The sequence below is a fragment of the Thiocapsa imhoffii genome (genome assembly GCF_016583985.1).
In the GTDB taxonomy this organism is placed as follows: Bacteria; Pseudomonadota; Gammaproteobacteria; order Chromatiales; family Chromatiaceae; genus Thiocapsa; species Thiocapsa imhoffii.
Genome location: NZ_NRSD01000001.1, coordinates 344,813 through 402,483 on the forward strand (window position 1 = coordinate 344,813; position 57,671 = coordinate 402,483).

53 protein-coding genes and 1 other RNA gene (2 of these 54 running past the window's edge) are annotated in these 57,671 nt (G+C 62.7%); 41 read left to right on the forward strand and 13 right to left on the reverse strand.

Annotated features, from left to right (window positions below; genetic code table 11):
• From CKO25_RS01500 to CKO25_RS01510, 3 genes are all read left to right on the forward strand, one after another.
• On the forward strand, positions 1-840 hold the 3' portion of the coding sequence (locus CKO25_RS01500) for a 2-isopropylmalate synthase (protein ID WP_200386117.1). Its footprint begins 711 nt before the window's first position; only the last 840 of its 1,551 coding nucleotides appear in the window; its start codon lies off the left edge, out of view; its stop codon occupies positions 838-840.
• 15 nt (positions 841-855) lie between these two features.
• Complete coding sequence (locus CKO25_RS01505) at positions 856-1,650, forward strand: uracil-DNA glycosylase (RefSeq protein ID WP_200386118.1); 795 nt, start codon at positions 856-858, stop codon at positions 1,648-1,650.
• Between the two features lie 155 nt (positions 1,651-1,805).
• Entirely contained in the window at positions 1,806-2,171 is a 366-nt protein-coding gene (locus tag CKO25_RS01510; RefSeq protein ID WP_200386119.1) for a sulfur globule family protein, read from the forward strand.
• Positions 2,172-2,377: 206 nt separating this feature from the next.
• On the opposite strand, the gene CKO25_RS01515 is transcribed toward CKO25_RS01510, so the two are convergent.
• Both CKO25_RS01515 and CKO25_RS01520 read right to left on the reverse strand, forming a co-directional pair.
• Positions 2,378-2,905 (reverse strand): phosphatase PAP2 family protein, encoded by a 528-nt coding sequence (locus CKO25_RS01515; protein ID WP_200386120.1) that lies wholly within the window; start codon positions 2,903-2,905, stop codon positions 2,378-2,380.
• 439 nt (positions 2,906-3,344) lie between these two features.
• Positions 3,345-4,001 (reverse strand): histidinol-phosphatase, encoded by a 657-nt coding sequence (locus CKO25_RS01520; protein WP_200386121.1) that lies wholly within the window; start codon positions 3,999-4,001, stop codon positions 3,345-3,347.
• Between the two features lie 323 nt (positions 4,002-4,324).
• Between CKO25_RS01520 and CKO25_RS01525 the strand changes: the two genes are divergently transcribed.
• Together CKO25_RS01525 and ptsP are read left to right on the forward strand one after the other, a co-directional pair.
• Positions 4,325-4,864: an RNA pyrophosphohydrolase gene (locus tag CKO25_RS01525; RefSeq protein ID WP_200386122.1), complete on the forward strand. Its 540-nt coding sequence runs from the start codon at positions 4,325-4,327 to the stop codon at positions 4,862-4,864.
• A gap of 101 nt (positions 4,865-4,965) precedes the next feature.
• On the forward strand, positions 4,966-7,227 hold the full coding sequence (ptsP, locus tag CKO25_RS01530; protein ID WP_200386333.1) for a phosphoenolpyruvate--protein phosphotransferase: 2,262 nt from the start codon (positions 4,966-4,968) through the stop codon (positions 7,225-7,227).
• A 56-nt stretch (positions 7,228-7,283) separates the two neighbouring features.
• Here the strand turns inward: ptsP and CKO25_RS01535 are convergent, their stop codons facing one another.
• The 4 genes from CKO25_RS01535 to CKO25_RS01550 are packed head-to-tail and all read right to left on the reverse strand — an operon-like array spanning position 7,284 to position 11,496.
• Positions 7,284-8,708: an FAD-binding oxidoreductase gene (locus CKO25_RS01535; RefSeq protein ID WP_200386123.1), complete on the reverse strand. Its 1,425-nt coding sequence runs from the start codon at positions 8,706-8,708 to the stop codon at positions 7,284-7,286.
• Positions 8,683-9,288, reverse strand: a complete 606-nt coding sequence (locus tag CKO25_RS01540; RefSeq protein WP_242467270.1) for a BON domain-containing protein — start codon at positions 9,286-9,288, stop codon at positions 8,683-8,685. Before CKO25_RS01540 ends, CKO25_RS01535 begins: the two co-directional genes overlap by 26 nt.
• Before the next feature lie 4 nt (positions 9,289-9,292).
• A complete protein-coding gene (locus tag CKO25_RS01545) occupies positions 9,293-9,658 on the reverse strand; it encodes a YraN family protein (protein WP_200386125.1) in 366 nt (121 codons plus the stop codon).
• 23 nt (positions 9,659-9,681) lie between these two features.
• Positions 9,682-11,496, reverse strand: a complete 1,815-nt coding sequence (locus CKO25_RS01550; protein WP_200386126.1) for a penicillin-binding protein activator — start codon at positions 11,494-11,496, stop codon at positions 9,682-9,684.
• Between the two features lie 33 nt (positions 11,497-11,529).
• Here CKO25_RS01550 and rsmI point away from each other — a divergent pair, with 33 nt between their 5' ends.
• The 18 genes from rsmI to lpxC all read left to right on the forward strand — a co-directional run bounded on the left by rsmI (position 11,530) and on the right by lpxC (position 30,902).
• Complete coding sequence (gene rsmI / locus CKO25_RS01555) at positions 11,530-12,426, forward strand: 16S rRNA (cytidine(1402)-2'-O)-methyltransferase (protein ID WP_200386127.1); 897 nt, start codon at positions 11,530-11,532, stop codon at positions 12,424-12,426.
• Between the two features lie 79 nt (positions 12,427-12,505).
• Positions 12,506-12,879, forward strand: an RNA gene (rnpB, locus tag CKO25_RS01560) — RNase P RNA component class A.
• 443 nt (positions 12,880-13,322) lie between these two features.
• On the forward strand, positions 13,323-13,778 hold the full coding sequence (mraZ, locus tag CKO25_RS01565) for a division/cell wall cluster transcriptional repressor MraZ (RefSeq protein ID WP_200386128.1): 456 nt from the start codon (positions 13,323-13,325) through the stop codon (positions 13,776-13,778).
• The gene (gene rsmH, locus CKO25_RS01570) at positions 13,775-14,725 is read left to right on the forward strand and encodes a 16S rRNA (cytosine(1402)-N(4))-methyltransferase RsmH (protein WP_200386129.1); all 951 of its coding nucleotides are present in this window, start codon (positions 13,775-13,777) and stop codon (positions 14,723-14,725) included. Before mraZ ends, rsmH begins: the two co-directional genes overlap by 4 nt.
• Positions 14,722-15,012 (forward strand): cell division protein FtsL, encoded by a 291-nt coding sequence (ftsL, locus tag CKO25_RS01575; protein WP_200386130.1) that lies wholly within the window; start codon positions 14,722-14,724, stop codon positions 15,010-15,012. Before rsmH ends, ftsL begins: the two co-directional genes overlap by 4 nt.
• Positions 14,999-16,768, forward strand: coding sequence for a penicillin-binding transpeptidase domain-containing protein (locus CKO25_RS01580; RefSeq protein ID WP_200386131.1), 1,770 nt, complete (start codon positions 14,999-15,001; stop codon positions 16,766-16,768). Before ftsL ends, CKO25_RS01580 begins: the two co-directional genes overlap by 14 nt.
• Entirely contained in the window at positions 16,768-18,126 is a 1,359-nt protein-coding gene (locus CKO25_RS01585; RefSeq protein ID WP_200386334.1) for a UDP-N-acetylmuramoyl-tripeptide--D-alanyl-D-alanine ligase, read from the forward strand. The genes CKO25_RS01580 and CKO25_RS01585 overlap by 1 nt, the downstream gene beginning before the upstream one ends.
• The gene (gene mraY / locus CKO25_RS01590; RefSeq protein ID WP_200386132.1) at positions 18,126-19,208 is read left to right on the forward strand and encodes a phospho-N-acetylmuramoyl-pentapeptide-transferase; all 1,083 of its coding nucleotides are present in this window, start codon (positions 18,126-18,128) and stop codon (positions 19,206-19,208) included. Before CKO25_RS01585 ends, mraY begins: the two co-directional genes overlap by 1 nt.
• A gap of 121 nt (positions 19,209-19,329) precedes the next feature.
• A complete protein-coding gene (murD, locus tag CKO25_RS01595; RefSeq protein ID WP_371829688.1) occupies positions 19,330-20,691 on the forward strand; it encodes a UDP-N-acetylmuramoyl-L-alanine--D-glutamate ligase in 1,362 nt (453 codons plus the stop codon).
• Positions 20,688-21,899 (forward strand): putative lipid II flippase FtsW, encoded by a 1,212-nt coding sequence (gene ftsW / locus CKO25_RS01600; RefSeq protein WP_200386133.1) that lies wholly within the window; start codon positions 20,688-20,690, stop codon positions 21,897-21,899. Before murD ends, ftsW begins: the two co-directional genes overlap by 4 nt.
• Positions 21,884-22,972, forward strand: coding sequence for an undecaprenyldiphospho-muramoylpentapeptide beta-N-acetylglucosaminyltransferase (murG, locus tag CKO25_RS01605; RefSeq protein ID WP_200386134.1), 1,089 nt, complete (start codon positions 21,884-21,886; stop codon positions 22,970-22,972). Before ftsW ends, murG begins: the two co-directional genes overlap by 16 nt.
• The gene (gene murC, locus CKO25_RS01610) at positions 22,969-24,414 is read left to right on the forward strand and encodes a UDP-N-acetylmuramate--L-alanine ligase (protein WP_200386135.1); all 1,446 of its coding nucleotides are present in this window, start codon (positions 22,969-22,971) and stop codon (positions 24,412-24,414) included. The genes murG and murC overlap by 4 nt, the downstream gene beginning before the upstream one ends.
• Positions 24,415-24,422: 8 nt before the next feature.
• Positions 24,423-25,316, forward strand: coding sequence for a UDP-N-acetylmuramate dehydrogenase (gene murB / locus CKO25_RS01615; RefSeq protein WP_200386136.1), 894 nt, complete (start codon positions 24,423-24,425; stop codon positions 25,314-25,316).
• Positions 25,313-26,248: a D-alanine--D-alanine ligase gene (locus CKO25_RS01620; protein ID WP_200386137.1), complete on the forward strand. Its 936-nt coding sequence runs from the start codon at positions 25,313-25,315 to the stop codon at positions 26,246-26,248. The genes murB and CKO25_RS01620 overlap by 4 nt, the downstream gene beginning before the upstream one ends.
• On the forward strand, positions 26,241-27,044 hold the full coding sequence (locus CKO25_RS01625; protein WP_338115042.1) for a cell division protein FtsQ/DivIB: 804 nt from the start codon (positions 26,241-26,243) through the stop codon (positions 27,042-27,044). The genes CKO25_RS01620 and CKO25_RS01625 overlap by 8 nt, the downstream gene beginning before the upstream one ends.
• 6 nt (positions 27,045-27,050) lie before the next feature.
• Positions 27,051-28,286, forward strand: coding sequence for a cell division protein FtsA (gene ftsA, locus CKO25_RS01630; protein ID WP_200386138.1), 1,236 nt, complete (start codon positions 27,051-27,053; stop codon positions 28,284-28,286).
• Positions 28,287-28,554: 268 nt separating this feature from the next.
• Positions 28,555-29,727, forward strand: a complete 1,173-nt coding sequence (gene ftsZ, locus CKO25_RS01635) for a cell division protein FtsZ (protein WP_200386139.1) — start codon at positions 28,555-28,557, stop codon at positions 29,725-29,727.
• 263 nt (positions 29,728-29,990) lie between these two features.
• Positions 29,991-30,902: a UDP-3-O-acyl-N-acetylglucosamine deacetylase gene (gene lpxC, locus CKO25_RS01640; RefSeq protein WP_200386140.1), complete on the forward strand. Its 912-nt coding sequence runs from the start codon at positions 29,991-29,993 to the stop codon at positions 30,900-30,902.
• A gap of 52 nt (positions 30,903-30,954) precedes the next feature.
• On the opposite strand, the gene CKO25_RS01645 is transcribed toward lpxC, so the two are convergent.
• Positions 30,955-31,443 carry a DciA family protein gene (locus tag CKO25_RS01645; protein WP_200386141.1) on the reverse strand — a complete coding sequence of 163 codons (489 nt, stop codon included), beginning with the start codon at positions 31,441-31,443 and terminating at the stop codon, positions 30,955-30,957.
• A 159-nt stretch (positions 31,444-31,602) separates the two neighbouring features.
• On the opposite strand from CKO25_RS01645, the gene CKO25_RS01650 reads away from it, so the two are divergent.
• The 5 genes from CKO25_RS01650 (at position 31,603) to CKO25_RS01670 (ending at position 39,371) form a co-directional block, all read left to right on the forward strand.
• Positions 31,603-32,550 (forward strand): M23 family metallopeptidase, encoded by a 948-nt coding sequence (locus tag CKO25_RS01650; RefSeq protein ID WP_200386142.1) that lies wholly within the window; start codon positions 31,603-31,605, stop codon positions 32,548-32,550.
• Positions 32,551-32,697: 147 nt separating this feature from the next.
• Positions 32,698-35,541, forward strand: a complete 2,844-nt coding sequence (gene secA, locus CKO25_RS01655) for a preprotein translocase subunit SecA (RefSeq protein WP_200386143.1) — start codon at positions 32,698-32,700, stop codon at positions 35,539-35,541.
• Between the two features lie 46 nt (positions 35,542-35,587).
• Positions 35,588-36,775 carry a bifunctional glutamate N-acetyltransferase/amino-acid acetyltransferase ArgJ gene (gene argJ / locus CKO25_RS01660; RefSeq protein ID WP_200386144.1) on the forward strand — a complete coding sequence of 396 codons (1,188 nt, stop codon included), beginning with the start codon at positions 35,588-35,590 and terminating at the stop codon, positions 36,773-36,775.
• Positions 36,772-37,722: a Nudix family hydrolase gene (locus tag CKO25_RS01665; RefSeq protein ID WP_200386145.1), complete on the forward strand. Its 951-nt coding sequence runs from the start codon at positions 36,772-36,774 to the stop codon at positions 37,720-37,722. Before argJ ends, CKO25_RS01665 begins: the two co-directional genes overlap by 4 nt.
• Positions 37,723-37,841: 119 nt before the next feature.
• Positions 37,842-39,371, forward strand: a complete 1,530-nt coding sequence (locus CKO25_RS01670) for a glycosyltransferase family 39 protein (RefSeq protein ID WP_200386146.1) — start codon at positions 37,842-37,844, stop codon at positions 39,369-39,371.
• 77 nt (positions 39,372-39,448) lie between these two features.
• Here CKO25_RS01670 and CKO25_RS01675 read toward each other — a convergent pair whose 3' ends face one another.
• The 3 genes from CKO25_RS01675 to CKO25_RS01685 all read right to left on the reverse strand — a co-directional run bounded on the left by CKO25_RS01675 (position 39,449) and on the right by CKO25_RS01685 (position 42,547).
• Positions 39,449-39,643 (reverse strand): DNA gyrase inhibitor YacG, encoded by a 195-nt coding sequence (locus CKO25_RS01675; protein ID WP_200386147.1) that lies wholly within the window; start codon positions 39,641-39,643, stop codon positions 39,449-39,451.
• Positions 39,644-40,411 carry a cell division protein ZapD gene (zapD, locus tag CKO25_RS01680; protein ID WP_200386148.1) on the reverse strand — a complete coding sequence of 256 codons (768 nt, stop codon included), beginning with the start codon at positions 40,409-40,411 and terminating at the stop codon, positions 39,644-39,646.
• 159 nt (positions 40,412-40,570) lie between these two features.
• Positions 40,571-42,547, reverse strand: a complete 1,977-nt coding sequence (locus CKO25_RS01685) for an LOG family protein (RefSeq protein WP_200386149.1) — start codon at positions 42,545-42,547, stop codon at positions 40,571-40,573.
• 219 nt (positions 42,548-42,766) lie between these two features.
• On the opposite strand from CKO25_RS01685, the gene CKO25_RS01690 reads away from it, so the two are divergent.
• The 6 genes from CKO25_RS01690 to CKO25_RS01715 all read left to right on the forward strand — a co-directional run bounded on the left by CKO25_RS01690 (position 42,767) and on the right by CKO25_RS01715 (position 47,986).
• Positions 42,767-43,516: a YebC/PmpR family DNA-binding transcriptional regulator gene (locus CKO25_RS01690; RefSeq protein ID WP_200386150.1), complete on the forward strand. Its 750-nt coding sequence runs from the start codon at positions 42,767-42,769 to the stop codon at positions 43,514-43,516.
• A complete protein-coding gene (gene ruvC / locus CKO25_RS01695; protein ID WP_200386151.1) occupies positions 43,509-44,090 on the forward strand; it encodes a crossover junction endodeoxyribonuclease RuvC in 582 nt (193 codons plus the stop codon). The genes CKO25_RS01690 and ruvC overlap by 8 nt, the downstream gene beginning before the upstream one ends.
• 4 nt (positions 44,091-44,094) lie before the next feature.
• The gene (gene ruvA / locus CKO25_RS01700; RefSeq protein WP_200386337.1) at positions 44,095-44,703 is read left to right on the forward strand and encodes a Holliday junction branch migration protein RuvA; all 609 of its coding nucleotides are present in this window, start codon (positions 44,095-44,097) and stop codon (positions 44,701-44,703) included.
• 75 nt (positions 44,704-44,778) lie between these two features.
• The gene (glcE, locus tag CKO25_RS01705) at positions 44,779-45,876 is read left to right on the forward strand and encodes a glycolate oxidase subunit GlcE (RefSeq protein ID WP_200386338.1); all 1,098 of its coding nucleotides are present in this window, start codon (positions 44,779-44,781) and stop codon (positions 45,874-45,876) included.
• Between the two features lie 8 nt (positions 45,877-45,884).
• Complete coding sequence (gene glcF, locus CKO25_RS01710; RefSeq protein WP_200386152.1) at positions 45,885-47,096, forward strand: glycolate oxidase subunit GlcF; 1,212 nt, start codon at positions 45,885-45,887, stop codon at positions 47,094-47,096.
• A complete protein-coding gene (locus tag CKO25_RS01715) occupies positions 47,093-47,986 on the forward strand; it encodes a 2-hydroxy-3-oxopropionate reductase (RefSeq protein ID WP_200386153.1) in 894 nt (297 codons plus the stop codon). The genes glcF and CKO25_RS01715 overlap by 4 nt, the downstream gene beginning before the upstream one ends.
• A 2-nt stretch (positions 47,987-47,988) precedes the next feature.
• Here CKO25_RS01715 and CKO25_RS01720 read toward each other — a convergent pair whose 3' ends face one another.
• The 3 genes from CKO25_RS01720 to CKO25_RS01730 all read right to left on the reverse strand — a co-directional run bounded on the left by CKO25_RS01720 (position 47,989) and on the right by CKO25_RS01730 (position 50,269).
• The gene (locus CKO25_RS01720; protein ID WP_200386154.1) at positions 47,989-48,303 is read right to left on the reverse strand and encodes a hypothetical protein; all 315 of its coding nucleotides are present in this window, start codon (positions 48,301-48,303) and stop codon (positions 47,989-47,991) included.
• 27 nt (positions 48,304-48,330) lie between these two features.
• Positions 48,331-48,906 carry a hypothetical protein gene (locus CKO25_RS01725; RefSeq protein ID WP_200386155.1) on the reverse strand — a complete coding sequence of 192 codons (576 nt, stop codon included), beginning with the start codon at positions 48,904-48,906 and terminating at the stop codon, positions 48,331-48,333.
• A gap of 130 nt (positions 48,907-49,036) precedes the next feature.
• Entirely contained in the window at positions 49,037-50,269 is a 1,233-nt protein-coding gene (locus CKO25_RS01730; RefSeq protein ID WP_338115043.1) for an exo-beta-N-acetylmuramidase NamZ family protein, read from the reverse strand.
• Positions 50,270-50,418: 149 nt separating this feature from the next.
• Here CKO25_RS01730 and queA point away from each other — a divergent pair, with 149 nt between their 5' ends.
• The 7 genes from queA to CKO25_RS01765 all read left to right on the forward strand — a co-directional run.
• Positions 50,419-51,447: a tRNA preQ1(34) S-adenosylmethionine ribosyltransferase-isomerase QueA gene (queA, locus tag CKO25_RS01735; protein ID WP_200386156.1), complete on the forward strand. Its 1,029-nt coding sequence runs from the start codon at positions 50,419-50,421 to the stop codon at positions 51,445-51,447.
• Between the two features lie 220 nt (positions 51,448-51,667).
• Positions 51,668-52,072: an H-NS family nucleoid-associated regulatory protein gene (locus CKO25_RS01740; protein WP_200386157.1), complete on the forward strand. Its 405-nt coding sequence runs from the start codon at positions 51,668-51,670 to the stop codon at positions 52,070-52,072.
• Positions 52,073-52,421: 349 nt separating this feature from the next.
• Positions 52,422-53,690: a DEAD/DEAH box helicase gene (locus CKO25_RS01745; RefSeq protein ID WP_200386158.1), complete on the forward strand. Its 1,269-nt coding sequence runs from the start codon at positions 52,422-52,424 to the stop codon at positions 53,688-53,690.
• Positions 53,691-53,881: 191 nt separating this feature from the next.
• On the forward strand, positions 53,882-54,154 hold the full coding sequence (gene rbp / locus CKO25_RS01750) for an RNA-binding regulator (RefSeq protein WP_200386340.1): 273 nt from the start codon (positions 53,882-53,884) through the stop codon (positions 54,152-54,154).
• Positions 54,155-54,270: 116 nt separating this feature from the next.
• Positions 54,271-56,112: a M61 family metallopeptidase gene (locus CKO25_RS01755; protein WP_200386159.1), complete on the forward strand. Its 1,842-nt coding sequence runs from the start codon at positions 54,271-54,273 to the stop codon at positions 56,110-56,112.
• Positions 56,091-57,128 (forward strand): biotin--[acetyl-CoA-carboxylase] ligase, encoded by a 1,038-nt coding sequence (locus CKO25_RS01760; RefSeq protein ID WP_242467272.1) that lies wholly within the window; start codon positions 56,091-56,093, stop codon positions 57,126-57,128. The genes CKO25_RS01755 and CKO25_RS01760 overlap by 22 nt, the downstream gene beginning before the upstream one ends.
• Positions 57,125-57,671, forward strand: partial view of a type III pantothenate kinase gene (locus tag CKO25_RS01765; RefSeq protein WP_338115044.1) — the 5' portion only. The gene runs 221 nt beyond the window's last position; 547 of the gene's 768 nt are visible here — the first part of the coding sequence; it begins with the start codon at positions 57,125-57,127; its stop codon lies beyond the right edge, outside the window. The genes CKO25_RS01760 and CKO25_RS01765 overlap by 4 nt, the downstream gene beginning before the upstream one ends.

Genomic DNA, 57,671 nt, shown 5'->3' on the forward strand with positions numbered 1-57,671 from the left:
GCCGGCAACGCCGCGTTGGAAGAGATCGTCATGACGGTGCGCACCCGGCAAGACCTGTTCGATTGTGAGACTCGGCTCGATACGACTCAGATCATGAATTGTTCGCGTTTGGTCTCGGGTATCACGGGCTTCGCCGTGCAGCCGAACAAGGCGGTCGTGGGCGCGAATGCCTTTGCGCACGAGTCCGGAATCCATCAGGACGGTGTCCTCAAGAACCGTGAAACCTACGAGATCATGCGCGCCGAGGACGTGGGCTGGAATGCTAACCGCATGGTTTTGGGCAAGCACTCTGGTCGCAATGCCTTCCGCACGCGACTGCAGGAACTTGGCATCGTGATGGCCTCGGAAGAAGATCTGAATGCGGCCTTTTCGCGCTTTAAGGATCTGGCGGACAAGAAACACGAAATCTTCGACGAAGATCTGCAGGCCTTGGTGACCGATACCACATTGGATGCGGCAAACGAGCGCGTGAAATTGATCTCCTTACGGGTCTGCTCGGAGACTGGTGAGACCCCATGCGCCGAACTGGTGCTGGCATTCGATGGTGAGGAGCGTGGCGGAAGTGCCCGCGGCGGCGGTCCGGTGGACGCCACCTTCAAGGCGATCGAGTCGATCGTCACCAGTGGCACCGAGTTGAAGCTCTACTCGGTGAATGCCATCACCAGTGGGACCGACGCGCAGGGTGAGGTCACCGTCCGGCTCGAGCGCGGGGGGCGCATCGTTAATGGCCAAGGTGCCGATACCGACATCGTCATCGCATCGGCGAAGGCCTATCTCAATGCGTGTAATAAAATCTTGCAGCCAGTCGAACGGGCGCACCCACAACAGGGTCATGTGTGAAGCGAGACGAGCGGGATGGATGAGTCGCGACGATATGGTTATCTCAGTGCGATGGGCATCCGGGTCTGGGTGCCGCGCGCGCCGTTCGTCCCCGCTCGAACTGCGCCAGCAAGGCTCTCGTCGCCCCCGATTTCCGTGCAGGATTCGAGCCTTGGCGCGGATCCAGCGCCGGAGCAGGCACGGCCAGTGGAGGCTGCGCGCGAGGCCATGCCCTCCTCCTCGCGCGACGCCACGGATGTGCACAGCCTCGCATGGCCGGACCTGGCCGACGCAGTGGCCACCTGTCGCGCCTGCGTGCTCTGCGAGACGCGTCAGCAAACCGTCTTCGGCGTCGGTGACCGGGCCGCTCGACTCCTGCTCATTGGTGAAGCCCCGGGCGCGGATGAAGACCGCGCGGGCGAGCCGTTCGTCGGTCGCGCTGGGCAACTCTTGAACCGGATGCTTGCGGGAATTGGCCTGAACCGTGATCAGGTCTATATCGCAAATGTGCTCAAATGTCGCCCGCCCGGCAATCGGGATCCGAAGCCCGAGGAAATTCAGCAGTGCGAGGGCTATCTGCAACGGCAGATCGCCTTGATCCGACCTCGCGTGATCCTCTGCGTTGGACGGGTGGCTGCGCAGCATTTGATCGGAACCGATGCCCCGGTCGGCCGTCTGCGAGGGCGGTGGTTCGATCTCGGGGGTGACCAGATCCCGCTGCGCGTGACCTATCACCCCGCCTATCTCTTGCGCTCACCGGAACAGAAAGCAAAGGCTTGGGCTGATCTCATGGCAGTTGCACAGCGTCTGGCGACGCTGAAGGCCGCTTGATCGACTGGGTGATCGGTGTTGTCAATCGATTTGCGTGAATTGATCGATATTAATACTTTTAATATTTAATTAAATTCTAATATATTGTGCTTCGTGGACGGCGCAGAACCTCCACGCTTGCTGCTAAGTCACCATCCTCAATTGGAGAAAACAATATGAACAAACTCGCCACGGCCGCTGCCATCGCCGCGCTTCTCGGTGCCTCCGCCTCTGCTTCGGCATGGTGGGGGCCAGGTTATGGTGGTTATGGACCGGGTTACGGCTCCGGACTCGGCGACATGTTCAGCGACATGTTTGGTGATGGCTATGGTGACTTTAACTTCGGCATGAGCGGTGGTGGTTCGGGCCGTGGTTATGGTCGTGGTTATGGCCGCGGCCAGGGGTATGGCTACCCGCAGTACGGCTATGGTGCCCCGTACTATGGCCATGGCTATCCCTATGCCTACCCTTATGCCTACCCTTATGCGGCCCCAATGGCCCCGATGATGCCCGTCGCACCGGCCGCACCCGAAGCCAAATAAGATCGCGATGCGATGAGTGGTGCGTCTAGGGCGCACCCGATTCCCGAAAAAGGCCAGACCGAGCGTCTGGCCTTTTTCGTTGTCGCGCGCAAGGGTTTTGGTGTCCGGTTCGCCTGATCAGCCCGATGGGAGCTGGTGGTTCGGACGCGCCGGCCGGCCGAGGTCCAACCTCAGCGCGACCGCTGCGTGGTGATTGCGACAGCCGATCACGCTAGCCAGAGAATGCCAGAGAATGCGAGCGCTAGACCGATCAGCGTCGCGACCAGGACATCGCTCGGATAATGGAGCCCGAGAATGATCCGCGAGCTTGCTACAAGCATGGTGAAGGGAACCAGGATCCACGCGAGCCCGGGAAAGTAGTAGATGGCGACGGTCGAGAAGCTCACGGCGTGCAGGGTATGCCCGGAGGGAAAGCTGTAGCGGTCAAGCGGCGGGACGAGTGCGACAATCTCCGTCGCATAGTCACAGGGGCGCTCGCGTCGCGTCAGGAACTTGAGTGATTTGTAGAGCGCGAGCGCAATGCCGCCGGTGGCGACCATGTGCAGACTGGCCTTCAGCCCGAGCAATCCATGGTTGAGGGGCAGGAAAATGATCAAGCTATACCAAAAGACGCCGTCACCGAGTCGACTGATAACCGCAAAGGGCCGCTGGATCCATCGTCGCTGACCATTTCGCGCCCAGGCACGGCAGAGGGAGACTTCAACCTCATTGAGTCGTTTTAGCAACAAGCGCATGTCAAGCCTCCGCTCCGAAGTGTCGATGCACGTCGATGGAATGATGGATCGTGAGTCGATGGCCGACTGCTCGTGGCCCACCTCCAGGGTGTCGTGGCATCCTGGGACAGCGCGATCAAGAATCGAGCGCAGGGACTCGTCTCGCCGAAGTATGGTCCCATCGAGCTGAATCGAACGCCCATCCTGATTGCAATCGTCGCCGTCCTGGATGTTAAACCCACACTGTTGCAGTCCCGTGTGTCGAGGATGACAGAGCGATGAACGCCACATGGAGTCCCCGGCGATGTCTCTTCGACGCAGGCAAGAGCCCTTCGGTTCAACCCAACCCGACCCGCGGGACTCCACCAGAGCCCCGCGGCCTGCCCGTCGGCAGGCCTTGGCCTGTGGCTGGACCTGATCGGCTGTCGCGGCCGTGAGCGGGTCATCGTGCGCCGGTCAGTCAGTTTCTGAGCGAAATGATCGGCCAGTGGCGTGCCGCGGCCGTCTCCCTCAGACGGGGATCCGGATCGACCGCGATAGGATGCTCGACCCGCTCGAGCAGGGGTAGGTCGTTGTGAGAATCGCTGTAGAAGCTGCTGCCTGCGAGGTCCTGGCGATGGACCGCAAGCCAGTCTTGCAACCGCGTGACTTTGCCGTCGCGAAATGAGGGCACGCCAGCGGTCTCGCCCGTGAAGCGTCCGTTCTCTTCCGCCGGCAGGGTCGCGATGAGGTGTTCGATGCCGAAGCGGTTGGCGATCGGTGCGGTCACAAAGGCATTGGTCGCGGTAATGATCAAGAGCGTGTCGCCCGCCGCTCGGTGCCCCTCGATCAGCGTTCGAGCCGCCGGAAGCATGATGGGCTCGATCAACTCCGCGACGAAACGGGCGCGTAGTGCCTCAAGTGTGGCACGGGGATGGTCGCGCAGTGGCCGCAGTGAAAAGCGCAGAAAGGCGTCGATGTCGAGCGTTCCGGCATGGTAATCGCGATAGAACCGGACGTTTTCGTTCGCGTACTCCTCGGCATCGACCAATCCCTCAGCGGCCAGGAATTGGCCCCACAGATAATCCGAGTCACCAGCGAGCAGGGTATTGTCGAGGTCGAAGATCGCCAGTGCCATGGTTTCAATCCGATGCGTCTCGTGGTTGGTGTCCGGTGGCGTTGCCGATGCTGTGCGCACGCTGGCTGACGAACGCGCGGCGTGCGGACAGTCGCAGCACGACCATGATAGTCGCGAAACCGTACCCAGGTTGCAAGAGGGTCGCGCCACTCTTCGGTGGGGTGGTGGTCAGCAAGTGGCGCCCGATGCGGCAATGATTTTCGCAGTCTGGTGAAAGCCATTGATTGGCAGTTGTTTAGCGTGGTGGACCTGGTGTCCTCGGCTTGCCGGTCAGGCGCTGGATATGGAAGAATGAGACAACCTGGACTGACGGACTGAGTTCCTTGATCGATCACGACGGTTTCAGACCAAACGTCGGTATCATCCTGAGCAATCGGGACCGACGCCTATTCTGGGGCCGGCGTGTCGGCCAAAATGCGTGGCAATTTCCACAAGGTGGAATTCACTCCGATGAGACGCCCGAGCAGGCGATGTACCGAGAACTCGAGGAAGAGGTCGGTCTCGTTTCGGCTCAAGTCACGATTCTCGGCAGCACACGCGGCTGGCTGCGCTATCACCTTCCTAAGCGTTATATTCGTCGCCACTGTGGCCCGACCTGCATCGGTCAGAAGCAGGTCTGGTTCATGTTGCGCGTCGATTGTGGAGAGGATGCCTTCTGTTTGGACAAGACCGAGAAGCCCGAATTTGACGCTTGGCGTTGGGTGCGATACTGGCAGCCGCTCCACGAGGTGGTCTACTTCAAGCGCCGGGTCTATCTCCAGGCACTCGAAGAGTTGGCGCCAGCCTTGTACCCAGAAGGCCCCCCCGCGCGCGATGAGCCGCAGTCCCCAATCGCACGGTTGCTGAGCCAGGGAGGCCGATGACGGATTCAGGTTTCAAGCAGGCCGATCACGCTGTCATGGCATCCGGGCGCGATGCCGCGTCGGCGATGCCGCAAACCTCGGGCATGAGTCGCGGGCTGTCGATGTTGGAGTCGCTGCGCCGGATCGTGCAACAGGTCAACAACGCACCCGACCTGGAGCAGGCGCTCCGTATCATCGTCGAACGGGTCAAGCAGGCCGTCGGTGCCGATGTCTGCTCGGTCTATCTGAATGACTTCGAACATCGTCGTCATGTGTTGCATGCCACCGATGGGCTACGGGCCACGGCGGTGGGGCGGGTCCGCTTGGAGATGGGCCGTGGGCTGATCGGTCTGGTCAGCGAGCGCGCTGAGCCGATCAATCTCGATGACGCAGTGAACCATCCGCGCTATCAGCGCATCACCGACACGGGCGAGGAACAGTACCACGGCTTTCTCGGGGCCCCGATCATCCAGAACCGCAAGGTGCTCGGCGTCCTGGTCCTCCGCCAACGCGAAAAGCGACATTTTGGTGACGATGAAGTCACCTTCGTGGTCACGCTCGCCTCGCAACTGGCCGGGGCCATTACCTTCGCCCGCACCAATGGCGAACTCGCGCGACTCCAGGACGACGGCATCCCCCAGCGCTTTCTCCCCGGTCTGCCGGCCTCTCCCGGGGTCGCCCTCGGCACTGCCGTGGTGGTGTATCCCCCGGCCGATCTCAATGCCGTGCCGGACCGTCGCGCTGAGAATCCCGAGGGTGAGGTGCACGATTTTCTGAGCGCGGTCGAGCAGGTTGCGGAGGATCTAGATCGTTTCGCCGTGCGCACCCAGTCTCATCTGAGCGCCGAGGATCTGGCGCTGTTCGATGCGTGGCGCCTGATGCTCGAGAGTGACACCCTCATCGATGGCACCTTGACACGGATTCGCAGTGGCAATTGGGCGCCCGGGGCGTTGCGCGACACCATCGCCGAGCATGCCAAGGTGTTCGATGACATGGACGATCCCTACTTGCGCGAGCGCTCCTCCGATGTTCGTGACTTGGGTCGCTGCATCCTGACCCATCTGCAGAAGCTGACCGCGGCGCCGATCCAGTACGTTCCCAACACCATTCTGGTCGGTGAGGAACTCAGCGCCATGCAGATCGCCGATGTGCCACGTGAACTCCTCGCGGGGATCGTCTCGACCACGGGCTCGGGCTCGTCGCACGTTGGGATTCTGGCCCGTGGCATGGGCGTTCCCGCCGCGATGGCCGTTGCTGATCTTCCCGTGGGTCGGGTTGAGGGGCGCGAGTTGGTGGTGGATGGTTACCGTGGTCGGGTCTATGTCGCACCCGGTCCGACGGTGAAGTCCGAGTATCAGCGACTCGCCGCCGATGACGCCGCCTTGACGAGTGAGTTGCAGGCCTTGCGTCATCTCCCTGCCGAGACGACCGATGGTTACCAGGTGCCCCTCTACCTCAACACCGGTCTTGTCTCCGAGGCGCGGCCGCTCGGCCTTGAGGAGTCCGTCGGAGTGGGGCTCTATCGCACGGAGTTGCCGTTCATCGTACGCGACACCTTCCCGGGTGAGGCCGCTCAGATGTCGAATTATCGACGTGTGCTCGAGCTGTTCGCGCCGCGTCCCGTGACGATCCGGACGCTCGACATCGGAGGCGATAAGCCGCTGCCCTACTTTCCGATGCAAGAGGCCAACCCTTTCCTGGGCTGGCGCGGGATCCGCATCACCCTCGATCAGCCCGACATTTTCCTGACACAAATCCGTGCGGTGCTCCGGGCCTCTATCGGACTGGATAACCTCCAAATCCTCCTGCCGATGATCAGTACGGTCGGGGAGGTCGATGAGGCGCTGTTGCTCATTCATCGTGCGCACGAGGAACTCTTGGAGGAAGGGTATCAGGTTCATTTACCGCCCATTGGGGTCATGATCGAAGTGCCGGCCGCGGTCTATCAATGCGAGGCCTTGGCCCGCCGGGTCGATTTCCTCTCGGTTGGTACGAACGATCTAACCCAATACCTGCTCGCGGTCGATCGCAATAATGCGCATGTCGCGAAGCTGTACGATGAGTTCCACCCGGCGGTTTTGCGCGCCCTCCTGCAAATCCTTGCCGGTGCGCGGGTACATGGCCGGGAGGTCAGTGTCTGTGGCGAGATGGCGGGTGATCCGCTGGCCGCCTTCCTGCTCGTTGGGATGGGGATTCACAGTCTGAGCATGGGGGCGGGTAGCCTGCTGCGCGTCAAACAAGTGATCCGTAGCATCAGTCGAACCCGCGCGCGTGAGGTGCTCAAGGTCGCGCTCCAGTGTGAGGACGCGCTGGCGGTGCGACGCTTGCTTCTCGACGCGCTGGAGGCGGTCGGACTGGGCGGCTTGGTGCGCCCGGGCAAGTAGGCGCGGGCCGGGCAGCCGCCACCGGATTACCGCGGCGGATGCTGGGGTGAACTGGGTTAGGGAAGACTGTTCTGGGGGAAGCCTTTCCCCGGGTTGAGAATGCCCTTGGGGTCGAACTGACGTTTCAGATCAGCCATCAAGGTGAGCGTGGCCGCGTCGAGTTCGCGTGCAACAAAATCGCGCTTGGCGATTCCGACGCCGTGCTCACCGGACAAGGTCCCGCCGAGTTCAAGCACGAGTTGGAATACCGCGTCCAGACATGCGGTCGCTTGCGCGAACGCCTCCGCATCGTCTGGATCCGTCAGCAGGTTGACGTGAATATTGCCGTTGCCCGCGTGTCCGAAATTGACGATCCGCACACCGCGCTCGCGCGAGAGTTGCTCCAGTCCCTCGATCAAGGCGCCCATCTGGGAGACGGGCACGACCACGTCTTCGTTGATCTTTTTCGGGGCAATGTGACGCAGTGCGGGTGAGAGGGCCTTGCGGGTCTTCCAGAGTGCCGCGACCTCCTCGCGCGACTCCGCGCGCCGCAGTTCGAGCAGCCCGTTATTGCGCGCCGCCGCGCTGACCGCGCGACTCGCCTGATCGATACAGGCGAGCGGCCCATCGACCTCGATCATCAAGAGTGCGCCAACGCCGTGCGGGAGATCGAGACCAGCGTAGCGCTGCACCATGTCAATGGCGGCGGCGTCCATCAGCTCGAGCGCGCAGGGCACGATAGGCTGTGCCATGATGGCCGACACGGCGGCCGCGGCCGCATGAATGTCAGCATAGGCAGCGCGCAAGGTCTGCTTCGTCTCGGGGCGCGGCGTCAGTTTGAGCGTGGCCTCGGTGATGAGGGCAAGTGTTCCTTCCGAGCCGATGATAAGACGCGTGAGGTCATAGCCAACCACGCCTTTGGTCGTCAAGACCCCAGTGCGCAGACGCTCGCCGCGGCCGTCGACCGCAACCAGTCCGAGCGTGTTCTCGCGTGGCGTCCCGTACTTGACCGCGCGCGGTCCGGCGGAATTGTAGGCAAGATTGCCGCCGATGGTGCAACTGGCCGCGCTGGTCGGGTCTGGTGGCCAGAAGAAGCCAAGCGCGCCGATGGCGTCCTGGAGCTGTTCGTTGATGACGCCTGGTTCCACCACCGCAAGGCGGTCCTCCGGGGCGATCCGAATGATCCGTTGCATGCGTTCGAACGACAGCACGATGCCGCCGCGATCCGGGACCGTGGCCCCGGTGGTCCCCGTGCCCCGTCCGCGTGCGACGAGGGCCACGCCCGCCTCGGCACAGAGTCTGACCAAGCCGGCGATTTGATCGGCGTCGGTCGCGAAGACCACCGCCTGTGGGAGGGCATGGAGGCGGCTGTTGTCATAGCCGTAGGCCCAACAATCGGCCGGATCGGTGCGCAGGTTCTCGGGTCCGACGAGTTGCGCGAGACGGCTAAGAAACCCGCGCGACAAGTCCGGCGGATCAGGCACTGGGGGTGATGTATTCAAAGAGTTTCACCACGCGCTGCACACCCGGGACATAGCGGGCGGTCTCGGCGGCGGCCTCCGCTTCTTCCGGTGTCACCAAGCCCATTAAATAGACCACGGCGTCGCTGGTGACCACCTTGACGCGGGTCGGGTCGAAGTCCGGAAGACGCACCTTGAAGAGTTCGGCGTTGACCCGCGTACTGATGAAGGCGTCCTCGGCCTGGCGTCTGATATCGAGTGGTGCCCGGACCTGGATCTCGTCGACGACGCGCTGCACCTTTGGGATCACGCTGACCAGTGCCGTCGCGCGTTCCGCGAGTTCCAGGCTTTGCGCGGTGCCGGTGATGAGCAGCGTGCGGTTGTAGCTCGTCACCGACAGTTGGGTGTGGTCCCGCACGTCGGTATTGCGCACCAACGCACTCATCGCCTCGAACTCGATCTGTTGATCCTCGAGGATCACTTGAGGGCTGCGGCGGTCGTGCATCGTGGCGGTGGCGCCGACCAGCACGCCGCCGACGATCAAGGGTGCGCAACCTTGGAGTGGTAAGGTGAGTGCGAGCAACAGGACTCCACAGGTCAGACCAAGCGGACGTCGTGTCATCGCATCAATAATGGGGGTCATCTTCGAGCGAAAAGGCATTCTTGATCCATTGGATTCGGTCTTGACCGCTGATCGCGATCACATCGAAACGACAGGGTAGCACGGTCGGATGACGAAGCAGATAGTGACGCGCGGCGAGCGTCAGGCGTTGTTGCTTGCGTCGATCGACTGTCTCGGCGGGGCTGCCGAAGTGGCTGGAATGACGAAATCTCACCTCGACGAAGACCAGGGTCTCGCCGTCGCGCATGATGAGGTCGATCTCGCCGCGCCGGCAGCGATGATTGCGCGCGATCAGCTGCAAATGATGCCGCGTCAGATAGTCCTCCGCCAATCGCTCCTTCTGCTCGCCGATGATGCGCGTTGCAGGCATCCTTAGGAGTCGCTCGCGCCGTCTTAGTGCGCGGCCGCGCTGACGGCGCTCACACCGCTCGTACTGAAGCGCCCAAGGGCGAGTTGGCGTTGCACGCGGCCGAGGGCGTCGAGAGACAATCCGCCGGTCTGTCCCGGATAATAGGAGCCTGCGCTCTGGGCCAGCGCCGGGAGGCGCGGGGCGATGCGGTAGGCGTCGATCCCCATCGCGGAGAGGCGAGCGAGCGGATCCGCGACTGTGAAGGAGTCGCCATTCAAACGTCGCCGCGACAAGGTGTCTTCCGCGCTGTCATCAAGCATCCATGGGACATCCACGAAATAGAGCCCGGCTAACGCCTGATCCTGGCCGGCATCGAAGACGCCAGAGTAGACATGGGATGTGGAGATGACGGTGATCTGCGACGACGCGAGTCGAATCTGCGGAAAGAGCTTGTGAGCGAGTTCGTTGGTGGCGACGAGGAAGACGATCTCGGTGTTCGCCGTGTCCAGCAGTTCCGCGATGGCGTTGGGGTGGGTGCTGGCCGTCGGGTCGTAGCGGATCTGCGCCGTCACGGTGCCGCCGAGTCGCCGCCACTGATCGCGGAAGGCGTGTGCGAGCCGCTCCCCCCAAGGCCCCTCCGGGTAAAGGATGGCCGCGTGCTTGAGGTCCATCGCGGCGGCCTTGGTCGCCGCGTCGGCCGCCTCGTTCTCGGGTGAGAGCGCGAACTGGAACAGGTTCTTCGGGGGTTGTCGATCGGAGGTCGTCTGATTGAGCGCAAGCGTGGGCACGGCAAGTGCCGGGCCGTCCGCCAAGGCATCGACGGAGACCTTTTGGAGCGGCCCGATCACCTGGGTCGCCCCGCCACTGATGGCCTCGCTATAGAGGGCGCGAACGCGGGCTGCATCGCTGCTGTCGATGAATTCGAGGCGCGGTCGCTGGCCGGTGCGATCGGCGCGACTCGCCGCTTCGATCCCCTCCTTGATGGCATTCGCCGCGCCGGCGAAGCGCCCCGAACTCGGCAGCAACACCGCGACGCGGTCGCCTGCGGCGTAACCGCCGGAGAGCATCTCGACATAGGCCCGCGCCAGCCCCGGACGTGCGAGACGTGCCGCGGACTGCGCCCGGAAGCGCTGTTCGAATTCGACAGGATCCGCGCCCGCCGTGCGCGCGAGCTGGGCGAGTTCCGCCCAGCCTCTGATCGGACCACGCCCGGTGCGGGCGAGGTGCTCGAGTTCGTCCGCGCTCAGTGCGCTCAGGGTCGAGAGGAGCGAGACCTGATTGAGGAGTCGCGCGCTCTCATCACCAAGCAGGCGATCGAGCGCAATCAGGGAATCGGCCGCGGCGACGGGCTGCTGTGCCAAGCGCTGAGCGGCGGCCAGGGTCCCGAGCCGTTGGATCTTGAGGTCGGTTGGCAGGGCGCGCGGCTGCATGGCTTGCAGTCGCGCAATGGCGTCGTGGGGGCGACCGTCCAGCAAGGCGAGGTCGGCTTCGAGCAGAAGCATCTGCTCGCGCTGCCCGGGCGTGAGTCCGGTCCGCTCGATCTGTGCGATGGTCTGCTGAGCGGTCTGGGTGTTGCCCGTGCTCAGAGCGGTCCGCGCAGCCTGTAACCGCAACTGCTCGCGTGCCGGTGGCACCGCGTTCTCGGCAAGTTGCAGATAGGCCGCCACCGCGGCATCGGCCTGGCCTTGTGCCGCTAACCGCTCTGCACTCGCGAGGGCATCGCTTGGCACCGAGGCGAGCAGTTGTCCTGTATCGTGGGTTGGGACAACGGCGCAGCCGGCTAACATGGCCAGGATGCTGGCGATGGACCATGCGATCGAGCTGGACAGGCGACGGCGGTGGACGCGATTCTTAAGCATGATCCGTTCCGAGAGGCAGACATTGGAGGCAGGGTGGAACAGCGGCAGGGGATACTATACGTGGTCGCCACACCGATCGGCAATCTTGCCGACATCACTGAGCGTGCGCGTAAAGTGTTGAGCGAGGTCGATTTGATCGCGGCCGAGGATACCAGACAGACCCGGCGGCTCTTGACGCATTATGGCATCTCGACCAAGACGATCGCCTATCACGACCACAACGAGACGCGCTTAGCGCCCCGTTTGCTCGCGGCCCTGGATCAGGGGCACCAGATCGCGCTGGTTTCGGACGCGGGCACGCCGTTGATCAGTGACCCTGGTCTGACGCTGGTCGCCGCGGCACGTGAGCGGGGCTTGACCGTGATCCCGGTGCCAGGCCCGAGTGCCGTGATTTGTGCGCTGAGTGCCGCGGGGCTGCCGAGTGATCGGTTCTTGTTCGTGGGGTTTCCGCCGCGCCTGTCAGGTCAGCGCGAACGCTGGCTCGCGGAACTCGGCAGCGAACGAGGCACCTTGGTGCTTTATGAGAGTGGGCATCGCGTGGTCGAGACCCTGCAAGCGCTGGCGCGGGTCATGGGTGAAACACGCCGCGTCGTCATCGCTCGGGAGCTGACGAAGCGGTTCGAGACCTTTTTGTCGGGTCCAGCCTCGGTTCTCGCCACGCGGCTGGCGACCGATCCAGAGCAACGTCTCGGCGAGTTCGTGATCTTGGTGGAGGGATCCCGTGCGCAGGGGGAGGTGGATCGTGGCGAGCAGGAACGAGTCTTGAGGATCCTGTGCGACACCTTGCCTCTCGCGCAAGCGGTTGCCTTGGGCGCGCGGCTGACGGGAGCGAAGAAAAACGGCCTCTATCGACTGGCCTTGGAGTTGAACTTGGGTGTGGTGGATGGGGATGGGGATGGTGCGGGGCCGGATGGATCGCGGGCGCGGTAACGAGGGGCGGCCGACGGCTCGCGGGTCGACCGCCCCGCGCCTGCGCGTGGTCGCGCGCTTCGCGCTATACTGACGTCTGGGAGTTGGCCGGACAGTCGCGCTCACCCGCATGCGGGTGGGGGAGGAAAGTCCGGGCTCCACAGGGCAGGGTGCCAGGTAACGCCTGGGGGGCGCGAGTCCACGGAAAGTGCCACAGAAAAGATACCGCCTCACTCCCCTCGGGGCGCGAGGTAAGGGTGAAATGGTGCGGTAAGAGCGCACCGCGCTGACGGCAACGCCAGTGGCAGGGTAAACCCCACCCGGAGCAAGACCAAATAGAGGAACGCGCAGAGCTGGCTCTGCGGCGCGCGGCCCGCGCGTGTTCCCGGGTCGGTCGCTTGAGGTATCCGGCGACGGATATCCTAGATGAATGACTGTCCATGACAGAACCCGGCTTACAGGCCGACTCCCACCTCATTTCAATCATCCCGTCACGCCTCTCGTCCCGATTCGCAATGGTTCGAAACAACTCGGCCATCCCGGCTGATGCTCCCCCTCGCTCGCGAGGGGAGTCGGGCGGAGTTGGGATGGTTGTGATCGAACCGTTCCTCAAAGCTTTCCCGCAGCGCGGCGCCTGCGTGGTGCGGGCCCCCTGGCTAGCGCATCGCTCGCGCTGAGCCGGTTCCTCTGGGCAAGCATCACCTTTAATCGTTAGCCTTCTGAAAAACAATACATAAAGGCCCGTTGAGATTCGGTGTGTCGAGTCGGTCCTAAGTCGCTGACTGCGAAGAATTAACGCACGCACGGCCTTGACGCGCCCTCCCGACGCTCCTAAGATTGCCGGGAAGTGGGGGGATGTGGGGAAATGGGGCAAAACCTCGAAATGACATCTGACCGATTCACCATGGGGGGCGGCAGTGTTTCGGGGGGTCTTCATCGTTCATCTCGATGCCAAGGGGCGTCTCGCGGTACCGTCGAAATACCGCGAGCGTCTCCAATCGGCGTGCAACGCACAACTCGTGATCACGGTTGATCGCGATCGTTGTTTGTTGCTTTATCCCGAGCCCGAGTGGCAATTGATCGAAGCCAAACTCGTGGCTCTTCCGGCATTCGATCAGACCGCGCGCGCCATTCAGCGCCTCTACATCGGGAACGCTCAGGAGGTCGAGATGGACGCGCAAGGTCGCATCTTGCTTCCCCAATCCTTGCGCAAATTCGCTTCGCTTGATAAGCGCGTCGCCTTCGTTGGGCAAGGGACAAAGTTCGAACTATGGGACGAAGCTGCTTGGGATGCGCGCACGGAAGCCGCTCTTGACGACGCCCGTGTTGGCGAGTTGGCGTCAGCTGCCGGGCTGGACTCGTTGACGCTGTGAGTGCTGACGTTACCAACCTCCAATCACATCAGCCGGTTCTGCTTGAGGAGAGTGTGCAGGCCTTGGTGGCGGATCCGAATGGTGTCTATGTCGATGGCACCTTCGGGCGTGGGGGGCACAGTCGCGCAATCCTGTCACGGCTCAGCGCGCAAGGTCGTTTGATTGGCGTGGATCGCGATCCGGAAGCCGTCGCGGCGGGGCAGGTCCTGGCCGCGACGGATCCACGGTTCGCGATTCTGTCGGGTCGCTTCGGGTCGCTTGGCTCATTGCTCGGCGAGGCGGGATTCGGCGCGATGAAACTGTCGGGCCTGTTACTCGATCTGGGTGTCTCATCCCCACAGCTTGACACGCCCGAGCGTGGATTCAGTTTTCTCCACGAGGGTCCCCTAGACCTGCGCATGGATCCGAGGACCGGCCTGTCGGCTGCGCAGTGGCTGGCGCAGGTGACCGAGGCGGAGTTGATCAGGGTCTTGCGCGAGTTTGGTGAGGAGCGTTTCGCTAAGCGCATCGCGCGTCAGATCCTGGACGCTCGCGCGCAGCGCGAACTGCGCACGACGACACAATTGGCGGCATTGGTCGCGCGTGCCGTCCCGACCCGCGAGGCGGGCAAACATCCGGCGACACGCACATTTCAGGCCGTGCGGATGTGCGTCAATGACGAATTGTTGGAGATCCAAGACGGCCTGAGGCAGTCGAGCGACCTGCTCGCTCATGCCGGGCGTCTGGTCGTGATCAGCTTTCATTCACTTGAGGATCGTCTGGTGAAACGCTTCATGCGCGCCGAGGCACGAGGTCCACAGTTTCCAAAGGGCGTGCCCATCATGGCGTCGGATGCGGTCGGGCGGTTGCGTGTGCTGGGACGGCCGATCCGAGCGTCGGCGGCGGAGGTTGCCGCGAATCCCCGTGCCCGTAGCGCGATCATGCGCATCGCGGAGCGCTTGTCATGATGGCGGGGCGGGTGACATTGGCACTCGTCTTGTCCGTGGCAGTGACCCTGTCGGCCGTCGCGGTGGTGTATACCAAGTATCAAACACGCACGCACTTCAGCCATTTGCAGGACCTGCGCGCGCAACGGGATGGGCTGGATGTGGAATGGAATCGATTGCGATTGGAAGAGGCCGCCTTGTCTACGCATGTGCGGGTCGAGCGCAAGGCACGTGATCAGCTCGGCATGTTCAGTCCACGACTTGATGACATTCTACTGATTGAGGAGGTTGGCCGTGGAACCCCGTAAACGACGTCCGGTGCGCCCTGCCCCACGTCGCGCTCAGCCCGATCTGAGATTACGCCGCCGCATCCTCGTCGGGCTGCTGTCCGCTGCCTTCGTGGTGTTGTCGGGCGCGGTGTTCCACCGACAAGTCTTGGAAACCAGCCAGCTCCAGATGGAGGGTGAGCGTCGTCATCTTCGGCTCGCCGAGATCGCTGCCCGGCGTGGCATGATCACCGATCGGAACGGAGAGCCACTCGCGGTCAGTACGCCGGTCGAGACGGTGACCGCCGACCCCCGCAAGCTCATCCATCAGCCGGCTGTCATTCAGCCTCTGGCGGTGGCGCTCGCGCTTGATCCGAAGGGGCTCGAGCAGCGTATCGGTGAGACCGCGGGACGCGGATTCATCTATTTAAAGCGGCGTGTCAGCTTCGAGGAAGCTGCCGAGGTTCGACGCATCGTGGCTGACTATTCGGTCGAGGGGGTGAATTTCGAGACGGAGTACCGGCGCTTCTACCCAGGAGTCGAGGTCTTCGGTCACGTTCTCGGGTTCACCAACATCGACGATCGTGGTCAGGAAGGACTCGAACTGGCCTATGACAGTTGGCTGAAATCAGAGCCGGGCTTGCGACGGGTGATCCGGGATGGCCGTCAGCAAATGATCCAAGAGGTCGAGCAGGTTAGTTCGCCACGACAGGGAGCTGATCTCGTGCTCAGTCTCGATCGGCGTTTGCAGTTCCTCGCCTATCGGGAGCTGAAGGCCGCGGTCTCCGAGCACAAGGCCGTTGGTGGCACCCTGGTGGTCTTGGATGTCCAGACCGGCGAGATTCTCGCGATGGTCAATCAACCGGGCTACAACCCCAACGCCCAACGCGACGGTGGGATCGAGCGGCGCCGCAATCGTGCGGTGACCGATACCATGGAGCCCGGATCGACAATCAAGCCTTTCGTGGTCGCCGCGGCCATGGAGCGGGGTCTGATCGGCCCCACGACACCGATCGCGACGCGCGGCGGCACGATGCGGGTGGGATCGAATACGGTTCGTGATGTGCGCAACTACGGCAACCTCACCGTCACCGGCGTGATCACCAAGTCGAGCAACGTCGGCGTGGTGCGGATTGCTCAGATGATGGGCTACGACGCCCTCTGGGAACTCTACGATCAACTCGGCTTCGGTCAGCGAACCGCGATGCACATTCCCGGGGAAAGTCGTGGGGTCCTGCGTCATCACTCCACCTGGCGCGTCATCGAGCATGCCACCCACGCCTTTGGCTATGGTCTGTCGGTGACGGCCTTGCAACTGGCCCAGGCTTACAGCGTGTTGGCGGCCGATGGGATCAAACGCCCCGTGACCCTGTTGCGCCAGGATCCGGCAGCGGCGCGCGCTGGCGCAGCCGAGACGCGGGTGTTAAGCGAGGCAACGGCAAAGCGTGTCCGTGCCATGATGGAGACGGTCGTCTCACCGGACGGGACCGCCGAACGCGCCATGATCCCGGGCTATCGCGTCGCTGGGAAGACCGGCACGGCGAAGAAATCGTCGGGGCGTAGCGGCTATGGTGGCGGTCGTTATCAGGCTGTTTTTGCGGGATTCGCCCCGGCTGGGGAGCCCCGACTCGTGATGGTGGTGATGATCGACGAGCCGAGAGGAAAGGCTTACTACGGAGGGCAAGTGGCGGCACCGGTCTTTCAGAAGGTCATGGAAGGGGCGCTGCGTCTGTTCAATCTGCCGCCGGATGATCCTCAGCCCTCCATGCTCCTAGCACACCGAGAGGACAAACCATGATGTGGTCACTGCGCGCGGCAATCGCTCAGGCGGGTGGTCGCCTGGTTGGCGCGGACCGTGAGTTCGCATCAGTGGGCACGGACAGTCGTGTGGATTGTCGTGGACAACTCTTCGTGGCCCTGCGCGGCGCGCACTTCGATGGCCATGATCACGTCGCTGCCGCACAGGATGCGGGTGCCGTGGCGGCGATGGTCGATCATCCGCTCGCACTGGACATTCCTCAGTGGATCGTCGAGGACACGCGCCTTGGCCTCGGTCGTCTCGCTAGCGCTTGGCGTGACCGCTTCCCCGGTCGGGTGATCGGGATCACCGGGAGCAATGGCAAGACCACGGTCAAGGAGATGGTCGCGGGGATCCTGGAGCACGCGGGGCGCGTGCGCGCCACGCAGGGCAATCTCAATAACGACATCGGGATGCCGCTCACCCTCCTGCGGGCTCGGAACGAGGATTTTCTGGTGCTGGAAATGGGGGCCAATCACCATGGTGAAATCGGCTACTTAACGGATATCGCGCGCCCGGATGTCGCCCTCATCACCAATGCGGGCCGTGCTCACCTAGAGGGATTCGGCAGTGTCGACGGGGTAGCGCACGCGAAGGGTGAGATCGCCCGTGGCCTGAAATCAGAGGGAGTCTTTATCTTCCCTGGCGACGCGCCCTATGTCGGACTTTGGCAACGTCTAGCCGCCGGCCGCCCCACCTTAACGTTCGCGCTGTCGGACCGGGCAGACCTGCGTGCCGATCCTGCCGGAATCAGCGTCGATTGGACTGAGGAGGGCTTCCGGACCCATGTGGTCGCGCATCAGGGTGGCGAGGAGATCGCGCTGACCTTGCGATTGGCGGGCGAGCACAATGTCCGCAATGCGTTGGCCGCCACCGCGGTGGCGCGTGCGCTTGGGGTGATGCCGGATGCGATCCGTGCCGGTCTGGCCGCACGCCCTCCGGTCAAGGGACGACTCAATCCGCTGCGGTGTGGCTCGGTCCGGGTCATCGACGATAGCTATAACGCGAATCCGGATTCGCTCGCCGCGGCGATCGCGGTGCTGGCCGGCTTGACAGGGCGGCGGTGGTTGGTTCTCGGTGATCTCGGAGAACTCGGGGCGAATGCCGAGGAACTCCATCGCGAAATCGGTCGCACCGCCCGTGCCGCCGGCATCGAGCGTCTCGTCAGTGTCGGCTCGCTCAGCGCGGCGGCAAGTCACGCCTTCGGCTCGGGAGGCCGACATTTCGAGACGCAGGACGCATTGCGGCAGGCGCTGACGCGCGAATTGACCGCGGATGACTGCGTGTTGGTGAAGGGATCACGGGCCGCCCGGATGGATCAGATCGTTGATGCGCTCTGCGCCGGGGAGGTCAGCTAGTGTTGTTGTATCTGGTTGAATGGCTCTCGCAGTATCAAAGCGGTTTCAACGTCTTCCGCTATTTGACCCTGCGCGCAATCCTCGGTGTGCTCACGGCGCTCGCAATCGCGTTATGGGTTGGACGTCCGATGATTCGGCGGCTGCGGGCCTTCAAGATCGGGCAGACCGTCCGTGACGATGGTCCTCAGAGCCATCTGGTGAAATCCGGGACCCCGACCATGGGTGGCGCCTTGATCCTGGTGGCGGTTGGGATCAGCACTCTGTTGTGGGCCGACCTCGAGAACCGCTATGTTTGGATCGTCCTGCTGACGACGCTGGCCTTTGGCGCGATCGGTCTGGTTGACGATTATAAGAAGCTGGTGATGCGCGACCCCCGCGGACTGGCTGCGCGGTGGAAATATCTGTGGCAAACGGTCGCCGGTTTTGCCGCCGCGATCGCGCTCTATGTCACGGCAGGATCGCCGGCCGAGACCGAACTCCTGATCCCCTATCTTAAGGATGTCTCGATCCAACTCGGTCCCTGGTTCATTCTCTTCACCTATTTCGTGATCGTGGGGTCGAGCAATGCGGTGAATCTCACGGATGGTCTCGATGGCCTTGCGGTGATGCCCACGGTCTTGGTGGCCGGCGCGCTGGCCATCTTCGTGTATGCCGCCGGGCACGTGCAGATCGCCAATTATCTCCTGATTCCGCACCTTCCAGAGGTTGGCGAGGTGGTGATTTTCTGTGGCGCCCTGGTTGGTGCCGGTCTCGGTTTTCTCTGGTTCAACGCCTACCCGGCTCAGGTGTTCATGGGGGATGTTGGTGCCCTGGCGCTCGGTGCCGCACTCGGGGTGGTCGCCGTAGCGGCCCGCCAGGAACTGGTCCTCTTCGTGATGGGCGGGGTGTTCGTGGTCGAAACCGTCTCTGTGATGATGCAGGTGATGTCGTTCAAGCTCACCGGGCGTCGGATTTTCCGCATGGCGCCGATTCATCATCACTTCGAACTCAAAGGCTGGCCCGAACCACGGGTCATCGTGCGCTTCTGGATCGTCACCGTGGTGCTGGTCCTGGTCGGCTTGGCGAGTTTGAAGATCCGCTAGGGAGTCCCGCATACCTTCACGCCACACAACATCAAACAACGTTCAATGGGCTTTGATTCGACGGGGGGAGAATGAAAGCGAGTCAGCACACGATTCCGTGGCCTGATGCCTGGCCAACGCAATGTCGGCAATGTATCGGGTTGCAGCAGCCGTGAAGACCTTGGTGGTGGGGCTGGGTGCGACTGGATTGTCGGTGGTGCGTTACTTGCGCGCCCAAGGGGTGGTGACGGCTGTAACGGATTCGCGGAGCAATCCTCCGGGATTGGCGCGTTTGCGCGAGGAGTTGCCCGAGGTTGCTGTCTTCGTCGGCGGCTTCGATCCCGAGGTCTTCGGCGCGGCTGATCGCCTCGTTATCAGTCCGGGTGTGCCGCTCGCACAACCTCTGATTCAAGACGCCATCGCGCGCGGCGCTGAGGTGCTAGGTGACATCGCGCTGTTCGCGGGTGTGGCCACGGCCCCGATCTGCGCGATCACGGGCTCGAATGGCAAGAGCACGGTGACGACGCTGGTTGGCGAGATGGCGGCCGCGAGTGGTCGCCGGGTCGCCGTGGGCGGCAATCTCGGAGAGCCCGCGCTCGCTCTATTGGATGACGGGATCGAGCTCTACGTCCTGGAACTCTCCAGCTTTCAACTTGAAACGACCGACAACCTGAACGCGCGGGTGGCGGCCGTGCTCAATCTGTCGGCTGATCATATGGACCGCTACGCGAACTTGGCGGCCTACGCCGCTGCGAAGCAGCGGATCTTTCAAGGGGCGCGCATCGCGGTGGTCAATCGTGATGATCCCTGGGTCATGGGCATGCCCCGTGCGGTCGAGCGCGACATTGGATTCACCCTGAGCGTCCCCGAGGGGGATGATTTCGGTCTCCGCCATCATGCCGGCGAGCTGTGGATTTGCGCGGGACGGCAACCCCTGATGCCCGCCGCCGCGGTGCGGATCGCTGGCCGACACAACCTGGCCAATGCGCTCGCGGCCTTGGCGCTGGCGCACGCCTGTGAGATGCCGATCGAGCCGGCCTGTGAGGTGCTGAGACGATTCAACGGCCTGCCGCACCGCAGCGTGCTCGTAACGGAGCGTGATGGGGTCCGGTGGTACGACGATTCCAAGGGCACCAATCCCGGGGCCACCATTGCGGCGCTGACGGGACTGGTTCCCTCTGAAGGCGGCGGCCGTGTCGTCCTGATCGCGGGCGGTGATGGCAAAGGCGCCGATTTCGAGCCGCTGGTCCCCGCGGTGGCGGAGACGGCGCGCGCGGTCGTATTGATTGGCCGTGATGCCGCACGGCTCGCGGCAGTCTTGACCGGGGTGGTCAATGTGGTCCAGGCCACGGGCCTGCCGGACGCGGTGGAGCAGGCCGCCCGGCTGGCGCGTCCGGGTGATGTGGTGTTGTTGTCGCCGGCCTGTGCGAGCTTCGACATGTTCGATGACTACGCGCATCGTGGTCGGGTGTTCGCTGAATGTATCGGGAGACTTGAGGCATGACGGCTGCCGCGCGACCGATTCGCAGTGGTCTCGGCCGTGGCGGGTTACGCCGCCGCGAGCGCGTGATGGCTTTCGACCTGCCGTTGCTGGTCTGCGCGGTTGGTCTGATCGCGTTTGGCTTCATCATGGTGGCCTCGGCCTCCATGGCAACGGCCGCGAATTGCTGTGATGATCCCTTCTACTACGTTAATCGTCATGCCATTGCGCTCTCGCTCGCCGTACTGGTTGGCCTGGTTGCCTACAGTGTTCCGGTGGACTGGTGGGAGCGGGGCGGCGTCTGGCTCTTCTTGAGTGGCGTGCTGGCGCTGCTGCTGGTGCTGATCCCCGGGTTGGGGCGCGAGGTCAATGGTGCCACCCGCTGGATTCCGCTGGGTCCCTTGACCTTCCAGCCGTCGGAGTTCGTGAAGCTGTTCGCGGTCATCTACGTTGCCGGCTATCTCGTCCGACATGCCGATGACGTCGTCAATCGCATCTCTGGCTTCATCCGACCGATGATCCTGATCGGGATCGCCGGTGCCCTGATCTTGCAACAGCCTGATTTCGGGACGACCGCGGTCATGCTCGCGACCGTCATGGGGTTGCTATTTCTAGGCGGCGTCAGTCTGATGCCGTTCGTGTTGTTGTTCGTCGTCGTGGGGATGGGACTCCTCACTTTGGTGATGACCTCGCCCTATCGGTTGCAGCGAATCACCTCCTTTCTCGATCCCTTCGAGGATCCCTTCGGCTCCGGTTATCAATTGGCCCAGGCCCTGATCGCCTTCGGGCGCGGCGAATGGTTCGGTGTGGGTTTGGGCAATGGCATTCAGAAGCAGTTCTTTCTGCCCGAGGCTCATACCGATTTCCTGGCCTCGGTGATCGGCGAGGAATTCGGGCTGATCGGCATGCTGATCTTGATCTCAGCCTTTGCCTGGATCACTTGGCGGGCCTTTTCGATTGGCGCGCGAGCCGATGCCGTGGGGCAGCGTTTTGCTGCCTATGCCGCGCAAGGGATTGGTCTGGGGCTGGGACTGCAGGCCTTCGTCAACATTGGGGTGAACGTTGGATTGTTGCCAACCAAGGGCTTGACGTTGCCTTTTTTGAGCTACGGCAGCAATAGTCTGATCGCGGCCTGCATGGCGCTGGCCATCTTATTGAAAATCGATGTCACGGTCCGACGGCTCGAGGCCGAGCGAGGACCGAAACGGGGGTTATCGTGGGTGCGCGTCTAGCCGTGATGGCCGGAGGGACCGGCGGACACGTTTTCCCGGCGCTGGCCGTCGCCGAGCGTCTGCGCGAGCAGGGTATGGAAGTTTTTTGGCTGGGTACGAGTCGTGGGATGGAATCACGACTGGTGCCAGCACATGGCTTCGACCTCGAGTGCATCCGCATCTCCGGGTTGCGTGGCCAGGGGATCGCACCCGTGTTGGGCGCGCCCTTCAAGGTGGGTGCGGCCATGATCGCGGCATCGCGGATCCTACGACGCCGCGCCGCCTCTGTCGTGCTCGGCATGGGTGGTTTCGTGGCGGGACCCGGTGGGGTGGCGGCACGGCTGCAGGGTGTGCCATTGGTGATCCACGAACAGAACTTCGTTCCTGGCATGACGAACCAGTGGCTCGCGCGGATCGCGACACGCGTCTTCGAGGCGTTTCCGGGCAGCTTTCCGGCTGCCCGCGGGGCCGAAGCCAGCGGGAATCCAGTGCGCCAGACGATCCTCGCGCTCCCACCACCGAAAGCGCGTTGGGAGCGACGGCGCGCGGCGGATGGAGCACCCCATCTATTGGTGCTGGGCGGGTCACTCGGCGCGCAGGTTTTGAATGAGCAAATCCCCCAGGCGCTAGCCGCGCTGGCGGTGGAGCAGCGGCCCCGGGTCCGTCATCAGGCTGGTGAGCGGACCCTGGCGATCGCCCAGTCAGCCTATCGCGAGGCTGGCGTCGCGGCGGACGTAACCCCCTTCATTGACGACATGGCCGAGGCCTATGCTTGGGCCGACCTCGTCGTCTGTCGAGCGGGGGCCTTGACGGTTTCGGAGCTGGCTGCCGCGGGCATCGCCTCGGTGTTGGTTCCTTATCCGCATGCCGTCGATGATCACCAGGTCGGCAATGCCCGGTACTTGGCTGACATTGGAGCTGCTGAGTTGATCGTGCAGGCTGATCTCGACACAGCGGATCTGAGTCGACGACTCGCCGCGCTGTGCGCGGACCCTGACCGGCTCCTGCGCATGGGCGAAGCGGCTCGCACCCGCGCGCGCGTGGACGCCGTGGAGCGGATTGCGGCGGCCTGTTGGGAGCTCGCACTACGATGAATGCGCATCGTCAGCACAGTGCTGCACGGATGGGTCGGGTCCGCCGACTTTATTTCGTTGGCATCGGCGGGGCCGGTATGAGCGGGATCGCGGAGTTGATGGCGAACCTCGGTTACGAGGTCGCTGGGTCTGATCTGCGCGCGGGCGACGTGACCCGTCGCCTGCAGGGGCTGGGGGTGGAGATCTGCATCGGGCACCGCGCCGAACAGGTCAGTGATGCCGATGCCGTGATCGTCTCGAGCGCAATCGATGAGAGCAATCCGGAGATCCAGGAGGCCCGTGCGCGGCGCATCCCGATCGTGCGCCGTGCCGAGATGCTGGCCGAGCTCATGCGCTTCTATTATGGCGTCGCGGTCGCCGGCACCCATGGCAAGACCACCACCACCAGCTTGGTCGCGAGCATCCTCGCCGAGGGTGGACTCGATCCCACGTTCGTGATTGGTGGGCGCCTGAATAGTGCGGGCGCCAACGCGAAACTCGGGACCACGAAATATCTCGTCGCCGAGGCCGACGAGAGCGACGCTTCGTTTCTCTATCTGCAACCGATGATCTCGATCGTCACCAATATTGATGCCGATCACATGCGAACGTACGAGAATGATTTCAATCGGTTGCGAAATACGTTCATGGAGTTTCTACATCATCTGCCGTTCTACGGACTGGCTGTGCTCTGTCTCGATGATGACGAGATTCGTGCACTCCTGCCCGAGATTCCACGCCCAGTGCGCACCTATGGGACCAGCGCCGACGCCGATCTGCGCGCGCTCGACGTGCGTTACGATGGCATGCGCACGACATTCCAGGTGGTGGGTTTGGGGCTTGATGCGCCCCTTGCGGTCGAGCTGAATCTCCCGGGGTTGCATAATGTGCTGAATGCCTTGGCAGCGATCAGCGTGGCACTCGAATTGGGCGTTGAAGAGGATGCCATCGTGCGTGCGCTGCGCGGGTTCGAGGGGGTTGGTCGGCGTTTCATGATGACGCCGGTGACCGATGGTCTCGGCCGGGAGCTGCTGCTGATCGATGACTATGGGCATCATCCCCGCGAACTCGCTGCGACGCTGACCGCCGCCCGCAATGGTTGGCCGGGCCGGCGCCTGGTCCTGGTGTTCCAACCCCATCGTTACTCCCGCACGCAGGAGCAATTCGAGGACTTCGTGGCGGTGCTCTCCACGGCAGACGTTCTCGTTCTCTGCGAGGTCTATCCCGCTGGGGAGACCCCGATCCCAGGCGCGGATGGACGGGCGCTCAGCCGGGCGATCCGCATCCGCGGCGACCTTGATCCGGTGTTCGCGCAGAGCCTGGAACTGGTCCCAGGACTGTTGGCGAATTTGGTTCTGGATGACGATCTGGTCTTGGTCATGGGGGCGGGTGATATTGGTTCGCTGGCCGCGAGTTTGCCCAGCCGACTCGCCGCAATGAATGCGGTGGGAGTTGGGCCATGAGGGGCGTGATGGCTAGGCCCGAGGGGCTGCGGGGTGACCTGCGGTGGGACGAGCCGCTGGCACGGCACACCACCTGGCGTGTGGGTGGGCCCGCGCGGTGCCTGTATCGTCCGGCGGATGCGGACGATCTGGCACTGTTCCTCGCGCAACTCGATCCACATGAACCCGTATTGTGGCTGGGGCTTGGCAGCAATCTGCTCGTGGCCGACACCGGCTTTGCCGGAACGGTGATCCAGACGCAGACTGGTTTGACCCGTCTTGAACGGCGTGACGAACAGGGTCTGTTGGTCGAGTGCGGTGTGTCTTGTGCGAAGTTCGCGCGGTTCGCGGCGCGCTGTAACCTGATCGGGTGTGAGTTCCTCGCGGGGATCCCCGGGACCATGGGTGGCGCCCTTGCGATGAATGCTGGAGCTTGGGGAGGGGAAACCTGGCCGTTCGTGGTGGCCGTCCAAACGATCGATCGGCGGGGCCAGAGGCACCAGCGCCTGCCAGATGAGTACAGGGTTGGCTATCGGGAGGTGGTCGGTCCACCGCGGGAGTGGTTTTTGGCTGCCGAGTTGCGCCTGCCGACCGGCGATGGTGCGGCGGCGATGGCGCGGATCCGGGCCTTGCTCGATCGCCGTGCCGCGACCCAGCCGACCGGACAGCCGAGCTGTGGTTCTGTGTTTCGCAATCCGCAGGGCGATCATGCCGCGCGTCTCATCGATCAGGCGGGGTTGAAAGGATATCGAGTTGGTGATGCTCAGGTATCTGAAAAACATGCAAATTTTATCATCAATACGGGTCGGGCACGGGCCGCGGATATCCTTGAGCTGATGACCTACGTGCAGACTCGGGTCGAGGAAGTGACGGGGGTGCGCCTCGTCCCCGAGGTCAAACAGATCACTGGGGATCATTCATGACAGGTGTATCGGTGCGGACGCCGGCGCAGTTCGGCAAAGTTGCGGTGCTGCTCGGAGGGCGAGCGGCCGAGCGTGAGATCTCGCTCAAGAGTGGGGCGGCCGTGCTCACTGCCTTGTGTCGTCAGGGCATCGATGCCCATGCACTGGATGTTGATGAGCAGATTTTAAGCCGGCTGCAGGCGGGGGGCTTTGATCGCGCTTTCATCGCGCTCCACGGGCGCGGTGGCGAGGACGGTCGCATCCAGGGGGCTCTGGAGACCATCGCCATGCCCTATACCGGCTCAGGGGTTATGGGGTCGGCGCTCGGGATGGATAAATACCGCTGCAAGTTGCTCTGGACGGGGTATGGTCTGCCGACACCTGAGTCGGTCTTACTCCGGGGGGGCGAGGATCTCGACGCTGCCGCGGCCTTGGGGTTCCCATTGATGGTGAAACCCGTTCATGAGGGCTCGAGTCTCGGGATGGCGCGCGTCGCGGATGCGAGCGCGTTGCGCGCGGCCTGGGAGTCGGCACGAGCCTACGATGCCCTGGTCTTGGCGGAACGTTGGATCGACGGTGCCGAATACACCTGCGCGATTCTCGGAACCACGGCCTTGCCCGTGATCCGGCTCGAAACGCCGCATGTCTTCTATGATTTCGAGGCGAAATATCAGGCCGACAGTACGCGCTATCTTTGTCCCTGTGGTCTGCCACCGACGGCAGAGGCTCGGCTGCGCGAGTTGGCGCTCGCTGCCTTCCACGTCACGGGGGCCGAGGGTTGGGGGCGTGTCGACCTCATGGTCGATCACGCTGGGATCCCTTTTTTACTTGAGATCAACACGGTGCCGGGCATGACCGATCATAGTCTGGTCCCGATGGCCGCGCGGGCCGCTGGGCTCGACTTCGAGACCTTGGTCTGGCGTATCCTGGAGACGAGCTTCGATCGTGACTGAGTCGACACGGGGCGCGTCACCGGCGGTGCGTGCGCCCGACATCGCCTTGCAGCGCCGCAGTCGGTGGTTGAACGCGCTTGGGCTGGTGTTGCTCCTGGCCATGGCGGGGAGTCTCTGGCAACTGGCGCACTGGGAGCCACGGCTGCTCCCAGTGCGCGTCATCGAGATCGATGGTGAGTTGCACGACCACTCCTCGCGCCTCTTGCAGCAGACGATCAGCGCACGTCTCGTCGGCGGTCTCCTGAGTGCGGATCTACGGGATCTGAAGGTCGCCGCGGAGGATCTCGCGTGGGTCCGAGCCGCGTCGGTCCAGCGTATTTGGCCGGATCGCCTGCGCGTCTTCGTCGAGGAGCATCGCCCGCTGGCACGTTGGAATAGTGATGGCCTGGTGACGCTCGATGGGATCGTGTTTCGACCGGGAACCGGGACGGTTCCGGCGGGTTTGCCGCTGCTGGAAGGGGACGACCAGCGGGCGCTCGAGGTGGTGCAACGCTATCTGCAATGGCGCGATGACCTCATGCTGATCGGGCATTTGATCCAGACCCTCTCGGTCGATCCGCGGGGGGCCTGGCGGGTCGATCTGGTCACGGGGATTGAGCTGCATCTGGGGACTGATGAAATCGAACAACGACTTGCGCGCTTCATTGCCAGCGCAACGCAATTGGAGGCGGCTGGACAGCCGCTGGTGGTGGACCTGCGGTACAGCAATGGGTTCGCCGTGAAATGGGCAGCTGGCGCGGACCAAGGGGTGCGTGCGGTATCGGATCGCTCGGTGCGATCCGAAAAAAGAGGATAAGACCGGATGTCGAGACGTTACGACAAAAATCTATTAGTGGGCCTGGATATCGGGACCTCGAAGGTTGCCGCCTTGGTCGGCGAACTCAAGGATGATAATCAGATCGAGATCATTGGGATCGGCACCCATCCTTCGCGTGGTTTGAAGAAAGGAGTGGTGGTCGATATCGAATCGACCGTGCAATCGATCCAACGCGCCGTCGAGGAGGCGGAGTTGATGGCCGGCTGCGAAATCCACTCCGTGCATGCCGGCATCGCGGGCAGCCATGTGCGCAGTCTCAACTCGCATGGGATTACGGCGATCAAGGAAGTCGAAGTGACCCAATCCGATGTCGACCGGGTGATCGACGCCGCGCGCGCGGTGGCCATTCCAGCGGATCAGAAGATCCTGCACATCCTGCCTCAAGAGTTCATCATTGATGACCAGGAAGGCATCCGCGAGCCCATTGGCATGTGTGGCGTTCGCCTCGAGGCGCGCGTGCACATGGTCACCGGAGCGGTGAGCGCCGCGCAAAACATCATCAAGTGTATTCGCCGTTGCGGACTGGAAGTCGATGATCTGGTCCTCGCTCAGTTGAGTTCGAGTTATTCGGTGCTGGGCGAGGATGAGAAGGAACTCGGCGTCTGTGTCGTCGATATCGGTGGGGGAACCACGGATCTTGCGGTCTTTACCGATGGGGCCATCCGACACACGGCGGTGATTCCGATCGCGGGGGATCAAGTGACCAATGATATTGCGGTTGCGCTGCGTACGCCGACGCAGCATGCCGAGCAGATTAAGGTGAGGCACGCTTGCGCGTTGGCGCAACTCGCCACGAGCAGCGAGTCCATCGAGGTCCCGAGCATTGGCGATCGGCCGCCGCGGCGGCTGTCGCGCCAAACCCTGGCCGAGGTCGTGGAGCCTCGCTACGAGGAGTTGCTCACCCTCTTGCACAATGAATTGCGCCGCAGTGGTTTCGAGGACCTCGTCGCGGGCGGCGTGGTCTTGACCGGTGGCAGTTCCAAGATGGACGGCCTGATCGAATTGGCCGAAGAGGTCTTCCACATGCCGGTCCGCCTAGGAACGCCACAGTACGTCGTTGGGATGGCCGAGGTCGTCAACAATCCGATCTATTCGACTGGTGTGGGGCTGCTGATGTACGCGCGTCAACACCGCTATTCACGTCATCCGGAGTTGGCTGACGCGAGTGGCTTGCGGGGCGCTTGGGCGCGGATACGCAGTTGGTTCCATGGGAATTTCTAGCCGCCCGAGGCGCCGGGTCTACCGGGCGGTGCGGGACGCTGTCTAGGCGTCGTCGGGCTGCCCTGAGGCCGGTTGGATGCGGGCCGCGTTGGTAATGTAAGGGTGTGGTGAAGGCTGAGTGGGCGTGACGACTTGGAAGTGCCGCGACCGGTTCCGTATTCGGTTGGGGTGCGTGACGCGTCACCGCCGTGTCGGGGGGGCTTGCAGCCTGCTGCAAGCGCGAGGTTACGAAACGTCATGCAACAGAGTGTCATGAGGAAAAGCAATCATGTTTGAACTAATGGATACCCATAGTCAGAACGCTGTCATCAAGGTCGTCGGGGTTGGCGGCGGTGGCGGCAACGCGGTCAACCACATGGTGGCCGCGACCATCGAAGGCGTCGACTTCATCTGCGCCAACACCGACGCGCAGGCGCTGAAGAGTTCCCAGGTCAAGACCATCCTGCAACTGGGGGCAGGCATCACCAAGGGGCTAGGAGCCGGGGCCGATCCCGAGGTCGGACGGAACGCAGCCATGGAGGATCGCGACCGCATTCAAGACGCCCTCGAGGGGGCTGACATGGTCTTTATCACGGCTGGCATGGGCGGTGGGACCGGCACTGGTGCCGCTCCGGTGGTGGCACAGGTGGCGAAAGATCTCGGTATTCTGACGGTTGCCGTGGTCACCAAGCCGTTTCCGTTCGAGGGCACCAAACGTCGGCGCATCGCCGAGGAAGGGATCGCTGAGTTGGCGAAGAATGTCGACTCCTTGATCACCATCCCCAATGAAAAGCTGTTGGCGGTCTTGGGTAAGGAGATGAGTCTCCTAGGCGCCTTCAGCGCGGCGAATGATGTCCTGTTGCATGCCACTCAAGGTATCGCCGAACTCATCACGCGCCCGGGATTAATCAACGTCGACTTTGCCGATGTCAAGACCGTCATGTCCGAAATGGGTGTGGCCATGATGGGAACGGGCGCCGCGCGTGGCGAGTTGCGTGCACGCGAGGCCGCCGAGGCGGCGATTCGCAGTCCCCTGCTCGAGGACATCGATCTTGCCGGCGCCAAGGGGATCCTCGTCAACATCACGGCAGGCCTGACCCTGACGATTGGTGAGTTCGATGAAGTCGGGAACACGGTTCGTGATTTCGCCGATGACGACGCCACGGTGGTCGTAGGCACGGTCATCGATCCCACGCTCGACGATGAATTGCGCGTGACCGTCGTGGCGACCGGTCTCGGTGAACGACGCGTCATGCTGAAACGCCAGGGCGCTCAGGAAGCGACCGCGATGCACTTGGTCAGTAATGGCGGCAATGAGGGAGCACCCAATTATCACAATTTGGGTAAACCTGCCATCTATCGACGCGGTGGGGCCGCGGCAGTGAGCGAGCCAGCAGGAGGCAATGAGAAGGAACTGGATTACCTCGATATCCCGTCTTTCTTGCGCCGCCAAGCGGACTGATCAGGGCCAGCATCAGGGGATTCCCTGATCTGATCTTCCTTTTATAATCAATGAGTTTGAAAAAGATTCGTTATTGATCTTGATAAACGTCGGGGAAAACCCTAAGCTTGTCACCGAGCGGCTCCTCTGCGAGCCGCGCCAGGATATGGCGAATGGACAACGGGTGTGGACCCAGCAGGGATCCGCTGAATCGCGCCCAGTCGTCGACCAACCGGCAGTGGATGCCGATCGCCGCGGCGACATGCGATGGGAGAACTCGACCGATGCTCAAGCAGCGTACCTTGAAAAATGTGATCCGGGCGACCGGCGTTGGCTTGCATACAGGCGAGAAGATTGCGCTTGCCTTGCGTCCAGCCGCGCCGGACACGGGAATCATATTCCGCCGTGTCGATCTGGCTCACCCCGTCGAAATCAAGGCCACGCCGTTCAATGTGGGCGATACCCGGCTCTCCACGACGCTGGTTAATGGCGATGTGCGTGTTGCCACCGTCGAACACATCCTAGCGGCGTTTGCTGGCCTGGGGATCGATAACGCCTATGTGGACGTCGGTGCGCCAGAAGTCCCGATCATGGACGGCAGCGCTGGTCCATTCGTTTTTCTGATTCAGTCCGCCGGCGTGCAGGAGCAGAATCGCGCCAAGCGCTTCATCCGCGTCAAGCGGCCGGTCGAGGTGCGTGACGGCGATAAAGTGGCCCGCTTCACCCCCTATCATGGATTCAAGGTCGATTTCTCGATCGACTTCGATCACCCCGCGTTTCACGCGAGAGCCAATCGCGCGGTCATCGACTTCTCGAGCGCATCCTTCCTCAAGGACGTGAGCCGAGCACGGACCTTTGGGTTCTTGCGGGAGATCGAGGCGCTCCGGGCACAGAATTTGGCCCTAGGTGGTAGCTTGGACAATGCCGTCGTCGTCGATGAATACCGCATCCTCAACGAGGAAGGCTTGCGTTGTGAGGATGAGTTCGTCAAGCATAAAATCCTCGACGCGATCGGGGACCTCTACCTGCTCGGTCATACCCTGATCGGATGCTTCCAAGCGCACAAATCCGGTCACGCGCTGAACAACCGAATCTTGCGTGCTCTGATTGCCGACGCGAGTGCCTGGGAAGAGGTCGTGTTCGAGGATCCGGCGGCTTCTCCAATCTGCTATGCGCACCCCTTAGCGCTCGCATGACCCAGTGGTCTGTCGTCATGAACCACGCCGATTCAACGGGCTGGTCAGGCCGTCAGCTCGGTTGATCACCGCCGCCACCGCTCTCGGCGAGATGCCGTAGGGCGTGCGCGAGCGCAACATCCGTCATCCCCGCAGCCGCGTCCTGCAGTAGGGTCACGGCCCGCGAACTTAATCGATGGGCCCTACACTCTCGGCGCGGGACTTGCCCCGGTCCACCCCGGCTTGGATCCTCGCGGCCGGCGCGCGTGGCGACCCGGACCCGGACGATCACCTTCGCGACACCCTCGTGTTGCAAGGTCCGGACGAGGTCGTCAGCGAGAAAGCGGGCGCGCATCGCCCATGCCGAAGAATCAAAGAACAGCGTTAGGCTGTGATGGATGAGCGTCACATCGCAACAATGCGGACGCAGTGCCGCGGGCAGGCCTGTCAGCACTTGATCCAGTAACACGCGTTCGCGATCAGACCACTCAAGATGACGTCGCAGCCTCGGGTTGTGCTTGAGCAGATCACGGATGTGCGTCAATCCAGCGCGTTTCGTCAAGTGCCTTGCTCCACGGTTGACAGCGTGAAATCGATGATTTGGATCGATGTCTGTGACGCACCGACGAGACAGTTCGAATCAATCGATGTTTCGAATAAACCGACAATCGTAGTATAAGGTAACGCTGATTTGTATTCAGAACCAAAGCAGAGATCCTCGATGCATCACCTCGACCGACGAAAACACGTTCGCGGACAGGCCGTTATTGCGCTCTTGGCCGTCACTCTCTTCGCCCTGGCTGGCGCTGGATTGGGATACTGGATCGGTTACCACCAATCACTCATCAAGACTGTCGACAATCTCCCCTCAACCATCCGCTCGCCTCATTCACTGCTCGCCCCCCTGCTCGAGACGACTGTATCCATTGAAGACCTGACCGCCGCTGGAGATCTCGATGCCATCGCGGCACGACTGGGTGAAATGCAGGCCGAGTTGATGCGGCTCAACGCGCTCGGCGAGCGTCTCGTGCGGATGTCCGGGCTCAGTCCCGCCGAGTTCGACTTCGAGAATCCCCCCCCGCGCGGTGGACCGGAAGAATCGCCGGTGCGCGACTACACGATCCGCGAGCTGGCCAGTGAACTGAGCAGTATGGTCAGTTTGGTCCAAGACCGTCAGCGCAAGCTCGAAGTCATTGAAGATGTGATCATGGAGAAGGATCTGACCGCGCAAGCCGTGCCGACAGGCTGGCCGGTGCGCTCGGGTTATGTCACCTCGCGCTTTGGTTTTCGCGTTCATCCCATCAGGAAATCACGCAGCTTCCACACGGGTGTGGACTTTGCGAGTCCGCGTGGTTCGCCCGTGATCGCCGTTGCCGATGGGGTCGTCACCTTCAGCGGTCGCCAGGGCGGCTATGGTCGCATGGTCGACATTCGCCACGTGAATGGCTTGGTGACGCGCTATGCCCACAACCAAGAGAACTTGGTGGTTGAGGGCCAGATGGTGCGCCAGGGTCAGAAAATCGCAACGGTGGGATCCTCCGGCACCGCAACCGGGCCACATGTGCACTTCGAGGTCCTGAAGAACGGCAAGGCAGTCGATCCCTTCCGTTATATCGATCGCTCGCCATCCCCGATTCTGGCCAGCAATGCCGATGAGCAATCCGGCTGAGGCGAGGGCATTGACCTGCTGTTCACGGCGGGTTGCGCCGGCTCCGAGGCCGCGCGAGACCACGGCCATCAGGCTGCCATCACTCTGCGAAGGTCATTGAATTCCGGTATCATCACGGGATTTCCCTGACAGGTCGCAACTCAACCGATGGTCAAGCATCTGCTCAAGAAGGTCTTTGGGAGCCGTAACGACCGGCTCGTGAAGGCCCTGCTCAAGTCCGTAGCCCACATCAACGCCCTCGAGCCTGAGATCGAAGCGCTCACCGACGAGGCGCTGGCGGCGAAGACGCTCGCGTTTCGTCAGAGTCTCGCCGACGGGGCCACGCTTGAGAGTCTGCTTCCCGAGGCCTTCGCGGTGGTCCGGGAGGCGGCGCGACGCACGCTTGGGTTGCGTCACTTCGATGTGCAGATGGTCGGCGGCATGGTGCTGAATGACGGCAAGATTGCCGAAATGCGCACGGGCGAGGGCAAAACCCTCGTCGCCACGCTCGCGGCCTATCTCAATGCGCTACCGGGCAAAGGGGTGCATGTGGTGACGGTCAACGACTATCTCGCGCGGCGGGATGCCGCCTGGATGGGGCAGATCTATCATTTCCTGGGGTTGAGTGTGGGGGTGATTAATTCGTCCGGCGGACTTGGTCCGGATTCCGCCTCGTTTCTGTTCGACCCGAGTTTCGAGCCCACGGATGGCCTCGGTTATCGACACCTTCGACCCGTTTCGCGCCAGCAGACCTATGCCGCCGACATCACCTACGGGACCAACAACGAGTTTGGTTTCGACTATCTGCGCGACAATATGGCCTTCATCGCGCAACAGCGCGTGCAACGTGATCCCTTCTACGCCATCATCGACGAGGTTGACTCGATCCTCATCGACGAGGCGCGCACGCCACTCATCATCTCCGGTCCCTCGGAGGGCAACACCGAACTCTACAAACAGATCGATCAGATCATTCCGCGCTTGACTCGACAGGATCCCATCACCAATGAGGAGGGCCAGCCGGATTTCGGTCCGGGTGATTATTCGGTCGATGAAAAAACGCGCCAGGTTTATCTGAGCGAGGAGGGGCACGAGCGGGTCGAGGAGATGCTGGTGGAGATCGGTCTGCTCGGCGAGAGCGGCGGTCTCTACGATCCGGGCAACATCGCCCTGATGCATCATGTGTACGCGGGTCTGCGCGCGCATGCGCTGTTTCAAAAGAATGTCGACTACATCGTGCGCGATGGCCAGGTCATCATCGTTGATGAATTCACCGGGCGCACCATGCCTGGTCGGCGCTGGTCCGAGGGGCTTCATCAGGCGGTCGAGGCCAAGGAGCGGATGCCGATTCAGCCCGAAAACCAGACCATGGCCTCGATCACCTTCCAGAACCTCTTCAGGCTCTATCCCAAGCTGTCGGGCATGACCGGCACGGCCGATACCGAAGCCTTCGAATTCCAGCAGATCTATGGACTGGAAGTCGTGGTGATCCCGACCAATCAGCCGATGGTCCGCGATGATCGTGGTGATCTGGTCTATTTGACGCAGGCCGAGAAATATGACGCCATTATCGAGGACATTCGCGATTGTGTGGCGCGTGGACAACCGGCGTTGGTCGGCACGGCCTCGATCGAGACCTCGGAACTGATCGATCGGCTCCTCACTGAGCAGCGGATCCCGCATGAGGTTCTCAATGCCAAGCAGCATGAGCGCGAAGCGGGCATCATTGCGCAAGCCGGTCGTCCGGGTGCCATCACCATTGCCACCAATATGGCGGGACGCGGCACGGATATCGTACTCGGCGGGAATCTCGAGGCGGAACTCGAGGAGGCCGGTCCGGATGCGGATCGCGAGGCCGTGAAGGCGGCGTGGACAGCGCGACACGCGCAGGTCGTTGCGGCCGGTGGCTTGCACGTGATCGGGACCGAGCGTCATGAGTCCCGTCGTATCGACAATCAGTTACGGGGTCGTTCCGGCCGTCAGGGCGATCCGGGGTCCTCGCGCTTCTATCTCTCGCTCGAAGACAACTTGATGCGCATCTTCGCCTCCGATCGGGTTGGCAAGATGATGCAGAAGCTCGGGATGCAGAAAGGGGAGGCGATCGAGCATCCCTGGGTGACGAAAGCGATCGAAAACGCCCAGCGGAAGGTCGAGGGGCGCAACTTCGATATCCGCAAGCAACTGCTTGAGTATGACGACGTCGCCAACGATCAACGCAAGGTGATCTATCGCCAGCGGCGCGAACTCATGGACAGTGTCGATGTGTCGGAGACCGTCACGGCGATGCGTGACGACTCGCTCACCCGCCTCATCAACAGCTATATCCCTCCCGAGAGTCTCGAGGAGCAGTGGGATGTCGAGGGGCTGAGTACGGCCTTGCAGCAAGACTTCGGAGGGGACTGGCCGATCCGTCAGTGGCTCGACGAGGATGAACACTTGCATGAGGAGACATTACGCAAGCGCATCCATGATCGCGTCACGGAGGCCTATGGAGAGCGGGAGCAACGTGTTGGTGCCGCGACCATGCGCCAAATCGAGACGGCCGTGATGTTGCAAACCCTCGATGGCCACTGGAAGGACCATCTTGCGGCGATGGACTATCTGCGCCAGGGGATCCATCTGCGCGGCTATGCGCAGAAGAATCCGAAGCAGGAATACAAGCGCGAAGCCTTCGAGATGTTCTCCGCGATGCTCGACAGCATCAAGCATGATGTCGTCTCCACGCTGGCGAAGCTGCAGGTGCAAACCCAGCCGGCTGGAACCGCGGGGCCGGCGCTGCCCGCCGGAGGGTCGCCATCGCCCGCCGGACAGTTCGAGTTCAAGCATGAAGCCTTCGAAGGTTTCGATCGCCGTGAGGAACCCGCGCGCGCGCTGAGTGGTGAGGCGCGGGCCTCCGAGGCAGGGCCGGGGGCGCAACCCTACGTGCGTGGTGAGCGCAAGATTGGTCGCAACGAACCCTGCCCGTGTGGCTCGGGCAAGAAATTCAAGCAATGTCATGGTAAGGCGAGCTGACGAGGATGATGGGCGTGAACAAGACCGTCTCAGGCGCGGGGGACGTATGATCGTCCCCGGGGTTCGGTTGGCTGCCGGGGCCGCGGGGATCCGTTACCAGGGGCGGGATGACTTGGTCGTGATGGCACTGGATCCCGGGACGCGGTGTGCCGCGGTGTTCACGCGCAATGCCTTCTGCGCCGCCCCGGTCCAGGTCGCGCGGGATCATCTGGCCGGGATCGCGCCGCGTTATCTCCTGATTAATGCCGGTAACGCCAACGCCGGGACGGGGCCGCGCGGTCTGCGTGATGCCCGGAGTTGTTGTGAGGCGCTCGCGACGCTCGGGGACTGTCAGGCGAATGCCGTCCTCCCCTTCTCGACGGGCGTGATCGGTGAGCATTTGCCGGTCGAGCGGCTCATCGCCGCATTGCCGGAGGTCATGGCGAGGTTGCGCGAAGACGCTTGGCCCGCCGCCGCCCGCGCGATCATGACCACGGATCAGGTTGCGAAACTGGTCTCACGCCGGTTCCAACTCAATGGCCGCGAGGCAACAGTGACCGGGATGGCGAAGGGGGCCGGCATGATCTGCCCCAACATGGCGACCATGTTGGCCTTCATCGCGACCGATGCGGCGGTTTCTTCCACACTTCTGCAATCCTGCCTGCAGGATGCGGTCGCGCGCTCCTTCAACGCCATCACGGTGGATGGCGACACCTCGACGAACGATGCCTGCGTCCTCATGGCGACCGGGGCTTGCGGTAACCCTGAACTCGATCACCCCGACACCGCGGAGGCACAGGCGTTTCGCGCCGCCCTTGAGTCGGTCTGCGGCGAACTGGCGACGGCGATCATCCGGGATGCCGAAGGCGCGACCAAACTCGTTACCGTGGAGGTCGACGCCGCGGCAAGCTTGGCGGAAGCCAGGCTGGTGGCCTACACCATTGCCCATTCGCCGCTGGTGAAGACCGCCTTGTTTGCCTCTGATCCCAACTGGGGCCGGATTCTGGCCGCGGTTGGACGCGCCGGTTTAGATGACCTGGACATCGAGCGGGTGCGGATTTATCTCGAGAATGTCTTGATCGTCGATGCGGGCGCTCGCGCACCAGACTACACCGAGGCCGCAGGCGCTGCCGTCATGGCCAAGCCGGAGATCCTCATTCGGGTCGTCTTGGGACGGGGGGCGTGCGCCGCCCGGATCCTGACCTGTGACCTCTCGAGTGACTATGTTCGGATCAACGCGGAGTACCGGACTTGAGTCACCAGGCGATCCACGTCATGGTCGGGATTCTGACCGACCCGACCGGACGCGTTCTGATCGCCAAACGACCCGAGCAGGTTCATCAGGGTGGTCGATGGGAGTTTCCGGGCGGCAAGCTCAAACCGACGGAGACGCCTGAACAGGGACTGGCGCGCGAACTGGCGGAAGAGCTCGGCATTGAGGTGCGGTCGAGTCGCCCGCTGATCCGGGTGACTCATTCCTATGAGGATCGCAGGGTGTGCTTGGATGTCCGATGCGTGCTTGCCTATACCGGGGTCGCCACCGGACGCGAAGGTCAGCCGCTGGCTTGGCAATACCCCGAGGAGCTGGACCCGGCGGTCTTTCCCGCGGCTGATCGGCCAATCATGACCGCCTTACGACTGCCCCCATATCTGCTGATCACTGGCGATGATCCAGCTCGACCCGATGCCTTTCTCAACCGCCTGACCCGTGCGCTGCATAATGGCGTTCAACTCGTTCAACTGCGTGCGCATGACTTGGATGATGAGTCGTATCGTCGCCTGGCCGGAGGCGCTTATGCCGTGTGTAAAGCGCATGGCGCGCGGCTCGTGCTCAATCGCGACCCGGCGCGGGTCGCGGATGTGGCGCGTCATGGGTTGCATCTGACCGCGGCGCGCCTCGCGCTCACCAGGGTGCGTCCTGGCGGTGCCGGTGACTGGGTGAGCGCCTCCTGCCACACGGTCGCTGATCTCTCCCGGGCGGCTGAGCTGGGACTGGATTATGCCGTGCTCTCCCCAGTCCAGCGGACGGCCTCGCACCCGCTGACGTCGCCGCTCGGTTGGCAAGGATTCGCCGCATGGATCGAGCCGGTGTCGCTGCCGGTCTATGCGCTCGGCGGTCTGACAGCAGCGGATCTGTCGATCGCGTATGCGCATGGTGCGCAGGGGATCGCGGCGATTCGGAGTCTGTGGCCGCGCGATTGACTTGAGCACCGGCATCTTCATTCACGGCGGGTGCTGGATCCGACTCGGCTGCGTGCGCAGCGCAAGGGGTGCTCCGGTCCTGAACCCAGTTCATCGGCTCGTCTGATTCACACTGCGCAATGCTGTCACTCCCCCGGCTAATGACCCGTGACGCGCGGATCGACTCGCGCTTTCTGCTCGGCTTGCTCCTCTATTTCAGCCTCTTCGCCGTGGTTCGGGTGCTGATCTCCGACGCTCTCGAACTCGACGAGGCCGAACAACTGTTGCTTGCGCAATGGTGGCAGTGGGGGTATTCCGCCCAGCCCCCTTTGTATACCTGGTTGAGTGCTGGAGCAGAGCGCCTCTTTGGCGTGAACCTCCTCACCGCGAGCCTGCTGCGGGAAGCGCTGCTGTTTCTGACCTATCTGTTCGTCTATTTGACAGCCTTAAGGGTTCTTCAGGGGCCGCGGTTGGCGATCGCCGCAACGCTCTCCCTTCTCTTGATCCCGCAGATCCTGTGGGAGAATCAACGCGAACACACGCACTCGCTCCTCGCGCTCTGCCTTGCCGCTGCCACTCTCTATCTGGTGATCCTGCTGCTTCAGCGACGTCACCTCGCCACCTATCTGGCGTTGGGGCTCGTCGGTGGGCTGGGGGTCCTGGCGAAATACAACATCCTTTTGTTTGATTTCGCGCTTGCCGCCGCGCTCTTGACCTTGGCGGAGGGGCGGCGGCTCCTGCTTGATTGGCGCTGTGCCATCGCGCTCGGGCTCGCTCTGCTGATCCTCTCGCCGCATCTCTTCTGGCTGTTGCAGCATCTTCAGGCGATCAGTGATTTGCATGCGGTCGTTGCGGGTGAGGCACGCCGGGTGAGTGCCTCTCTTCAAGTCCTGGTGACGGTCCTCGTCTTCCTGACTCCCATGTGGCTGGTGTTCACACTGATGTTTTATCCCGCATTGAGAGAGGGTCTGCATGCGGGTGTGAGGGGTGTCGCGGTCCAGTTGATCCTCCGCTACCTGGCGGTGGTCCTGGCGCTGCTGCTGTGCGCTCAGTGGGTCCTCGGGATGGGCCAAATCAAGGAACGTTGGTTGCAGCCGCTGCTCTTTATGGTGCCGATCGCATGCTTCGCGCTTCTGAATGCACAAGCGGTCAGGCGTCGTCGACTGAACCTCTACTCGGGCATCGCGCTCACCGCTGGCGCCCTCGCCTTGCTCGTCACTGCCGTCCGTCTGCCGTTGCTCTCCGACGCCAGCAAGCCCTCACGGCTCCACCAGCCCATCGCTGAATTGGCGGCGTTGATCGCGCCGCTTGCGCCACCCGGCAGCCTGCTGCTGGCCGAGGAGTATGCCCTCGCCGGTGCCTTGCGTCTGCACTTGCCGGATCGTGTTTGGTATGGCCCACGTATGAGCTATGTGGTGCCGCCCATCCCCCAATTGGTGCAGGACGCCAAGCAGGTTGTGCTCCTGTGGGATGGCGCGCGCCAGGAGTCGGTCCCGCCCCAGCTGCGGCATCTTGCCGAGGACGCTGGTCTCAGGCTGGAGGGGGCCGTTCCAGGATACATCGAGGCGCCTTATCGCTATGGACTCGCGCGGCACTACCGCCTAGGGATGCTCGTGGTCCCAGGGCCGGCGTTGGAGACCTCCGTGTTTCAGGCTGATCCAGATCGGTGAGGGTGTTGACGCCCCGGTAACGGTGCTCAAGTGCGCCAGGCACCGCACGGGAGGAGGTCCATGAGCGGGCGCGCGGCTCAGTGCTCGGTCGAAGGGTCCTCGGGGCCGACCGCCAAGCCGGAGTCATCCGTGACCGGGATGCGGTGCGTCTCCTCGAACCACTCGCCGAGATCGATCAGCCGGCAGCGTTCGCTGCAGAAAGGGCGCCAACGCGCCTCGGGCCCCCAGACGACAGGCTTCTTGCAGCGCGGACAGGGAAGGATTCGATCCATTTAGAAGACGCAGCAGGTGAGTTTGAAGGGGATGTCCTCGGGGCTCTGGGATGGGCGCGCGCCCGGTTCGGCCTGCATGAAACGAATGCTGAAGCGGCCTTTGTGCCCGCTGATCTCGGGATAGATCGCACCGACACCATTGATCCCGACACGTACCATTTGCACGGGAATGTGCGCGTCGAGTGCCTCCTGGAAGAAACCGGACTCCGCAACCGCCTGCCGTGGGGCGGCACTGGTGCGTGCGAGCGAGAGCACGACGCGAACGGCGCGCTCCGCCGGCCGGAGATCCTCCAGCCAATGCTCAAGGCGCGTTTGGCGCATCTCCGGTGGCTGAATCAACCAATAGTGATAGTGCGGAAGGTCAAAGCTACAGGTGCCACCCGGAATACTCGCCCGCTGCGCGATGCCCTTGAGGAAGTCATCCTCGCGTGCCACCTGACCGATGGGTCCGGAAAGTTGCTGGATGGCATTGCTGGCTCCTTGTAAATCGCTCAAGACTCGCTCGAGGGCTTGCGGATCGATCCCCGGTTGATCCGCGATGCGCCTGATGGTGGTCGTGTAGCGTTCGAGCTCCTTGAGCAACTCGGTTTTGATGTCAGCGCGCGCGGTGACGGAGGCGAGGTCGAGGAGTGACTCGACCGCGACGCGTGTGGCCCAGGCGTCATACTGAGGGGCAAAGTGGGTGAGCCGTTCGAACAGATGCTCGATCCGCAGGAAGGTGCGGACGCGCTCGTTCAGCGGATGCTCAAAGGTTAGGAAACTGGACACAAAGGTACCTCGGACGCGGCGCGGTCCTCGCTCGATCAAGACAGTCAGTCAGCGCAGCAGTCGTTCTGACGTCGCGCGGCCGTGGTGGACATGCGCGATCCCGTGACCTGGATTCTCCAGATTTTGCCTCGGGTTGTCACGGGGCGAGTGTGGCACGCATCAGCCAATGCGCAGTGACTGCTTGTAGAAGCGGGGGACGGCATCCGGATCGCTGGTCATGAGGAGATGTTCCAACAACCAGTCCGGCAGACGGCCCGCGCGCTGCATCTGTGCGAATTGGGTGCGCAGTCCGTCCCAGTAGAAGGTATCGCGCGAGTCGTCGAAGAAGACGACTGGGCCGGCCTCGATCACGCCGAGTTTCATATCGGTTAAGGTCAGCCCGATCTCTTCGAGCGTGCCCACTCCGCCGGCGAGGAAGAGATGGAAACTGGCGATCTCGAACCAGCGTTGCCGCGATTGGCGGCTGCGTGCCTGAAAGGTTTGATAATAGTCGGCGCTGCGATTGGGCTCTTGATCGAGGGTTTCGATGAAGCTGGAGCCGACGAGGATGCCGAGCCGTTGGGCGGCATCGGTGATCTGGCGCATGGCGCCGGGTCCGCCGCCGGTGAGGATGCTGATGTCACGACCGAAGAGTCCGATGAGATTGGCCAGCAGTCGCTCCGCTTTTTGGAGGGTTGGTTTGCTCATGGGCTTGACTGAGCCGTAGATCGCGAAGACGAGACTGGAGTGAAAACGCTCGACTTGGTCGGCGGTGGTGAAATAGCCACGCAGTCCGCGGAAGACGTGTCGCACGACATGGCCGCGGGCTTCGTTGCACCAAAAGACCGCGATGCCGAGCGCCTCATAGTCGGCGAGACGACTGTGGTCGCGGGCGGACAGGAAGGAGCCGTGCTCGAAGGAGGCCCGTCGAAACACGATGCGCCCGATCCGCCGCCGTAAGGCGGCGGTGCAGATTTCGGTGTGCTCAATAAGATTCGGGAAATAACCGAGTAGCAGGGTCGCCCGTGCGCCGTCAGGCACCCGATCGAGGACGCTGATTCCACACTCGGCGCTGGTGTCGAGCAGCAGTCCCTCAGCGACGAGTCCGGACGCGAGATCGGTACCCCCGCGCGGATCGCGTGGGATCTGGGGCTGCGTCCAGATTGCATCGGGCGCGCCCCCGCGGCGCAGGCGCTCGGGATGGGCCGTGACGGCCATCATGCGGTGTGAATAGTGCTCGTGCGGCCGGGTCGTTTCGAGTCGATCGAAGATCTTGACCAGCTCCCGGTATGCTTGCGCCGTGTCGTGGTCACGCGGATTGGCGTGCGTGCATGCTCCACCGTGCCAGTAATGACGCGGCGGCGTGACCGCGAGCGCCTGATGCACGGAGGCCGCGACACTCGGGTTGATGATCAAGTGTTCCGAACGGTTGATGAATTCAAGATAGATGCGCGTGCCGCGGGTCGAGACCGGGTCGAGCACGGTCGCCTGAAGGTGAAAGCCCAAGGCCTCATCCAGGTTGCGCAGGACCACGTAGTGGCGATGCAGGAACATCGAGCAGGCCGTGACCAGTCCATCGCGCGGTTGCAGCTCGATGTGCTCCACGGCCTCGCGCACTTGGAGACGGTTGAGTAGATCCTTCCCATCGGCATGGGTCGCAATGGTGGTGACCTGTTCCAGCGTCAACGGCTTGAGGAAGCGAAAGCGTTGCCGCTGGGGGCGGATCATGAGATAGCCATTGCTATCGATCGAGAAGCCGGCGGGGACCTGGATCTCGTTGTCCTTGATCAGTTGATGGATCTCGGTGGAGCGCAGCCGATTGCTCTCGGGACAAAAGACCAGCCGCCCCACGCGCAAACCGGGGACGACGATCTGGCACAGGTGTGCGCCGATGCCAAACGAGGGGATCGCGGAGACGACCTGAAGTCGGAGCCGGCAGAGGTCGCCCTCGACGCGGGGCGCGTCGAGCGCGCAGATGTCGATCCCGATGCGCGCGAGTCGGCTGCGCGCCGCGAAGACCAGCTCCGCCTCCTGATCCGCGACCAGTCGGCGGAAGTCCGGCGAGATCTCAAATCGCGCCTCGACGAGAGCGCTGGTCTCGCTCCGGTCCAACACCTCGGTGATCCAACCATCACCCGTTTCTGGGGTTACGTACATGGGTCTGTCCTAAGCGGTCGGTGCGCGTGTGGTTCGGCGTGATGTTGGTCTGAATCCTGCCCGTGGCAGTCGTGGCCACCACCACTGGGCATACCGGTGACACGACCGCCAGTGCTAGAATGCGCGGCCGAACAACATGCAGTGCGGCTACCCTGGTGTCAACCGGCATTGGCACCGGCTGGCCGTGGTCGCAGCCGGATCGAGTGAGAGGGGGCTTCCATGGCCGGTCACAGTAAATGGGCCAATATCAAGCATCGCAAGGCGGCTCAAGACAAGCAGCGCGGGAAAATTTGGACCAAATTGATCCGTGAAGTGACGGTCGCGAGCCGGGAGGGAGGCGGGGATCCCGCCGCCAATCCGCGGCTTCGCTTGGCGATGGATAAGGCCTTTGGGGCCAATATGCCGCGTGATACGGTCGAGCGCGCGATCAAGCGTGGCGCCGGGGGGATGGACGGCGAGCACTATGAAGAGATCCGCTACGAGGGCTATGGCCCGGGCGGGGTCGCCATCATGGTCGATTGCATGACCGACAATCGCAACCGCACCGCGGCCGAGGTGCGGCATGCCTTCAGCAAGCACGGAGGCAATCTGGGGACCGATGGTTCGGTGGCGTATTTGTTCACCAAACAAGGCATCATCAGCTTTCAACCCGGTACCGATGAAGATGCCGTGATGGAGGCGGCGCTCGATGCCGGCGCGGAGGATGTGCTCGTTAATGATGACGGCTCGATCGATGTCGTGACGACTCCCGAGACCTTCACGGTGGTCAAAGAGGCGCTCACGGGCGCCGGGTTCGATACGGAGGTGGCTGAGATCTCGTTTAACGCCTCCCTGCTCGCCGAACTCGATCGTGACGCGGCCGAGAAACTGCTCCGGCTCGTCGATGTCCTCAATGAGCTCGACGACGTTCAAGACGTCTATCACAACGCCGATGTCGCCGATGACATCCTGGCGGAACTCGATGGCTGAGCCCGATGGTTGCCGAATAGATAACCGCGTGCGCGCACGACCGGACGCCGCGCACCTGCCTCATCGCATCCTTGGCATCGACCCCGGGTCACGCCGGACCGGTTTCGGCCTGATCGACACCAACGGGCAACGCAGTCTGCGCATCGCCAGCGGAACGCTTCAGGTTGGCGCGCATCCCTGGCCCGAGCGTCTCAAGCGGATCTTCGATGGTGTGGCGGCGATCGTTTCCGAGCATCGTCCGCACGACATGGCCGTCGAGCAACTGATCTTCGCGCGTGATCCGGCCGCGGCACTGAAGATCGGCCAGGCCCGTGGTGCGGCGCTTTGTGCGGGACTCTCATCCGGGGTCAACGTGCACGAGTACAGCCCGAAAGCGGTCAAGCGCGCGGTGGTGGGATCCGGCGCGGCGGAGAAGTCGCAGGTGCAGCACATGATCCGAGTGCTGCTCGGTCTGGTGGAACTCCCGGGTGAGGACGAGGCCGATGCCTTGGCGATCGCACTCTGCCACGCGCATTCGATGTGCGTCCCGGGGCGGGGGCGTGCCACCGCGTCATGGCGGGACTGGCGGCCTTGAGCAGATGATCGGTCGGTTACAGGGCCGGATCCTCGCCAAGCATCCGCCACATCTCATGCTGGATGTGAATGGGGTGGGGTATGAGCTCGAAGCCCCCATGTCGACGTTTTACGCCCTACCCGCGGTTGGGGAGATGGCCATCTTGGTCACGCACCTGGTGATCCGTGAGGACGCCCACAGCCTGTACGGTTTCCATCGCGAGCAGGAGCGCGGGCTCTTTCGGGTCTTGATCAAGGTCACGGGGATCGGGCCACGCATGGCCTTGGCGATCCTCTCGAGCATGGATGCAACACGCTTTAGCGAATGTATCGAGCAGGGCGATCTCGACACCCTGATGCGGGTGCCCGGGGTTGGGCGCAAGACCGCTCAGCGACTGGTGATGGAACTGCGCGATCGACTCGGGGCGACCTCGCCCCAAGGTGCGGGCGAGCAGGGTCGAGCCGTGGCGCACCTCGACACGCGTGGACAAACGCTCGCGGATGCGGTGAGTGCATTGGTTGCGCTGGGCTACCGTCCGGCTGACGCGACGCGCATGGCGCGGGCGGCTGATGATGGGGTCGGTGCGGCGGAGGATCTCATCCGCGCCGCCCTGCGTACCGCGAATGCGCGCTAGGCCGATGTCCATCCTGGTCGCCGCGAGCGGTGAACCGGTGTGTCCAACAGCGGAATCCACAGCAGGGGAATGATGGTGAGCAATGACCAGACCGCTGAGTTGCAAGCCCGGGTCCGCGCGGCGGGCGAGGCGGGAATCTCGCTGTGCGTGCAGGGGAACGCCACCAAGACCTGGTTGGGCCGTGCCCCCGAGGGTGAGCCGGTCGTCGTAAGCGAACATTCTGGCGTGCTCAGTTATGAGCCTCAGGAGCTGGTCATCAGGGCCCGCTGTGGCACGCCGTTACAAGAGATCGAGGCAATCCTCGCCGAGCGAGGCCAAATGCTGGCCTTCGAACCGCCCCACTTCGCAATCCCCTCACCGGGTGCCGTGGCAACACCAGGGGCCACGCTCGGCGGCACCATCGCCGCGGGTCTTTCCGGACCGCGACGTGCCGCGGCCGGCTCGGCGCGTGATTTCGTCCTGGGCACGCGGGTCTTGACCGGTCGCGGCGAGGTGCTGCGCTTCGGTGGCGAGGTGATGAAGAATGTCGCCGGATACGACGTGTCGCGCTTGATGACTGGAGCTCTTGGAACCCTTGGTATCCTGCTCGACATCAGTCTCAAGGTGCTGCCGATCCCACCGCTCACGCGCACGCTGAGGCGTGAATGCTCGCTGTCGCAGGCCTTGGCCTTGATGAGCGACTGGGCCGCGCGTCCATTGCCGATCAGTGCAACCTGCCACGTGGGCGAACAACTCTGGGTTCGTCTCGCCGGCAATGAGGCGGGAGTCGTTGCGGCCGCCAAGAGCCTCGGCGGGAATGCGCTCGATGATGAGGTGGCTGCGCGCTTCTGGAGCGATCAGGTGCGTGATCAGCGCCACGTCTTCTTCGCCGGTCATGAACCGCTCTGGCGATTATCGTTACCGGCGGCGGCACCGCCAGTGTTTCCGCTGGATGCGCAGCTGATCGAATGGGGTGGAGCGCAGCGCTGGGTGCGCAGTGCGATCCATCCGGAGGTGATGCGGGCGCAGGTGGCGGCAGTCGGTGGCCATGCCACGCTGTTTCGCGGCGGCGATCGCCGGAGCGAGGTGTTTCAACCGCTCCCGTCCGCGCTCATGGAACTGCACCGAGAGGTGAAGCACGCGTTCGATCCCCAGGGCATCCTCAATCGGGGGCGCCTTTACGCAACGCTCTAGGAGCAGGCATGCAGACCGAGATCCTTCCTGAGTTCTTGAGTCAGCCCTCGGGGCGCGAGGCCGAAACCATTCTGCGCTCCTGTGTGCACTGCGGCTTTTGTACCGCGACCTGTCCGACCTACCAACTCCTGGGGGACGAACTCGACGGGCCACGTGGGCGGATCTACCAGATCAAGCTCGTGCTCGAAGGCCAGCAGCCGACCCGGATCACGCAACGGCATCTCGATCGGTGTCTGAGCTGTCGTGCCTGCGAGACCACCTGTCCCTCGGGTGTGCGTTATGCGCGTCTCTTGGATATCGGCCGGCATCTGGTCGATGAGCGCGTCACGCGTGGGGGCATGGAGCGTCTCATGCGATGGGCGCTGGTGAGGTTGCTTCCCTACCCGAAACGGTTCGGCCCGCTGTTGCAGATCGCGCGCTGGACCGGCCCCCTATTGCCCAAGCGACTGCGCAAGAAACTGCCCGCGCCACAACCGGTTGGTCCGCTGCCCCCCACGGTAGGCCGGCGTCGCATGCTGGTGCTCGGCGGATGCGTGCAACGCGTGGCGACCCCGCGCACCAATGCGGTGGCCGCGCGGGTTCTCGCGCGCCTCGGGTTCGATCTCGTCGATGTCCCACATGCGGGCTGTTGTGGTGCGGTCGCTTATCATCTGGGTGCCGAGGATGAGGGGCGCGCGGCGATGCGGCGCAATATCGATGCCTGGTGGCCAGAAATCGAGTCCGGATGCGAGGCGATTCTGGTCAACGCCAGTGGGTGCGGTGTCATGATCAAGGAATATGGTCAGGCGCTGGCCGAGGACTCGCAGTATGCCGAACGCGCCAACCGCATCGCGAACCTGGCGCGTGACCCGATCGAGGTCCTTCAGGACGCCGACCTCAGCCCACTCGGCCTGCCTGGGCGTGGTCGTCGAGTCGCCTTCCATGCGCCCTGCACTCTCCAGCACGGGCAGCAATTGCGCACGGTTGTCGAGCCGTTGCTGACTCGGCTTGGATTTCAGTTGACGAGTGTTCCTGACGCGCATCTCTGCTGCGGTTCGGCGGGCACCTACTCGATCACGCAACCGGCGCTTTCGCGGCAATTGCTCGAGAACAAGGTTTCGGCGCTCGAGTCGGGCACGCCTGAGATCATCGCAACCGCCAATATTGGCTGTCAGTTGCACCTCGGGAGTGGTACCTCGACCCCGGTGGTGCACTGGCTGGAATTACTGGAGGCCGCATGAACGAACGGATCGGATTCATTGGTTTGGGGATCATGGGAAAACCAATGGCCTTGAACCTCATGCGGGCCGGTTATGCGCTCCAGGTCTATGCACGCCGACCGGAAGCACTCCATGAGCTCGTTGAGGCTGGAGCTACACCGGCCCCGACTCCCGCCGCGGTGGCGCGGGATGCGAGTGTGATTTTCACCATGGTCGCCGACACCCCGGACGTCGAGGCCGTGATCCTGGGCGAGGAGGGCATTCTTGCCGGGGCGCGTCCGGGTTCGGTTGTGGTGGATATGAGCACCATCGCACCCTCGGCGACCCGTCGGATTTCGGCCCGTCTGAAAGCTGCCGGGATCGACATGCTCGACGCGCCGGTCTCGGGGGGTGACGCCGGGGCACGGGCAGGCACCTTATCCATCATGGTGGGCGGTGCGCTCGAGACCTTCGAGCGGGTTCGTCCACTGCTCCAGGTGATGGGAAAGCATATCGTTCACGTTGGTGGCGCGGGTGCCGGCCAGGTGTGCAAGGCCTGCAATCAGATTGTGGTCGGGGCCACGATCGCGGGCGTTGCCGAGGCGATCACCCTCGCCCAAGCGAGCGGTGTCGATGCCACGAAGGTGCGCGAGGCACTGCTCGGCGGTTTTGCCAGTAGCCGGATTCTCGAGGTGCATGGTCTGAGAATGATTGAGGGCGACTATGCCCCTGGATTTAAATCACGACTGCACCATAAGGACATGGGCATCGTGCTCGCCGCGGCGAGCGAACTCGAGATCTCACTGGAGATCGCCGAGCGGGTGTCCGAGTGGCTCGCGACTTTAGTCGTCCAAGGGTGCGGAGACCTCGACTCCGCTGCCCTGTTCGAACTCGTTCGTCCACCGACTCGGCCGCGGGATCAGGCGTCCTGAACTCATTCGTAGATGCTGGTCGAGATCCCGTTCCTGACCACGACACGGGCAACGCCGGCGGGCCCGATCGGGCACATGTAATTGACGATCGAGATGGTGCGGGTGTTGTTCTGCTGCGCTTCGGACATCAGCATCAAAGCGCCTTCATTCGGCGAGTAAGCCGGCATACAGCCGCACATCACGAGGTCGTCGGTGCTCATGCCGGCGGTCAGGGTGCAGCTGTCGCCCGGACGATTCCCGGTCCGGGATTGACAACCGAGCGCACCGACTAGGAACAGGAGGATCAGCGTGCGACCGACGTCGCCGCGGCCACGCATCACGCCCCCGCCGTCTCGTGCCCGTCTCTACCGGAACTCGACTTGCCCTGATACGGCGTGGATGAAGGTGGCGACGACACCGTCACCCACCTCCAATTCAGCCAGCAAGGCGGCGTCGTTGACGTCGAATTCAATCGTTTCCTCGGCGCCTTGAATGCTGACGGTACCCTGGTCGCGATCAATGCTCTCGACGCGTCCGTAGAGCGTGAGGGTGTCGGTGATGGTCCCGGCTGGTCTTTTGGTCGCTTCTTGATCGATCCGCGTCTCCTGCGTCACGCCGATGGCGCCGGCCTCGTCACCCTTGACGAGATCAATGAGCACGGCATCCGTCTGCGAAATGGTCAGGCGATTCCCAATCTTGATCTCGTCGAGGCGCTGTACCTCGGCCGGAACATGAATCACCTGAAAACGCCCATCGGGTGTTCTGATCGTGAGCATGCGCGTCTCGGTATTGACGATCTCGACGATCCCGGTGAGCTCGGAGGTGACCTCTGAACCCGCGACGGGGATCACGTCGACATCGGCGGATAATGGCGCCGACAGTGCGACGAGTCCGGTTGCGCAGGTCAAGGCGATGGCGATGTTGCGTTGTCGTTTTGGCATGTTGTCACTCCGTTGGGGTCAATTCGAGTCCTGGCAACGGTACCCTGGAGTCGGCAAGGCCGCAAGCGCCAGCATCTGTGTTCGCCGCCCGCGCCAGCGGGGCGCCATGCACAATATAAGTTGATAGGGTTCAAGAGTCTGGGGTCGGTGCGACCCCGTCGGCGTAGAGTTGACACCCCGCGCGTGAGTCGAACCACTGGAGCTCGTCGTCTTGCAGCCGTTGCTCGAGGTCATTTGGCGTCGCCTCCGAGTCATCAACCCAATGACGGAGGACGGTCCCTCCTGAGAGCAGATCGATCGCCAGACGCTCGGTTTCATACTCGTAATGAAAGTCGCGCCAGAGTGGATAATCTGGGCGTTCCAGTCGGACGCACTTGAGCGCGAGCGCGATGAGACGATAGGGCTTGAAGCGATCATGGCGATAGTCGCGCTGATCGGTGTGGATCTGCAACCCGCTACAGAGTGTCCCCTGATGTTTGTGGAAGGTGGGCTCGAACCAGCAGGGACGGATCAGCGCGCCCTCCATCCAGGTCGGACAGAGCCGTTGCATGCGCGTGATGATGCGTTCGAAGTCCAGGTCGGGTGCCCCAAGCACTTCCAAGGGCACGGTCGTTCCACGCCCTTCCGAGAGCGTCGTGCCTTCGAGCAGGACGGTCCCGGCGAAGCAACGCGCCATATTCAGGCTCGAGGCATTCGGGCTGGGGTTGATCCAGGGTCGTTCCATGATGGGCCAGCCAAAGCCTGGTCCACTCGTGGGGTCGTAACCCGCCATGGGGATCACCCGCAGATCGAGATCGTCGCCGCGATAGTCGGCGAGCCAGCGGGCCAGTTCGCCAAACGTGAGACCGTGCCGCATCAGGATGGGCGCGGCGCCCACGAAGCTCTCCCAGCCGGGCTCCAGCAGGCTGCCCTCGCATGGGCGTCCGGCAGGATTCGGACGATCGAGAACATAGAGCGTCCGACCGGACCGGGCACAGGCATCGATCAAGTAAGCCAGGGTGGTCACGTAGGTATAGATTCGGGTGCCGATATCCTGGAGATCGATCAAGAGGACATCGAATTGATCCAGCATGGTGTCGGTGGGATAGCGAACCTTCCCATACAAGCTGAAGACCGGGATACCGTAGCGGGGGTCGATGCTGTCTTCGGTTTCAATCATATTGTCCTGCTTCTCGCCACGAACACCATGTTGTGGTCCGAAGACGGCGGTCACCTTGAAGCTTCCCAATGCCATCAAGGCATCTAGACTATGTTGACCCGTCGCCGTACAGGAGGCGGCGTGTCCGAGCAACGCGACCCGGCGGCCATGCAAGGGTTTGCGCAGATCCGGGTCTTCCAATAGACGATCGATGCCGAGTTTCACGAGAATTGACCAAGGTAGTGGCTCCAATCGCGCAAGGATAACCGAAGATACCTGACGCGACGGTGTTATCATCATCGGCTGGCCGATTGAGTCGTGTGTGATCACATGGCAAGCCGCTTCCATTGTCACCGGAATTGGTTGGACAACCCATGCGTCTCAGTGACTTTCACTATGATCTTCCGCCCGAGTTGATTGCACAACGACCACTTCCCGAGCGCAGCGCCTCGCGTCTGCTCGCAGTCCTGCGTGCTCGCGATGGTGGATACGAGCGTCAGGATCTGCTCTTCACTGATTTACCAGCCTTACTGAGGGCGGGCGATCTGTTGGTGTTCAACAATACCCGTGTGATGCGTGCGCGCCTATTCGGTCGCAAGGCAACGGGCGGGCGGGTTGAGATCCTGATCGAGCGGCTGCGAGGGCCGCGTGAGGCGTTGGCCCAGGTGAAAGCGAGCAAAGCCTTACAACCCAGAGCGTTTATCTTGCTCAATGATGGCGAGCGGCTCGAAGTGAGCGGGCGCGAGGGTCGATTCTATGTTTTGACCTCGGCGCGGATGGAATTCGATGAACTGATGTCCCAACAAGGGCATTTGCCACTTCCGCCCTATATTACCCGCTTGGATGATGCTGGTGATGAGGAGCGCTATCAGACGGTTTATGCGCGCCAAAGCGGGGCGGTGGCGGCACCCACGGCCGGGTTGCATTTCGATGCGGCCCTACTCGAGCGTTTGCGGGCGCTGGGTGTTGACCGGGCGGAGGTGACCCTGCATGTTGGCGCGGGGACATTTCAACCCGTCCAGGTTGAGGAGATCGATCGACATCAGATGCATGCCGAATGGCTGGAAGTCGACGAGGCGGTTTGCCGTCAGGTCCAGGCGACACGCGCCGCGGGCGGTCGGGTGATCGCCGTCGGGACCACGACGGTGCGCAGTTTGGAGTCCGCGGCACGCGATGGTGTGCTGAAGCCCTTCCGAGGTGATAGTCGCCTATTCATTCGTCCTGGTGATCCTTTCCATGTCGTGGATGCCATGATTACCAACTTCCATTTACCAGGATCAACCTTACTCATGCTGGTGTCTGCGTTTGTTGGTCATGAGGTCGCCATGGCCGCCTATCGCCACGCCGTCGTATCGCGATATCGATTCTTCAGTTATGGCGACGCCACCTTTCTGACGCGCTAGCAGGTTGGCCGCAAGCGCTTATCCTGTGGGCATCTCATACTGATCGGTGATGTCGGGATTGTGACTGCATTTAGACAATCAGTCAGGGGATCGCGCATGCGATTCATTCGACTTGACAATCATTCCAAATCGAATAAATTAGCCGCATTCAGCTGATGGTGCGAACCATCTCGATGGTTGCAATCAGGATTCATCACGGAATCCCTGGAGACTCGACCCTGTGGATAATGCGAAACTGACTCTAGAAGAAATCGAACAACAGCTTACGGACATCAAGAATAAAGAGTCCGAACTCCAGCGGATGCTCATCGCCCGCCGCGAAGAGCAAAAGGCTGAAGTCGCAGAGCAAATCAGAGATCTGATCGCGGAACATGGTTACAAGATCGCGGAAATCTTGCCCTTGATTGAGAACAAGCGTAAACGGGGAGGCAGCCCGGTTCGTGCGGAGAGTGGTGAACGTCAATATACGCGCTATATCGACCCTCAAAATCCGGACAACGTCTATGTCCGAGGTGTCCTGCCGGGATGGATGAAGACCCAGATGACGGAGCAGGGTTATGATCCGGCATCGAAGGCCGATCGTGAGGCCTTCAAGGCGAATTATCTTCAGTCGGTTCGTGGCTAGAGTGTGCTGCTCCTGGCTGTTCGCCCGCCCTCAAGCGGGCCCACGTGAAGGAGGTGCTGGCGTTCATCCGGTGCGTGACATTCGAGTCTCGTCCCCGCGGTGGGCGGTCGTCTGGCTATCCCTGGAGGCTCGAACCCCCAGGCTAGCAGAAGACCAGCGGCCGCCTCTTGATCTCGGATGCTCGCTTTCATCGCACGCTTTGCGTACAATGGTAATCCACGAGACTGCGGTCGAGACCTTGATCCGCAGTTGATGACCTCGCCAAACGAGACACCATCCTCGATTGTCTCACATCGCCTCGGGCCAGCCCCGCGTCAGTGTGTCGTCCCGGCTGGCTTCAGGAGTTTTCATGACATTCGATTCGCTCGGCCTCGAGGCCGAACTGTTGCGCGCAGTCGCGACTGAGCGCTATACGCGCCCGACCCCGATTCAACGCCAGGCCATCCCGGAAATTCTGGCCGGCCACGATCTTCTCGCCGGGGCACAAACCGGCACCGGCAAGACGGCGGCTTTCGTTCTGCCCGTGTTACAGCGTCTTTCCAAGCTCGGACATCCACAACGCCAACCGCGCGCCCTCATTCTGACGCCGACCCGTGAGCTTGCAGCGCAAGTCGGTGAACGGGTCCGAGCCTATGGCGTCCATCTCCCTCTGCGCTCGACGGTGATCTACGGTGGTGTCGGGATGCAGCCCCAGGTCAACGCACTCCAACGGGGCGTGGATCTTTTGATCGCGACCCCCGGACGCTTGCTCGACCATGTCGGTCGGCACACGGCGGACCTGTCGCGCGTAGAGATCCTGATCCTTGACGAAGCCGATCGCATGCTCGATATGGGCTTCATCCATGACATCCGGCGGATCCTGCAGTTGCTCCCCAAGCAGCGGCAAAACTTGCTGTTCTCGGCAACCTATACGGATGAGATTCGGCGTTTGGCCGAGGGTTTGCTGCAACGGCCCAAACAGATCGAAGTGGCGCGTCGCAATGCGACAGCCGATATGGTGACGCAGTCCGCCCATCCCGTTGACAAGGCGCGCAAACGCGATTTGCTGGCGCACCTCTTTCAGCGCGAGGGCTGGCACCAGGTTCTGGTGTTCACCCGCACCAAGGCAGGCGCGAACCGACTGGTCGAGCACCTAGGTCGCGAGGGGATCTCGGCAGCGGCGATCCATGGGAACAAGAGCCAAACGGCGCGCACGCGTGCCCTCGATGACTTCAAACGTGGGAGTGTCCGGGCCCTTGTGGCTACTGATATCGCCGCACGCGGCCTGGACATCGTCAATTTGCCTCAGGTGGTGAACTTCGAGCTGCCGAACGTGGCCGAAGACTATGTTCATCGGATTGGTCGCACGGGTCGAGCGGGCGCGGGCGGGCGGGCACTCTCACTCGTCAGCCATGATGAGCGGAAACTGCTCGAGGGGATTCAGCGTTTGCTGCGTCGCGAGATCGCGATCTCCCCTGTGGTGGGCTTCGAGCCCTCCCTCACCCCGCCGCCGAGCGAGCCCGATCCGAGCCTTGGGGCGCACCGTGGTGCGCGCGGCACGAAGCGACGCAGTCCCGCGGGTCCGGTTCGGCATATGGGGCAGCGATCGTCCCGAGACGGCCAACGGCGTGCGAGCTGAACCCTTGGGCCCCTCCGCTCGCGCGGGACCTTGCGCACCGAGGGAAATGAATGCCAGTGGTGCCTGACCTGGCAAGCCCTCAGCGACTTCGTTCCCAGCGGTTGGGAACAAAGACGGTCGAATCAGTTGCGATTTGATGACTCGACCGTTCTCACTCTCTCTTCAATTCGCATCCATGGAACTCCTGAATGATGAATATTTACGTTGGCAACCTGGCCTACGGTGTCACCCAAGACGAGCTACGGAACGCATTCGCTAACTTTGGCGAAATCTCGAGCGTGAACTTGATCACGGACAAGTTTACCGGCGAGTCCAAGGGTTTCGGCTTTGTTGAAATGCCGAACAACTCCGAAGCCGATGCTGCCATCAAAGGTTTGAACGAAACGGCACTGAAAGGCCGTAACATCAAGGTCAATCAGGCCAAGCCACGTGGCGAGCGTCCCTCACGCGGACCCCGCTGGTAAGATGACGCCGGCCTCGGGGCCCCGGCCCCGAGGCCGATGCGTAGTCAAAACTGCATGACCTGCTGCCGCGTGAATGCGAACGCGGTCAAGACCCACTCTTTCTCAAGATCGCCACGATGTCGTGTGATCTCCGCTATCGCGTCTCCCCTGCTGACCCCCACGCTCACCTGTTTGATATCCTGATCGAGATCGAGGGTCTCTCTGTCCCTCGGTTGGTCTTGGCCATGCCGGCTTGGATCCCAGGCAGCTATATGATTCGCGATTTTGCGCGCAATGTCGTGATGTTCGAGGTCACGGATGCCAGCGGAACCCCGCTCGCTGTCGTGAAGCGCGACAAACAGACCTGGACGTGTCCCGTGACGCCAGGTCGAATGCACGTGCGCTATCGCGTCTATGCGTGGGAACTGGGCGTGCGCTCCGCGCATCTCGATGCCACCCATGCGGCCTTCAATGGTGCAAATCTCCTAATGCGTGTCCAAGGCTGCGAGGATGTCCCGTGTGTCTTGGACTTGCCGGCCCCGAGCGAACCCGGCACCACCGCTTGGCGTGTGGCGACGAGCCTGCTGCCGGTGACGATCGATGCGCGCGGCTTTGGCTCCTATCAGGCAGAGAATTATGCCGATCTGATTGATCATCCGGTCGAAATCGGTGTGTTCGACGAGGGTTCGTTCCGCGTGGCTGGCGTGCCGCACCGCATAGCGCTCAGCGGGCGTCATCATGGTGAGATGAAACGGCTCGAAGAGGATCTGGCGCGAATCTGCGCCGAGCATGTTGCACTGTTCGGTACCTTGCCGCTGGACCGCTATCTGTTTCTGATCACGGCGGTTGGCGAGGGCTACGGTGGCTTGGAGCATCGCTACTCAACAAGCCTCCTGTGCGCCCGCGAGGATCTCCCGCACCGAGCGGATCAAGGGCGCAGCGACGGTTACATCCGCCTGCTCGGGCTTTGTAGCCATGAGTATTTCCACCTTTGGAACGTCAAGCGGATTTGTCCTGAGGCGCTCTTGCGCGCTGACCTCAGCCAGGAAGCCCATACGCGCACACTCTGGGCCTTCGAGGGCATCACGTCCTACTACGATGACCTTGCGCTGGTCCGAAGCGGGCGCATCGAAGTCAAGACTTATCTTGGGCTGTGCGCCACGGCGATCACGCGCTTCCTGCGCACACCCGGTCGGCAGTTGCAGACGTTGGCTGAATCCAGTTTCGATACCTGGACGAAGTTCTACAAGCAGGATGAGAATGCGCCGAACGCCATCGTGAGCTATTACCTTAAGGGGGCCATCGTTGCCCTGGTGCTGGATCTGACGATCCGTGCGGGCACGCGCGACATCCGCTCATTGGACGATGTCATGCGCGAACTCTGGCAACGCCACGGCTGCACAGGACTCGGGGTCGGTGAGCGCGCAATCGAGGCCATAGCCGGTGAGGTCTCGGGATTGGACTTAGAGGCATTTTTCAACAGGGCGTTGGATGAGACCGAGGACTTCGAACTCGCTCAACCCTTGCGCCATGTCGGGATCGCGATGCGATTGCGCCCGGGCAAGGGGGCGCGGGATCTAGGCGGTTTCGTCGAGCGCTTCGAGCCTGTTCAATCCCGGCTCACGCTCGACATCCGGCTGCGACCCGGGACGAACGATGCCATCCTGCAGCACGTCATCCAGGGCGGAGCGGGGGAGCGTGCTGGACTCGCCCCGGGGGATCAGGTGGTCGCGGTCGATGGTCTGCGTGCGAACAGCGAAAACGTCGAGCGGCTCATCGAACGCGCCGCGAGTGCGTCGGGCGTCCTGTTGCATCTGTTTCGACGCGACGAGTTGCTCCAGATCCGGGTGGCCCCCCTTCCCGCGCGTCCCGATACCTGTGAGCTCGCCTTCATGGAATCCTTGCCCGAATGGGAGACGGATCCTCAAATCGAGCGACGGATCGAGGCGCGCGCGAAATGGTTAGCGAGCCTCGTTTGAGTCTATTCGAGTCCGCTGATGGGTCTCTTGCCATCGCGCTCGCGCGACGCATGGCTGACGGCGAGCCGCATGATCCCCGGGCGCTGGCTCAGACCCTCAATGTCACGATCACGGCGCTTGAGCAGGCACTGAAGGGTCTGGGATCCCAACTGGGCCTGCAGCTGATCGCGGTGCCCGGCGGCGGTTATCGCCTTGCCCATCCGATCGAACTGCTGGATGCCGGCCACATCATGCGCTGTTTATCGCCGCGCTGTGCCACGGCGATTCCCCGCCTCGAAATCCACGATCAACTCGATTCGACGAACCGCTATCTGATGCGCTCCCAGTCGCACGGGGCGCTGAGTCGGACCGTCTGTCTCGCAGAGTACCAGCGTGCTGGCCGTGGTCGGTTGGGGCGCCGCTGGATATCGCCCTATGGCGCGAATCTGTATCTCTCCCTCCTGTGGCACCACCAGCTGCCCGCAGCGGCGCTCAGTGGCGTGAGTCTGGTGGCCGGTGCCGTGGTGGCGGATCGATTGTCTCGCGCCGGCGTGACGGAGATGGCCCTGAAATGGCCTAACGATCTGCTGTGGCGGCGGCGGAAGCTCGGTGGCATCCTCATTGAAACCACAACCGGGACGGGTGCGGCGCCTGCGGTGGTCTTGGGTGTTGGCCTGAATGTGCAGATGGACCCAAGCCTGGGGGCCGAGATTGATCAGCCCTGGGTCGATCTGTGCGAAGCACTCGGTGTCGGGCGTGTTGCACGCAATCTGCTCGCGGCACAACTGATCGAGGCCCTAGTTGAAGGTCTGGAGCGGTTTGAGCGTGATGGTCTTGCGCCCTTCATCGAACTCTGGAACGCCTTCGATTGCTTTCATGGCGAGACGGCCGTCTTGTCCCAGGGTGGGCAGGTGACTGAGGGTGTGCTGAACGGGCTCGCTCCAAGCGGGGCACTGCGGCTCAGGACGGCGGATGGCGAGCGACTGTACCATGCCGGTGAGGTGAGCCTCAGGACCCGCGGAGAGAACGCATCATGATGTTGTTGTTGCTGGATGTCGGAAACACCAACCTGTGCTGGACCAGGGCCACGTCCGACGGCGCGACCGCCAGGCTCTCAAGCGTGCAACGGGTGCGCCACGGCGGCGCCATCCCGCTTGATCTGCTGGCGGAGTGGGAAGGATACGAGGTGCCAGAGCGCGTCATCCTGAGTCATGTGGGGGACCCTGGCGTGGTGGCGGCGCTCACCCGGGTCGTGATGGCCCTCTGGGGCGTGCGGATCGAGTTCGTTCGGACGCGGGCGCGGTTCGGAGCGGTCCGCATCGCTTATGGCGAGCCGGCGCGGTTTGGCGTCGATCGCTGGTTGGCCTTGGTGGCCGCCCATGCACTGGAACAGCGCGCGACACTGATCGTCGATGCCGGAAGTGCCGCCACCTTCGACCTGCTGCTGGCGGATGGTCGTCACCTCGGAGGTCTCATCTTGCCGGGGGTTGAGATGATGCGCCAGAGTCTCCTAGCCGGAACCCAAATCCCGCGGATCGCCGGGGAGCCGGCCGAGCTGACCTGGGCACAGGATACCGGCT

Bases quoted from the DNA above. Each gene is read 5' to 3' on its own strand.
- CKO25_RS01505 (WP_200386118.1), top strand. From the start codon at position 856: ATGGATGAGTCGCGACGATATGGTTATCTCAGTGCGATGGGCATCCGG.
- CKO25_RS01510 (WP_200386119.1), top strand. From the start codon at position 1,806: ATGAACAAACTCGCCACGGCCGCTGCCATCGCCGCGCTTCTCGGTGCC.
- CKO25_RS01515 (WP_200386120.1), bottom strand. From the start codon at position 2,905: ATGCGCTTGTTGCTAAAACGACTCAATGAGGTTGAAGTCTCCCTCTGC.
- CKO25_RS01520 (WP_200386121.1), bottom strand. From the start codon at position 4,001: ATGGCACTGGCGATCTTCGACCTCGACAATACCCTGCTCGCTGGTGAC.
- ptsP (WP_200386333.1), top strand. From the start codon at position 4,966: ATGTTGGAGTCGCTGCGCCGGATCGTGCAACAGGTCAACAACGCACCC.
- CKO25_RS01540 (WP_242467270.1), bottom strand. From the start codon at position 9,288: ATGACACGACGTCCGCTTGGTCTGACCTGTGGAGTCCTGTTGCTCGCA.
- CKO25_RS01545 (WP_200386125.1), bottom strand. From the start codon at position 9,658: ATGCCTGCAACGCGCATCATCGGCGAGCAGAAGGAGCGATTGGCGGAG.
- CKO25_RS01550 (WP_200386126.1), bottom strand. From the start codon at position 11,496: ATGCTTAAGAATCGCGTCCACCGCCGTCGCCTGTCCAGCTCGATCGCA.
- ftsL (WP_200386130.1), top strand. From the start codon at position 14,722: ATGATGGCGGGGCGGGTGACATTGGCACTCGTCTTGTCCGTGGCAGTG.
- CKO25_RS01585 (WP_200386334.1), top strand. From the start codon at position 16,768: ATGTGGTCACTGCGCGCGGCAATCGCTCAGGCGGGTGGTCGCCTGGTT.
- murD (WP_371829688.1), top strand. From the start codon at position 19,330: ATGTCGGCAATGTATCGGGTTGCAGCAGCCGTGAAGACCTTGGTGGTG.
- ftsW (WP_200386133.1), top strand. From the start codon at position 20,688: ATGACGGCTGCCGCGCGACCGATTCGCAGTGGTCTCGGCCGTGGCGGG.
- murC (WP_200386135.1), top strand. From the start codon at position 22,969: ATGAATGCGCATCGTCAGCACAGTGCTGCACGGATGGGTCGGGTCCGC.
- murB (WP_200386136.1), top strand. From the start codon at position 24,423: ATGGCTAGGCCCGAGGGGCTGCGGGGTGACCTGCGGTGGGACGAGCCG.
- CKO25_RS01620 (WP_200386137.1), top strand. From the start codon at position 25,313: ATGACAGGTGTATCGGTGCGGACGCCGGCGCAGTTCGGCAAAGTTGCG.
- ftsA (WP_200386138.1), top strand. From the start codon at position 27,051: ATGTCGAGACGTTACGACAAAAATCTATTAGTGGGCCTGGATATCGGG.
- ftsZ (WP_200386139.1), top strand. From the start codon at position 28,555: ATGTTTGAACTAATGGATACCCATAGTCAGAACGCTGTCATCAAGGTC.
- lpxC (WP_200386140.1), top strand. From the start codon at position 29,991: ATGCTCAAGCAGCGTACCTTGAAAAATGTGATCCGGGCGACCGGCGTT.
- CKO25_RS01650 (WP_200386142.1), top strand. From the start codon at position 31,603: ATGCATCACCTCGACCGACGAAAACACGTTCGCGGACAGGCCGTTATT.
- secA (WP_200386143.1), top strand. From the start codon at position 32,698: ATGGTCAAGCATCTGCTCAAGAAGGTCTTTGGGAGCCGTAACGACCGG.
- argJ (WP_200386144.1), top strand. From the start codon at position 35,588: ATGATCGTCCCCGGGGTTCGGTTGGCTGCCGGGGCCGCGGGGATCCGT.
- CKO25_RS01670 (WP_200386146.1), top strand. From the start codon at position 37,842: ATGCTGTCACTCCCCCGGCTAATGACCCGTGACGCGCGGATCGACTCG.
- CKO25_RS01675 (WP_200386147.1), bottom strand. From the start codon at position 39,643: ATGGATCGAATCCTTCCCTGTCCGCGCTGCAAGAAGCCTGTCGTCTGG.
- CKO25_RS01685 (WP_200386149.1), bottom strand. From the start codon at position 42,547: ATGTACGTAACCCCAGAAACGGGTGATGGTTGGATCACCGAGGTGTTG.
- CKO25_RS01690 (WP_200386150.1), top strand. From the start codon at position 42,767: ATGGCCGGTCACAGTAAATGGGCCAATATCAAGCATCGCAAGGCGGCT.
- ruvC (WP_200386151.1), top strand. From the start codon at position 43,509: ATGGCTGAGCCCGATGGTTGCCGAATAGATAACCGCGTGCGCGCACGA.
- ruvA (WP_200386337.1), top strand. From the start codon at position 44,095: ATGATCGGTCGGTTACAGGGCCGGATCCTCGCCAAGCATCCGCCACAT.
- glcF (WP_200386152.1), top strand. From the start codon at position 45,885: ATGCAGACCGAGATCCTTCCTGAGTTCTTGAGTCAGCCCTCGGGGCGC.
- CKO25_RS01715 (WP_200386153.1), top strand. From the start codon at position 47,093: ATGAACGAACGGATCGGATTCATTGGTTTGGGGATCATGGGAAAACCA.
- CKO25_RS01720 (WP_200386154.1), bottom strand. From the start codon at position 48,303: ATGCGTGGCCGCGGCGACGTCGGTCGCACGCTGATCCTCCTGTTCCTA.
- CKO25_RS01725 (WP_200386155.1), bottom strand. From the start codon at position 48,906: ATGCCAAAACGACAACGCAACATCGCCATCGCCTTGACCTGCGCAACC.
- queA (WP_200386156.1), top strand. From the start codon at position 50,419: ATGCGTCTCAGTGACTTTCACTATGATCTTCCGCCCGAGTTGATTGCA.
- CKO25_RS01745 (WP_200386158.1), top strand. From the start codon at position 52,422: ATGACATTCGATTCGCTCGGCCTCGAGGCCGAACTGTTGCGCGCAGTC.
- rbp (WP_200386340.1), top strand. From the start codon at position 53,882: ATGAATATTTACGTTGGCAACCTGGCCTACGGTGTCACCCAAGACGAG.
- CKO25_RS01755 (WP_200386159.1), top strand. From the start codon at position 54,271: ATGTCGTGTGATCTCCGCTATCGCGTCTCCCCTGCTGACCCCCACGCT.
- CKO25_RS01760 (WP_242467272.1), top strand. From the start codon at position 56,091: ATGGTTAGCGAGCCTCGTTTGAGTCTATTCGAGTCCGCTGATGGGTCT.